Genomic DNA, 57,671 nt, shown 5'->3' on the forward strand with positions numbered 1-57,671 from the left:
CTTCGGCTTCGGCTTCGGCTTCGGCTTCGGCTTCGGCTTCGCGCTTCGCATCATCGGTGCTAAGGCACGCATAGTGCTTTTGCATTTGAAGCATCCACGAATAGTTGTCTTCGAAATTTCCCCAGTCACTGATCAATGCCGTCCGATTGGCTGCGGGAATCAGCCAGATTTGCCAGCCTTTATTCAAGACATGCAAAAATGCCCAGCCCGATTGAGGCATTAAATACAGCTGTTTTTCCAGCAAAAGCTCATCGGTGAAATAGCCCCGGAAATCTGACGCAAAGGGTGTGCCTGCAGCAAAAGTTTGGGCTGCCGCGTGCGGCTCAATTTGAGCCTTATAAGAGAGGATCTGCTTTTGAAAAATAGGCTCGTCACAGAGCGAAAAAATATCTTTAATGCGCTTTTTTGCTTTGGCAATTTCATAAAAAGAAAGCGCCCGATGTTCTAAATCATTTGTTAATTGATGCAGTTCTTTAATGAGAAGCGCTTTTTCTAACGCATTCATTCAGTTGATTCCCCTAGAGAAATTTTTGAGCTTTTTCTAAATATTTTGCTAAAACGATATTGGCTGCCAATTCGATTAATTTATATTCTGCAGAATTTGGCTGCGGGTGTTTTTCTGCCATCTCAATCAAGTCATCAAGATTAATGGCTTGCGGTGAAACCTTTCCCTGTATAAGCGCCTGAAGGTTTTGCATAGGCAGACCTATGTATTTGACAAAAAGAATAATATTGAATTGATTATATGTATTTCAGGAAAAAAAGCATGAAAAAAAACGTCAAGTTTTGACGAATAGTCTGCAAAATTGACAAAAAAAGTGCATTTTAGTGAAAAAATAACCGTATTTTTAGAATCGGGTTTTGGATTTCCGCATGCTCACGGGCTTGCCTTGCTCGGGAAAAGGCCGAAAAGCGGGCGCTCTGTGCTGGCTTAGGAATATTGTTAAGTGAAATAAAAAAAGCAGACCCGTAGAATGCGGATCTGCTTTTTTTTGACAGAAAATCAGCTTGAATTTAAGCCGATTTTTCTGATGCTGCCTGATTTAACCCAGATGCTTCAGAAGCAGGCGCTTGAGTGCTAGGATTTGAAGCTTGAACAGGCGCTTCTTTTTTAACTGGAAAATCAGGCACATAAACAACTTGTGCAGAGACAGTAGCAGAAATGGCCATAACAGCAATAGCGAAGACTGATTTTAGTGCGTTCATGATTATTTCCTTTTCTAAAGTCCAGCGAAGCTGGACAGGAGATGCATTTAATGCTTTAAATTTCATTTAAAATAATAGCAAAACACATGCAATAGAAAATGATCAATTCGGCAACAGCAGATGAGTGGTTTGTTTTTTTTGTTTCTATAAAACAAATGTTTAGAGTAAATATTCTAAGTGGTCAGCCTTGCGCATGACCACTTGCTGCAGGTTTTTAATGCTTGAGCTTAAACAGGTTTCGAACATTTCTTTTGGTAAACTTTTCCAGCAATACCTCCGATCACAGCCCCGCTGAATGTGCCGAAAACGGGTAAAATGCTGCCGGCAACGGCGCCAATCAATATTCCTTTTACCGTGGGTGAAAACTTAGATGATTTCGCGCAGCTGCTTTTGCTGCAAGAGGTCTCTGCAGCAGTGTCCTGAGGCGCAGAGTCTGAAGCAGAGGATAGATTTTCTGTAGTCATATTGCTCTCGATAGCTGATAGGGTAGAGCCTTTAGATTATAGGGCTTTGAGGCTTTGCATTGTCTTGAGCATGTAAGATGGAGCAACGATTTGTAAGCTAAAAATAAAGAAAATATTAACTCTGTCTATTCCGTGAGATTTTGCTGTTCAAGTTTTAAAGTGTCTATTTCTGTTTATTTTTCAATCTATGATGAAGCCCCTCGATAAGAAAAATTGAGGTAGAGCGGTAATGGCCATTGCAAAAATTGTAGAAGTAAATTCCAGCAGTATCCAAAGTTTGGAGGATGCAATTCAAACAGGTATTGCCAAGGTAACCGGAACGGTAAAGAACGTGCAGGGCGCTTGGGTCAACGAACAGAAAGTGATGATCTCAGACAACAAAATTACGGAATACTGCGTCAATTTAAGATCAGCTTCTTGGCCGATTAACAGATTTATATAGATGCGGCGCTAAAAAATCCCCAGAGGAGGGGATTTTTTATTCACGCCGCGCTAATTATTTTTCTGGGGCTTCACAGCTTTCATCATTGCATACCGGGGTTGGGGCAAGCTCGGGAAGCTCAGCGGCTTTATCCATCACTTGTTTAAATACATCTTTGGGCTGAGCGCCTGCCAATGCAATACGCTGTTCAAAAACAAAGAAGGGTACACCGGTAATTTTTAATTGATCACGGGCAACTTCTTCATCATATTTTACGAAATCGGCAAATTCATCTGAGTCGAGCAAGTCATCAACTTCAACTGGATTTAAGCCAATGCGGGATGCAACATCTTCTAAGGTTTCACGCTCACCAATAGCTAAGCCTTGGGTCATATAGCTATAGAAAAAGGCTTCTTCCGCTTCCGAGCCTAAGCCTTTGCTTTGCGCCAAATGAATGATGCGGTGTGCATTCAATGTGTTGCCTGAATTGGCTTTTTGCCAGTTAAAATCAATGCCTTCAGCCTTGGCCATTTCTGCGATATTGCGCTGCATGTCTTCAACTTCTTCAATGCTGCGGCCGTATTTTTGAGCCAGACGTTCAGTATTGGAAATTTCCAGGCGAGCGGGCGCATCTGCATCAAGTTGATAGCTGTGCCAAAACACTTCAAGTTTTACACCGGATTCTTCGGCAGCGGCTTCAAGACGTTTTTTCGCAATATAACAAAATGGGCAAACCACATCTGACCAGATATCTACACGCATGGGAAATCTCTTTTCTATGTTCTGGGGAATTTATGGGGGCAAATCCTAAAATTTAAAGCCATGCATTGCAATCCATTTTTAACCATACTGCGGTAAATCACATCAATGTATTAGCCTTTAAAATAGCAGAAGAGGGGCTATATCTTTATTCATCCGGAATCAGGCGTTTGCCCAAACAAATCACGTCGATTTCTTCATTGCCCAATTGTTCATCAAAATTCTGTACATCGTTATTGTCTTGACGAATGAATCATTGAAGTTTTGGGCAGCCTCATGCTGTAAGCGCTTTTCCAATTACTGAATCAGAGCGGTGGCAATGCCGTTGCGCTGGAAATTTGGGTGTACAGCAAGTTGCCCCAGCCCCGGTGACCGTCATAGCCGCCCATGACACTTGCAATGAGCTGATCATCTTTGACGGCGAATAGAAAGAGCTGGTCTTGCTGGGCGAGCTTTCTGAAAATATCAATTTCAGGGTTATTCCATGGGCCGGTCAGATTGCAAAGTTTCCAAAGTGCAAGCACGTCATCTAAATCAGATTTGAGTCAGGGCGAAGAATAAGCATTGTTTTTTAAGCTTTTATTTTAATCACTATAGATTAGTCGGGCTTACAGGATTTAATCAGCAGTCTTCAAAAAAAGGCATAAAAAAAACGCCCAAAAGGGCGTTTTTTTTATTGCGCAGAATTAAGCAGATTTCGCTTCTTTTTGCTGCGCCAGCATGTGGCCAGTTTCTTCGAAGTTGACGTGCCAAGACAGCGCTTCACGAAGAATGTGCGGCGTTTGACCGCCTTTTTCACATGCGCGGTCAAAGTAATCATTCAATGCGTCACGGTACATTGGGTGAGCACAGTTGTTGATGACAGCGCGCGCGCGTTCACGTGGCGCTAAACCGCGCAGGTCAGCTAAGCCTTGTTCTGTTACAAGAATATCGACGTCATGCTCTGCGTGATCAATATGCGATGCAAATGGAACAACAGAAGAAATGTCGCCGCCTTTCGCAATTGATTTAGTGACGAAGATTGCAAGATGAGCATTACGCGCGAAGTCGCCTGAACCGCCGATGCCGTTCATCATTTTTGTACCGCAAACGTGCGTTGAGTTTACGTTGCCGTAAATGTCGAACTCAAGCGCAGTATTGATGCCGATAATGCCTAAGCGGCGAACCAGTTCAGGGTGGTTCGAAATTTCTTGCGGACGAAGCACCAATTTGTCTTTGTACTGTTCAAGGTTATTAAATACTTTTTCGCCGTATTTTGCAGAAAGCGTAATGGACGAACCTGAAGCAAATTTCATTTTGCCTGCATCAATCAATTCAAATGTGCAGTCTTGCAGCACTTCTGAATACATTACAAGATCTTCAAAGTTTGATTCTTTTAAGCCAGTCAAGACAGCGTTGGCAATTGAACCGATCCCTGCCTGCAGCGGGCCAAGGTCTTTCGGCAGGCGGCCTTCTTCAACTTCTTTTTCAAAGAAAGCGATCAGGTGGTTGGCAATACCTTGAGTCTCATCATCGGGTTCAGTCACTGTAGATGGAGAATCGTGGTATTCGCTGTTGAAGACAATGCCGACAATTTTAGACGGGTCGATATTGATTGCGCTTGTGCCAATGCGCTCATCCACTTGAGTCAATGGAATTGGCTGGCGGGTTGGGCGGTAAGACGGGATGTAGATATCGTGCAGGCCTTCAAAAGCCGGGCTTAAGTTGGTGTTGATTTCTACAATCACTTCTTTTGCAAAAATAGCAAAGCTTGCAGAGTTGCCGACAGAAGTCGTCGGGATGATGCCGCCGTCTTCTGTAATCGCAACAGCTTCAATTACGGCAACGTCCGGTTTTTTCAGCTGCAGGTTGCGCATTTGTTCAACTGTTTCAGACAAGTGCTGATCGATGAACATCACTTCGCCTTTGTTGATCGCTTTACGTAAAGTATTGTCGACTTGGAAAGGCAGGCGGCGTGCAAGAACACCGGCTTCAGTTAACTGCTTGTCGAGGTCATTGCCTAAAGACGCACCCGTGATCAATGTGATTTTCAATGGGTTTGCTTTTGCTTGTTTCACCAACGCTAAAGGCACCGCTTTTGCTTCACCTGCACGGGTGAATCCGCTCATACCTACCGTCATGCCATCTTTGATAAATGCAGCTGCTTGTTCAGCGCTGATAACTTTATCGTGAAGTGATGCTAAACGAATGCGATCTAAAGACATGTTTTACTCTCTGGGAAATCTTAAAACTGATACGGATTGTACCGATCAAAAAAGCTATTTTGCATACCTGTTAGGCTAAGGTCTAATTTTTTGAAGAAATGCGGGTATAAGATATTTTTATGATTTTTAAGATATTGTTTTAAAAAACAAAAACTAAGCTTGTTCAAGGATTGCACAAAACTGTTTGTTCGCTATTTGAGCGCTTGCTAGAAGCGCTCACTGAAAGTTTGCTTGATTTTTTCTAAGGGGCTGCTGCTTAAAACTTCATCAGCTTCGGTTTTTTTTAGCGGCAATGAAATCACCGCTTCTAAACCGCCTTGAGGGCGGTTATGAATTGAAAGCTGCCCTTCATGGATATCCACAATGCGCTTTACAATCGCCAGGCCTAAGCCGCTGCCTTGCACCGTTCGGGCATCATTGCCGCGGACAAAGGGCTGCATCAGGTCTGCAATCTGGTCATCCGGAATGCCTTCGCCATTGTCCGCCACACTGATCATCAGCTGCTCAGCTTCTACATATGCGGACAGCTCAATGGGTTCTGCACCGTAGCGTTTCGAGTTGTTGATTAAATTGCCAATCAGGCGTTTGAGAGACAGGCTGCGCGCTTGAATAATCGGCAGCTCTTGCGCTTCAAAGCGGATATCCAAGGGTTTGAATTGAATAATCAGTTCCTGCAGCAGCATATTGATATCGGTATCTTGCGGCTCTTCATCTGAGCCGTCACGCATATACGAAATAAACTGATTTAAAATCGCGTCCATATCCTCAACATCATAAATCAGGCCTTCTTTGAGGAAGTCATCATCCGGCATCATTTCTGCACTCAGGCGGATGCGGGTCAGCGGCGTGCGCAAATCATGCGAGATGCCCGCCAGCATGATGCGGCGGTCACGCTCGGCCTGATCCAGCGTATAAATCATATGATTAAAGGCTTGGTTCACCTCACGGATTTCCTGCGGGCCGTGATTGGTTTCCAAGTAGGGCGCTGTGCCGGTCTTGCTGTAGCTGTTGGCGGCATGCTGCAGGCGGGCTAAGGGCCGGTTGAGCTGACGCACTAAAGTTAAAATAATCACCGCGGCAATCAGCGGAATCCCCAGCAGCCAGCCAAAAATCAGCTCGGGGCTGTAATTGGCATAGGTCTTTAACGGCTCCCTCACCCAATTGCCATTCATTTCAGGCGTTTGAATCCAAATGCGCGGGTCGGGCTTAAATTGGAAATACACGGTGGCGTTGTCAATGCGCATTTCATTGGCGAGTTTTTTTTCAATTTGGTTGGTAAAAAACTCAGCAATGACTTTGTCTTTGACATTGGGAAATTCTTTGGGATCGGTAATGTATTCAATGCCAACGCGGTTTTTCATCCAGGTGTCGACATCCACTTCGGCATTGTTATGGAAAATGCGCAGATCAGGATTGTTGATAATTTCCAATTCGACCGCTAAATAGCGCGCATGCTGCTGAATTTCCGGCAAATACAGCGTGCGCCAAAAGAACCAGAGGGACATGAATAAGCTGAAAAAGACAATAAACAGAACCAGAACCGTGGTGCGCATGGCGGCGGATCGCGGTTTGACTTTGTCTAAGAAGCGTTCCCAAGAGGTGCGTTTTTTTTCTTGGTAGGCTGCGTAGTCGGTAAATTCTTGCGGGTCGATGGGTTCGAGTTTCACGAATTGATCCTGAATTGATGCATCATGATTTTCTGCTTTTTATTGTTCAGATGCCATTGCACAGCACGGCGGCGTCTTGCCATTAGAATTAATTTGATGGAATAACCTTCGGTTCGACCTACTTTTGTTTCGGCAAAAGTAGGCAAAACCATTTCACTCGCAAAACTCGTTCGCTTACAGTGATAAAAGTATATTTATCGCAGAAACAAAATTTATCGGATGCCTCCTATCTCGAACAGTTGCGAATGGGCTGTCACGTAATTCAAAGCTGGGAATTCATCTATGACTTAAAAAATTACTCAGCGCCATCTGGAACAAAGACATAACCCACGCCCCATACGGTTTGAATGTAGCGCGCGCGGGCAGGGTTTTCTTCCACTAAGCGGCGTAAGCGTGACACCTGAACATCAATTGAGCGCTCCATTGCGCCCCATTCACGTCCGCGGGCTAAATTCATCAGCTTGTCACGGGTTAAGGGTTCACGCGGGTGCTGAACCAGCGCTTTCAATACCGCAAACTCGCCAGTTGTTAAGGTGACCACCTGGCCTTCACGCGTCAATGTGCGTGTAGATAAATCTAAAGACCAAGGGCCGAAAGAGACCACTTCCATGTGCTGGCTTGGCGCGCCAGGCACTTCACGCACTTGGCGGCGCAGTACTGCGCGGATGCGCGCCAACAGTTCATTCGGGTTGAATGGTTTCGGCAGATAGTCATCCGCACCGGCCTCCAGCCCCGCAATGCGGTCAGAATCGCTGCCGCGCGCTGTCAGCATGATAATCGGCGTATCAATATTGGATTGGCGCAGGCGGCGGCAAATGCTCAAGCCGTCTTCAACGGGCAGCATAAAATCCAGCACGATCAGTGAGAACAGCTCCCGCTGCAAAAGCCGGTCCATCTGAGTAGCATCATGTGCGGTCTTCACCACAAAGCCTTTATCTTCTAAAAATCGCTGTAAAAGCGTACGCAGGCGCACATCATCATCGACTACGAGAATGCGTTCTACGCGGTCTGTATCGGCTTGTACGGCATCAGTCTTCTCGGCAGGTACCACTAAACTCATGATGTGCTCCTTATTCTTTATTGTCTTCGTAACAAAAGTTGGCATAACTTGAGTATACGACTCATGTGTATCTGTTGACTATGTTCTAAAGCAACAAATATTGCAGTTAAAATCAAGACATAGATACTAAATATATACATGGTTTGGCGGACAATTGACTTATATTTTTTGGGCTAAATTCATGTTTCATTAAAACTTTAAGTGAAAAATGTTAAATTGCAGTGAATTGGCAATAAAAACCGTAAGCAAATTAATAAAAACAATTGTGGATTTTATGGTCTTGGTCTTTATAATCATGGCTTTTAGAACTTATCCTTGTGGGATCACATACGATGACTGACTTAGTTCAGCAGTTGGCAACAGAAATTGCCGTACGTCCAAATCAAGTTGAAGCTGCCATTAAATTAATTGATGAAGGTGCCAGCGTTCCATTTATTGCGCGTTACCGTAAAGAGGTGACGCAAGGCTTAGACGATACGCAGTTACGCCAACTCGACACGCGCTTATCGTATTTGCGTGATTTATACGAACGCCGTGAAAAAGTTATTGAATCGCTGAAAGAACAAAATAAATTATCTGACGATTTGCTTGCCCGTGTGAACGGTGCAGAAACTAAAAACGCATTAGAAGAAATTTACGCGCCATACCGTCCAAAACGCACCAGCAAATCATTTAAAGCTAAGGAAGCTGGCTTAGGCCCAATTGCTGAGAAAATTTTTGCAGAAGCGGTAGATCCTGCCGAAGCATTGGCGGGCTTCAGCCATGAAGACTATCCAGATGCAGAAAGCCAGCTGGATGCCATTCAGCATATTCTGATTGATGACTGGGCGCAAAATATCGCATTGACAGCAGAGCTGAAAGACACCTTTGCTAAAACTGCGGCGTTGAAAAGCTCAGTGGCTTCTGATGAGAAAAAGGAAGTGGGCAAAAAGTTCCGCGACTATTTCGATTTTTCAGAAAACCTGAACAAAGTGCCGTCACACCGTTTGCTGGCGATGCTGCGCGGCCGTCAGGAAAACGTGCTGGGCTTGAAAGTGGATGGCGAAGACCATGCGCCATTGGCCCGCATTGAAACTGAATACAGCCTGGATGCAGTGCAGCCGCAAAGCCGTCAAGACTACTTGAAGCAAACAGCAAAATTGTTCTGGTTAGGCAAAATCCGCCCTGCCATTGAACACTCATTGCTCACGGAAAAGCGTTTGGCTGCCGAAGCTGAAGCAATGCATGTATTTGCAGAAAACTTACGCCATTTATTGCTGTCTGCGCCTGCAGGCGCACGCTGCACATTGGGTGTAGATCCCGGCATCCGTACCGGTGTGAAATTGGCGGTCGTGAACCAGTCAGGCGATGTGGTTGCGCACAGCACAGTTTATCCATTTGCGCCAAAAGAAGATAAAGCTGGCTCAATTGCAGAGCTTGCGCGCCTTTGCCGTGAATTCAATGTCGACTTAATTGCCATTGGCAATGGCACAGCGAGCCGTGAAACTGAAGCTGTGGTTGCAGAAATGATGGCGGCCAACAGTGACTTGAAATTGACCCGCGTGTCTGTGTCTGAAGCAGGCGCATCGGTGTATTCAGCGTCTGAATTGGCATCGAACGAATTGCCTGATCTGGATGTTTCAATCCGCGGCGCCGTGTCAATTGCGCGCCGCCTGCAAGATCCATTAGCGGAACTTGTGAAGATTGATCCAAAATCAATTGGTGTGGGCCAGTACCAGCATGATGTGAATCAAACCGGTTTGGCGAATACGCTGGACGCTGTGGTTGAAGACTGTGTGAATGCTGTGGGTGTAGATGTGAACACCGCATCTGCCGCAATTTTGGGCTATATTGCGGGTCTGAATAAATCCATTGCGCAGCAAATTGTCGATTTCCGTAAAGAAAACGGCCGTTTTGACAACCGTCAAGCGTTGAAAAATGTGCCGCGTTTAGGCGAGCGTACTTTTGAGCAAGCAGCGGGCTTCCTGCGCATTCAAGACGGTTCTGAACCATTGGATGCATCTGCCGTTCACCCTGAATCTTACGGTTTGGTGAATAAGATTGCTGAAGCGAAAGCGACGACGGTCAAAGACATCATTGGCAACAGCGAAATCATCCGCCAAGTCAAAACGGAAGATTTCGCCGATGAACAATTCGGTTTGCCAACGATTCAAGATGTGTTGTCTGAGCTGGAAAAACCGGGCCGTGACCCGCGTCCAGAATTCCGCACAGCGAAGTTCCGTGAAGACATCACCGAAGTATCGCAGCTCACAGAAGGCTTGCAGCTGGAAGGCGTGATCACCAATGTGACCAATTTCGGCGCATTTGTGGATGTTGGCGTACATCAAGATGGCTTAGTGCATATTTCTGAATTGGCGAATGAATTTGTGTCTGATCCGCATAAAGTGGTGAAACCGGGCCAAATTGTGCAAGTGCGTGTATTAACGGTGGATGCGGAGCGCAACCGTGTGAACTTATCGATGCGTCCTGAAGGTTCAGAAGCGCCTGCTAAAGCGCCACGTCAGCCGCGCCGTGAGCACAGCAATGAGCAGCGCGGTGAACGTAAACCTCAAGGCAAACGTCCGCAAAATGCACGCCCTCAAGGTGATCGTCCGCAAAATAACCATAAGAAGCCGCAGGCCGCTAAACCGCAAGAAAATAAAATTGGCGGTTTAGGCGCATTGTTGCTTCAAGCCGGGATTAAAGGTTCGAAGTAACCTTTAATGTGTAAGTAAAAAAACCTACCATTTGGGAGGTTTTTTTATGCCTGTCTTTGCGGTATCAAGCATGCAGCATTGGCACAATCCAGCTGACTAAAATCAGCATAATGCCCAAATGGCCTAATTTACGGGTCACATACACCAATTTAGACGGCGGCTGCTCCAGCTGTTTTGCGTAATCTTCAAAACTGATGCCGTCCTGTTTTTTGCTGCTGAATAAGAACGTCGCTAAATCAATACAGATTAAAATGGTGCCGACGTCAGCTACAACTTCCATTAAATCGTAATGCGGCGTGCTTAGAGCAATAGCAACCTGGTAGCATAGGAACAGCGCAAAAGCGATGCAGGCAAACTGCAAGACAAGGAGAAAAATCCGCATAAGCATCTTAAAAATTTAAAAAGTGGCTTGATTATACAAGCCAATTGCGCCTGCTGCATTAATCCTTACAAAGGCTGTATAAACTGCGGGAAATTCTGCTTTTCCACCATCTCTAAAAATTCATCGCCTAAGCGCTGGCTTTCAGCGACAGACTGCTTCCACATCTGAATTCGCTGTTTCGCATCTAGGCCTTTGAGAACAAAGTCCTTGCGGTCAGGCAAGCGCCCTAAGGGCAATGATTGCAGATAATCTTGTGATGGAGAGATCAACACCGTGCGCGCTTGGTTTTCGGGATTGCTTGTCCGCGATTTAAACATTTTATCAAACCAGCCGGGAATGATGCTGTCGCTAAAATGCGGGTATAAAACAATTCCTTGGCTTTCAAAGGGCAGATCAATATGGTAGTCGATCAATCCGCCGTCCCGGTAGGCGCCTTGCGGCGCATCCGCGATATTTTTAACAGCAGGCGTTACGCCTGGAATTGAGCCGGACGCCATCAGCCAATCGGCGACATTGTGCTGATTAAAATTTAAATAATGGGTTTTAAACGCATCCGGCTGAATTTTAAATTGCGGAAAATGTTCAGGCTGGCAAATCACCCGCTGCATAAATTTATTCAGATGATTTCGAGACAGCGCATTGCTGCCGATAATCCCCAAAAGCGAGCTGTAAAGGGCTAAGCGCTGATCGCTTTGGAACAGATGTTCGGCTTTGGCGGCAATAATGGTGAGATGATAATCTGGGTGTTCAACCAATTGCTGTGTTTGACTGCCCAAAATGCCTGAGAGCATCTCTCTGGAAATTTTTTCAATTTCCGCAATTTTCATTTTTTTATGAAAAGGCAAATGAATGTATAAATCCGCTAATTGCTCAGGCCCAATTTTTTCTCCTTGCGCGACAATGCCGGCAAATCGCCAGGCGCCTACAGATGAACCGATTAAGAAGCGTCTTTGTTTGGACTGAGGGAGAAATTCTCCAAAAATTGCTAAATCCAGACCGGTGAGTCCAATGCCTTTAGGGCCGCCTGCAGCGCCAGGAATGATATCCACTTGGCTGGCCTGCAAGCCTGCTTGCTCAATCAGCTGCCGTGCTGTGGCGCCGGCACGGATGGTTAGGGCGGGAGGCCGTTTCTGCAGAATCTGGGTCATTGTTTTTACGCTGCTATACACTTGTGCATAAAGTTTAGAATAGAACAAATGTACAGCAATGGCGAGATGACTCAGTCAATGACTGCTGAGTCATTTAGATGCGTGATTTAAGAAGGCCGCTGCGCAAATTTGGCTGCACGTGAATCAAATTCGTTTAGAAGCTATGGAGCGTTAATCCGATTGAGGCAAGCCCATAGCGTTTGTCCAAGCGGGATGCGGTTACGCCATTGTATAAAAATGGAATTTGCCCAATAAAATTATGCTGGTAAAGCTCACCTTGCAAAAAAGCGCTGAGGTGCGGAGTGAATGCATAATTCAGCTTGAGCCCTAAGCTTTGATTGTAATTAATTGCCTTGCTGCCAAAATTTGAAACACGGTCATCAATATCTTTACGCCAAAGCTGTTGATATTGATAAGCGAGCTGGCTTTCAAAGTTTTGGTATTTCCAGTTCCACGAAGCGCCGATGCTGGCAAAATAAGCGTCGTAATTCAGGTCTTGCTGCATATCAAGTCCGAATTCACTAGCGTTGCCGCTGATTTTTAAGTCAGTAACCGTTATATTGCCTGTTTTGCAGGGCTGAGCGAGATTTCCTGAATATTGATTGCTGCCGTCAATATTCACATTCATTAAACAGCCTTGCTGTGTCGCTTGAATTTGCAGCTTATTCACTTCTACTTTGCTATAGCCAAGGCTAACGAAAGCATTCAGTTGATTCATGTGGTCCAGCTTTCGTGAAAACAGAGCGTCTAGCTGTACTTGAAAATCTTCAGGATCTTCAACATTCACTTCATTAAATGTGCGCTGATTTACGCGCGTAGGACTGGTTTTGCTGAGCGTATCTGCACGGTTTGACCAAATGCTTCCGCGAAGTGTGAATGCATCTGAGGTTTTTAAAGCTAAATCGGGGGTATAGCGCACACCCAATAATGCGCTCTGAATTTTATTGCTATCATCGCTGAATTCGATTTTCCGGTGCCAGTATGTTCCTTCTATTGCCCAATTCGGATTAAAATCATATTGGGCGCCCAGATTGAAACCCTGATAATCCCCCATGGATTTATCTGACACACCTTCACTTTCACGGATATCAAATACATCTAGGGTATCGTTAACGGCATCAGCTGAAAATTTGAGTTGAAGCTTAGAGCTGGATGGATTAATTAAATCTTTGGCTTGAAGAAATAAATCGCTTGGCGCCGCTATGGACTGCAAAGAGATAAAACAGCCGCTACAAAATAATGCAAGTTTGCTACGCATGTGAGGCATCACTAAAAAATTAAGCAAAAAAACAAAAAAGCCAGTCCGAAAACTGGCTTAGAGGCAATAATTAGTTCAGTTTGAAATATGCAGTCAGCGTACTCGCAAGATAGTTGTCACCGCCAAAATCTACAGCGCCAGTTGCAAGGCCTAAGTTGGCATCAATCACATAAGTGATAGGCAGAACAAAAGCCGATACTTGTACAGTGTCATTGGCTTTAAGCTTGCCTACATATGATTTGTAGTATTTCTCTAGCTTTTCATTGCTGTTAATTAAATTCTGTAATGAAACTGTGCCATTTGCAGATGTGATGTTTACAGGATTGTCTAGAGTAAATGAAGTTTTATCAATAACCAGTGACGTAATGATACTAATCTTAGCGCCCGCTGGAATAGAGGCGCTTTTAATTGAGCCATCTGCATTGAAATTTAACGTGACATTATTTACAGTGACATTTAAGTCTTCTGTTTGCGTTCCACTTTGGCCCTTTAATTTAAAGGCTAATTTTACAGTATCGCTTAATTCTTTTTGCGTATTATTTAATTTGAAATCTACACTGAGAACAGTATTAAGCGCACCTGAATCAATGTTTAGCGGCGATGCGCTGCTTGAGTTCTTGAGATCAGCTAATGAATAGTGAGCAAGGCTGAATTCTGAATACACTGGAGTTTTTAGATTGTCTACAATGGAATCTTTAATACCGTCTTGGTTGCTTGTAATCGCATCTTGCAGGCTTTCAGCTGTTGTTGTGCCAGATGCCACAATGTTATTTAGCGCATTTGTAATTATGGTGATGCTGGTATTAATTTGAGTCATAACAGACTGATCAATCGTTACTGCCGGATCATTAATGTATGTGCCTGCATCAGTGACTGCTTGGGTTAGGACTGCATTAAGCGCAGCATTGTCAATAATTAAACTATTTGTCGTAAACAGGGGTGCTGTTTGGAGCTGATTTAGAATAGCGCCAAATGCGATTTCAGCGGCCTTATCTTGATTAATCGGGTTTGTGCCGTCACCCTTGCTTACAGCTTGTAAGCTGTCTTCAATTTGGGTTGCCAGCTGCTGTACGGCAAAAATAATGGCCATGTCTTGCGCGGATGCATCTTTTGCTGGGTCAAACTGAGATAAATCAAAGTTAGCGGCTTGAAGTTTCGTAATTGTGCTGCTGCTCAGGCCCAGTTTTTCTAAAAGAGGCTTAATATCGGCATTATTGGCTGCGCCTAAATACGACTGCAATGTGGTGAGCGGTGTGATAACAGCAGTATTGCTATTAATTGCCTGCAAATTGGTTTTCTTTAATTTTAATGTTCCTGTAAAAGGAAGGCCTGTTGCAATATCTGTACCGCCTGTAACCGTGATTGCAGAGTTCTGGCAATTTTCTGTAGTATTGAACTTGAAGTTCCCCGCGGCGTCAGTTTTTACAAAAACAGGATTGCCTGCAGAGTCCTTACAGTCATCCAGCTGAACTGTTGCATTTGCTAAATAAAAGTCAACAGCCGTTCCAGAGATCGGTTTAGATGTAAATGGCGCTGCAGCAGAGCCTGAATCACCGCCGCCGCCGCCGCATGCCGTCAGCAAAGCCATAATTGAAGTGACAAGCAGAGTTTGTTTAACCGATTTATTAAATAACATGTGTTTCCCCGAAAAAATTAATCGTGATTTTTGATCTCTTATAACAAATTAAAGATTTAAAAAATATTAAGGTTTACTTTTCTATTAATATTGAGTTTGTTTTTTTATTTATTTTTTTGTTCATGGAATATTTTTTTATTACTTGGTAAAAATATTTAATTGTATTTAATACTGTTAGTGCTAATTTTATTATTTATTAAAATAATATTTTTATGTGAAAAGTGTATTAAATTTAGATTTTTAAAAAGCCGAAAAAATACCGAGAAATAGGGATATTATTTTTTTATTAATTATGGTCTGGACTGTAATATAAATCAAATAAATTTTTATTTAAAGTTAAATTATTTTTCGTCATCATGTATATTTTATAGGGTTCCGGTGCGCTTATGCGATATTTAAAATTTCCGCCTTTTGAATAAATAAAGCCTCATTGATGAGGCTTTATTTCGTTGTGCATTTTACGGGGGTTATTTCACCATCCGCCACATCGCCAGCAGGCTGGACAATGCAATCAGCACAATTGAAACATACCATGGCGCAATGATGGCAATGGCCAGCAGAATCGCCATGATGCTGCCAAACATCCAGCTCCGTTTCTGCTGATGCTCCATTTGCAGACGCATGCTTTGCAATTCATTTAACTGTTTCGCATGCCAAGCAGACTGGTTTTTCAAGCCGTTCAGGCTGTCAATCAGCATCGTTGGAAAGTCCTGCGCACCGAGCAGCAAATCCGGAATTTTTTGACCCAACTCCTTTAGATTTTTCTGCGGATTTATTTGGGATTTAATCCAATCCGTGAGAATTGGCTTAGCTAAGCTCCAAATGTCCAGTTCAGGATACAGGTCTGTGCCTAAGCCTTCCACATGCACCAATGTTTTCAGCAGCAGCATCAGCTGCGGCGGGATTTCCAAATGGAAGCGGCGGGCAATGTCCATGACTTCAATCAGAATGCCGGCAAAGTCCAGCTCATGCATCGGCTTAGACACCATTGGGCCAACCGTGCGGCGCATTTCACGCGCCAAGGCGTCCTGATCGGTGCCCGGCGGAATCCAGCCGGCCTGATGCACAATTTGGATCAGCTGCATAAAGTCGCTGTTCATCACGGACAGCAGCATGCGCGCGACCGTCATCTGGTCATGTTTAGACAGTTCGCCCATAATCGCGCAATCCAGCGCAATAAAGCGCGGGTTGGCAGGGTTGATCGTTTCCACAAAGACGTTGCCGGGGTGCATGTCGGCATGGAAAAAGTTGTCACGGAAGACTTGAGTAAAGAAAATGGTCAGGCCTTTTTCCGCTAAGTCCTTGCGGTCCATGCCCAATTGATCAAAAGTGGCGATGTCTGAAATCGGCACACCAGTGATGCGTTCCTCGACCATGACATCTTTGCTGTCCATATAGACTTCAGGCACATACATCATGCTGGAGCCGGTAAAGTAATGACGCATGCGGCGGGTGTTGTCGGCTTCCAGTGTCAAATCCAGTTCTTTCAGAATGATCTGGCGGTAGTCCTGAATAATTTCAGACAGATGCAGTGCGCGGGCGGCTTCTAGGCGTTTTTCCAGGAAATTGCCCAGCCATTCCAGAATTTCGAAATCCTGCAGAATCTGACTGCGGATATCGGGACGGGTGACTTTAACGACGACTTCACGGCCATCATGCAAGGCTGCGGTATGCACTTGGGCAATCGAAGCAGCTGCAAGCGGCTGCTCATCAAAGCGGGCAAAGAGGGTGTTGATATCGGCCTTGAGAGATTCCTGAATGCGCATTTTAGCGACATCAGAACCGAAAGGCTTGACACGGTCTTGCAAAAGCACCAGCTGCTGCAGGATTTCTGGCGGAATCAGGTCGCGGCGGGTCGACAGCAATTGTCCCAACTTAATCGCCAGCGGGCCCATATCTTCCAGCGCCTGCTTTAATTTCAGCGGATTTTTACGTTCTTTACTGGACCATGCCGCAGGGTGCATGCGGATAAAACTCAGCACATGGCGGGCTTTTTCAGGCAGCTCTTCCGCAGGAAACAACGTGTCGAGTCTATAGTGCGCGGCAATGCGCCAAAGGTCGAGTAAACGTGTAAGGTGCGGAATCATATGAGCAAATACCTAGTTTTGAGTTGTATCTTGTAAAGTGTCTATTTTAGCCTGCAGCTGCTGAATTTTAGCTTCTGCACGGTCTAAATTTTGATTGAGCAGGCGGGTGTCCTGATTTAAATCATCCATTTGCCAGCGCGGCGCCAGCAACCCCGTGTCTTCTTTTAAGGCATCTTCGGCAAAAAATAAATGGCTTTGCAGGCTGCGCTTAAGATGCTTCGGCGCCAGCTGAATTTTGCCAAGTTCATGCGCCAGTGCAGGGCCAATCCAAGGCGAAAGATGCGAGGCTAAATCGGGTTCAGCCTGCGCAATGATGCGCTGGAGATCCTGCAGCAGGTGGTAATCCCCTTGAACAGGGATGGTGCCGATATCATCGGCGAACAGCAGCTTCAGCAGTTCTGCTGTATTTTTGACATGCAGGGTCGCTGTTGCTTCCGCAGGAGAATCCGCTTGATCAAAAGGGCGCTGTTCAAATATGGAAGGCTGTGCGCTGTGGCCAGTGGCTGTCGGCTCTAAACGGACTGTGCCGTCATCAAAGAACACATCTACGGAAAGCTGCGGTGAATCAATCACCACGCGCAAGGTTTTGCCTTGCAGCTGATTGAGCTGGATGCGGCTGATCGCATCCAAATCAATCACATGGTGAATGAATCGTTCAGCTGCACCCAGTGCAAGAATCGACCACATAGATTTGACCTTAATTGCTTACAGTTTAAAGCCGCGGTGAACGGCAACGATCCCGCCAGTGAGGTTGTGGTAGTCACAATTCTGGAAGCCGGCATTTTCCATCATGCTTTTCAGCGTGCGCTGATCTGGATGCATGCGGATAGATTCGGCCAGGTATTTATAGCTTTCCGAGTCATTGGCAATGATTTTGCCCATAATTGGCAGCGCGGTAAATGAATACAGGTCGTACAGTTTAGAGAAGGGTTCAAATACAGGTTTAGAGAACTCTAATACCAATAAGCGGCCGCCCGGCTTTAATACACGGTACATTGCTGCCAGAGCAGCATCTTTATCCGTGACGTTGCGCAGGCCAAAAGAAATGGTCAAGAGGTCAAAGCTGTTGTCTGCAAAGGGCTCAAGTGTTTCAGCATTGGCCAGTACAAAATCGACATTGGTGCAGCCGGCGTCAATCAGGCGGTCACGGCCGACATTCAGCATGGATTCATTGATGTCTGACAGCACGACATGGCCAGTCGGGCCTACTTCACGGCTGAAGACTTTGGCTAAATCGCCAGTACCGCCAGCAATATCGAGTACATGCTGACCGCGGCGCACACCTGACATATTAATCGCAAAGCGTTTCCAGAGGCGGTGAATGCCGAATGACATCAAGTCATTCATAATGTCGTATTTGCTGGCCACTGAATGGAACACTTCAGCGACTTTTTGCGCTTTATCTTCACTGCTGACCGTTTGATAGCCGAAGTGGGTGGTCGCGCCGACATTGCCGGTATTGGCGCCGCGCGGCAAATTGTATTTGGGCACAGAACCTGTCACTGGCGTATCGGTCAAGCGCTGTTCTAAAGACTGCTGCTGACCTTGCGGTGCGCCTTGCGGAAGCGGTTCAGTTAAGAAAGGACTCGCTGTGTCTTTGTTTTGAGCTGGCTCTGCAGTAGGGGCCGGCGTTTGATTTTCATTAGACATAGAGTCGCTCCTAACGTAAAAATAGGGTGAATGCAGCATTGCATGCATGATGACAGATTCTTTGCTGTTATACAGCAATCAGCATGCAATTGTTATGAATAATATACAGAAATCTTGCAGATTTGCATGGATTTAAAACTGGATGGCGTTCCGGGCTGCAGTCAGTGCTTATGCAAATGGCAGTGGGTCGCCGGCATGCACTTTGCCAATAATTTGCCGTTCCGCCGCAGTAAAATCTTTGACAAACTTCTCAGCAGACTTTAACGGCTTCATGGCTAAAAAGCCATCCTGCATAAATTCATACATGACATTAAAATTGTATTTGAGCGCTGCGCCTTTGCACATTTTAAAAGCGGCATAGACCACAAAAGAACGCATGTATTTGTCGAGGCTTTGACCCAGCTGATCCAGCAAATCCAGCTGTTTCAGGCGGCCTTCGCCCTGATTCAGCTTTAAATAAGTGATGCGCATCATCTCATCGGTCAGCTTTTCATAGGGATGATAATCCTGCAGCAGCTGCATCGCGACCTGTTCATCCAGCTGAACCGCCAAGATGGCCAATTCAACCCCTGATGTGCCGGTTTTAATGGCATTGTCTGGAATCAGCTTTTCCGCTTTGTGCGCATATTTGCTCAGGCGCGCAATCTGCTGCGCCAGTGCATCGAAATCCGGCCCGCCGTATAGGCGGTTGATAAAGTACTCAGCCATCAGCACATTGTGTTTTTCAGCAAACTGTTTAGCATGCGTGCGCTGCATCCGTTGCTTCTGCCAAGCTTGAACGTCTTGCAGGCGCTGAAAAATTTCTGGATTTTTATGATAGTTCAGCTGGTAATACAGATCTAAAAGATCATCTAAAACTGCAAGCTTGGACATTGCGTGTCTCAATAATTTCAGGGTTCTGCAAATCTTAGCTGCAGTTGAGGCCGCCTGCTATGACAAATTGATAGAAAATTGCCATTCAAGCAGCCAGTCTGCTGTGCTTTTACACAATAAAATGCTGCATAAATATATGAATTGGTAATTTCGAGTGCCTGCCGGCTTGGTTATACTGCAGTTTAAGAACAGAACAATAGAGAAAAAGATGGCCGCGCAAGACAATGGAATTCAGCTGATGGATCCGGATCAGCTGTCAGTAGAATTGATTGAAGCGCAGTATGCGCTGAAAGAAACCAAAGGCAAAAGCAATGCCAAAAGCGTGCTGATTTTGGTCAGCGGTATTGAGCTGGCGGGCAAGGGTGAGGCGGTCAAGCAGTTGCGCGAGTGGGTCGATCCGCGCTATTTGCGGGTGAAAGCGGATGCGCCGCAGGCGTTCAATCATAAGCAGGCTTTCTGGCAGCCTTATGCGCGCTTTATTCCTGCCGAAGGGCAAATTATGGTGATGTTCGGCAATTGGTACAGTGATTTGCTGACCACCTCCATGCATGTGTCTAAGCCCATCGATGAAACCATGTTTGATGATTATGTCGAACGCATGCGCGCGTATGAGCAGGATCTGAAAAATAACAATGTGGATGTGATTAAGGTCTGGTTTGACCTGTCGTGGAAATCCCTGCAGAAACGCCTGGATGATATGGACCCGGGTGAAATGCGCTGGCATAAGTTGCATGGTTTGGACTGGCGCAGCAAAAAACAGTATGACAGCCTGCAGAAACTGCGCCAGCGTTTTACCGGCGATTGGGAAATGATTGACTGTGAAGAAGAAGCGGAGCGTGATCAGCAGTTTGCGCAATATATTTTACAGATGCTGAAGCATTGCCCAGAGCATCTGCATAAAGCTAAAGGGCGCTGGAAGCAGGCGGAAGTGCCAGAAAGTCTTTTGGCCCCTGCAGAAATCCCTTTAGAAAAAAATGATTATAAAGAAGAGCTGAAGCTGCTGAGCAAGAAAGTGGCGGAAGGGCTGCGCTTCGACTCCCGCAATGTGGTGATTGTCTTTGAAGGCATGGACGCCGCAGGGAAAGGAGGCGCGATCAAGCGCATAGTGAAAAAGCTGGACCCGCGCGAATATGAGATTTATACCATTTCCGCCCCGGAAAAATATGAGCTGAGCCATCCCTACTTATGGCGGTTCTGGATTAAAATTCAGCCTGAAGAAAAAATCAGCATTTTTGACCGTTCCTGGTATGGCCGGGTGCTGGTGGAGCGGGTAGAAGGCTTTGCCAACGATGTGGAGTGGCAGCGGGCCTATGATGAGATTAACCGTTTTGAAAAAGACTTATATGATAGTCAAACCATCGTGGTGAAATTCTGGCTGGCCATCAGCAAGGATGAACAGGAAGCGCGCTTTAAGGCGCGGGAAGAAACCCCGCATAAGCGTTTTAAGATTACCGAAGAAGACTGGCGCAACCGCGGGCGCTGGGACGATTATTTAAAAGCGGCGGCCGATATGCTGGAACGTACGGATACCGGCTATGCGCCATGGCATGTGATTGCCACCAACGATAAAAATACTGCGCGGCTGGAAATCTTGCGCGCGATTGTCAAACAGCTCAAATCGGAATAATCCGCGCTGAGCTGAAGCAGCGCCCCTTATTGAGCGGCAACCGTTTGCGCCTGCTGTTTTTGCTGTATGCTTTTCGCCAGCTTATAGCTGTCTTCAATATGCGCATCGGCCACTTTTTTCATTACAAAGTAACCTAAACTGGCGGCAATGGCTTGTCCGCCTAGAGGGATGAATTTGGTCACTTGCTTAGTGATATATTTGGCCGCTGCATTATTGATTGACTTTTTCACTGCCGTGCGGGCAATCACTAAACCGGAAAATTCGACGCCGCGCTTGCGCAGCTCTTGCCAGTGAATCTGTTTGGTGGCCGGGTCATATACACTGATTTGTTCTGGAGAGAGCCCAAAGCGGGCATTAATTTCAGGAATCAGCTGAGATAAAATGCCGACGTCGATGATCACATCAAAAAATGGAACAGGCACAATGGCTGCGCCGGCAGAGAAATATGCCCGTTTTTTGGCCAGCTCCAGACATTCCGCGCGAATGCTTTCTAAATTTAGGGTCGGGTCGATAGAATCTGGAATATTGTCTATTTTCATCTGCACTTACCTTCAGCTTGATACTGATTTTTTTCATTAAGGATCACTAAGATACTTGTTTCAAAGTGTTTTTTAAACTGCATTTGACTGTCAAATTCGCATAGACAGCTGTGGAAGTATAGTCAATAATCTTTGTGGTTTTGTAGTCTGAACGGAAGGAAATAAGGAAAAGATGGCCATTCATGTGATTCAGAGTCAGCGCATAGAGGTTTTGCTGCAAGAAATGCTGCGCGCCGGCCATCAGCCATCTGCCAATCCTTTCGAGGCCCTGAAAACGCAGCATTTTATTGTGCCTTCTGCCGCCGTGCAGGCGTGGCTGACAGTCAGACTCTCGGAATATCAGGGCATCAGCGCCAACCGCTTATTTCATCAGCGGATCCGCGCCTTTCAATGGTTTGCCTATCAGGCGGTGTTGGACAATAAAGAAAAAGTCCGTAAAGCCAATATTCCGCGCATGATTATTAAATGGCGCACGTATCAGGTTTTAAAAGCATTTCTTCAGGTTGCAGAAAACCCGCTGGCGCTTGATCATCCGCTGCACAGCATTATTCAGCGCATTTATGACAGCGCTTCCCGCTTAAGCAGCGGCACCGAACAGCAGCTGAAAAAGCAGGGCATGCTGTATTGGGTGTCTGAGCAGGTTTCGCGCTTATTCAGCAACTATATGGAATACCGCGGCCACTGCTTTAAACAGCATGCGGCGGGGCAGGCCTGTGACTGCAGCAGCAACTGGCTGAAAGACTGGGGGCAAAATCAGCCTTTGGATTTAGATCGGCAATTTTTCAGCGCGCAAACAGCTTTTCCTGGGCTGGATTCGAAAGAACAGCTGGCGCAGCAGCGCCAGGTTTCGGATTTTGCTAAGGATCAGGCGGAAAAGCTGGAACAGTGGCAGCGCTGGCTGTGGCACCGCGAGTTCCATGCCGATTTTGAATTGATGCAGGGCATTGATGATGACTTTTGGGCCATCATGGATCATCCTGAAACCCGCGCTGCGGCTTTAGCCAAGCTGCCGAAACAGGTCACGCTGTTTACTGTGCTGGATCTTCCGCCCAGCCAGCTGGCCTTTCTGCGCCGTTTGGGGCAGTACATCGATGTGCTGATTCTGCACTTCAATCCGTCACAAGAGTATTGGGCGGATACCGTCGATGCCAACTGGAAAAAGCAGTATGACGTCAAGCTGAAACAGCGCTTTAAGGATAAGCATCCGCAAGCCAGCGATCAGCAAATAGAGGCCTTTTTCGAAAAATACACATTGGAATACGGCCAGATGAAAGAGTCGCGCCATCCGCTGCTGACCCGTTTCGGCAAGCAGGCGCGCGATCATTTTTCGCTGCTGGTGAGTTTGGCGGCCGGTGAAAATGGCGAGGAATGGGAAGATCAGTTTCCTGCGGATTATCAGGATCATTTGCTGGGCAAAGTGCAATATGACATTTTGAATTTGGCTGAACCTGAACAGGGCAGTTTTGCTTTCAATGAACAGGATGATTCAGTCCGCATCCATGTCTGCCATTCTGCGCTGCGCCAGCTGGAAGTGCTGAAAGATCAGCTGACCTATTGGCTGTCGCAGAGCAGTGGAGAGCGGCCCCGTTCACCGAATGATATTTTGGTGTTAAGCCCTGATTTAAAAGATTTAGAGCCGTTAATCCGCAGCGTATTTGCGCCGCCGCCAAGGGAGCAGTTTTTTGATGATCAGGCGCAGGCTGAAGCCGTGCGCAAAGACAGTGTGTATTTGCCGGTTAAAATTGCCGGTGTCGCGCCCTTGGATGCACAGAATGCATGGCAGGCGGTGCTGGGGCCGATTCAGCTGCCGCAAGGGCGCTTTAGTTTAGAGGATTTTGCGGACTGGCTGAATTTAAGCGCAGCGCAAATCCGCTATGGCCTCAATGCCGAACAGACGGCGCGGATGATTGAGCTGCTCAGTGAGGCGAAATTTAAACGCGGACTGGATGAGGAGCATTTGCGCCGCACCCTTGCGCCGAATGACACGGACTTCCGCTACAGCTTTAAATTTGCCTTGGACCGTCTGGCGCTGGGTGTGGCTGTTGCAGAGCATGCGCTGTGGGATGACACGCTAAGCTATGCTTTTGTGCGCCGTGATGATTTTGAACTGGTGAATATTCTCATTGAGATTTATCAGGATTTTGCTGAGCGCCGGCATTGGATTGTGGAACATGAAATGGGGCAGCTGCGTAATGTCGAAGAATGGCTGCACTTGCTGCTGCGTGATTTGGAGCGCTATCAAAAACAGGGCGTGGCTGTGCTGAAGCCGGTCCGTGATGCCATCCGTAAGCAAATCACCATGCTCACGCTGTCTTATTATCAAGAAGAAGACAGCGCTGCTGAAGCGCAGAGTGATGTGCTGAAAGATATGCAATTGCCGTTGCCCTATGTGCTGCAGGAAATTCAAAGCATTTTGGATGCTCAGATGGATCAGGCTGTGCCATCGGGTCAGATCACCTTTAGCCAGATTGGGCAAATCCGCCCTGTGCCCTATAAGCTGATTGTCATGCTGAATCTGGACAGCGGGCAGTTCCCTAGCCGGCAGTCGCATTTGCCTTTTGACCTGATGGATCTGCTGAAGCCGCATTTGGGAGACCGTTCGCGTTTGGAAGATGACCAAGGCGCATTTCTGGATGCGTTGCTGCTGGCGCAAGACAATCTATGGCTGTTTTATAACGGTTTTGATATCAATGACGGTGAGGTTCGTGAGCCGTCCAGCGTGGTGCAGGAATTTATCCGCCATTTGGCACTGATTGTACAGGGCAGCAGCGCCAATCCAAATTTACCTGTCTTGGCAAAAATTGAAGGCGATATTGAAGTGCCTGCAAATCTGCAGGCGTTGTACAGTGTGCATGAGCTACAGCCCTTTGAACTGCAGGGCTTTGATGCTGAGCGCTCTGGCCGAAAAATCCGCTATCAAGACCACTGGTTTCATGTGGCGCAGCAGCTGCAGCAGGCGCAAGGCGCGCGGCAGCCTTGGGCAGCACAGGCGGCAGCCATGCCGGCGCCAGCTGACGTGCTGTTAGACAGTGCGCAGTGGATTAAACAAATGACCTTTCCTGCCGAGCTGTATTTAAAGACGTTAGGCATCAGCAATTTAAAAGCAGAAGACGGTTTGGCGACCGATGAGCCGCTGCTGCTGACTGGGCTGGAACAGTATGCGGTACGGCATTTCCTGCAGGATCAGTCCTTAAAAGCATCGTCTATCGAGGCAGCGCAGCCGGAACTGCTTTTGGATCAATTGCCGGTCGGCAAATTTAAGGAGGCGGCGTGGTCGGTGAGCCAATTGCAGCATGAGCAGCTGTGGCAGCGGGTGAAAGAGGTGATGCAGGTGGAACATCCTGTATTGACTGCGGTGACGCAGCGCCAGCTGAAAATTGACGCACAGACGCTGATGCAAATCAGCCTGCCTGAGGCCCCTGTGCCGCAATGGGTGAGCATGACGCCGTCCAGCGCCCGCGGCAAGCGCCGTGCGCAAATTTGGCTGGAATATCTGCTGTGGCTGGCGGCGTTGCCTGCCGATGCGCCGCTGCTGAATTATGAACGCATAGAAGTCTGCAATGATGTCACGATCCGCTGTTCAGGGATTGGCCCAGAAGATGCCCGTGTACATTTGGCGCGCTGGATGCAGGCATGGCGTTATGGGCAGCAGCAGCCTTTGGTTCTGCCGGCTGCCCTGATGCTGGCCACAGATAAAAATAGCGCATTGATCCTGCTGGAAGGCAAAAAAGGCGAAGAGCAGGAAGTGAAATGGCAGGAGAATGAACGCGGTGTTCTGGTCTTGAATCAGTTCGATAAACTGATTTCTAAATGGACGGATCCCGGCGATTTTACTGCCTTTGACATCCGGCAGGATGAAGCCAATCAGGCGCATGCCGACTGGGCGTTTATTCTGCGTGATCAGGACAGTGTGCGGCGGCTGACGCAAAGCTGCGAGCAGTTTGCTTATGCGCTGTATCAGCCGATTTACAGTCATCAAACTGCGGAGCAAGCGCATGCAGATTAAGGAAATTGAAAACCCGATCAGCAGCATGCAGTTTCATGGCCTGCATTGGATCGAGGCCTCCGCGGGCACAGGCAAAACGTTTACCTTATCCAGTTTGATGGTGCGCATTCTGCTGGAAAAATATCTGCCGCGCCAAGTCATTGCCACCACCTTTACCCGCAAGGCGGCAGCTGAGCTGAAAAGCCGGATCCGCCAGCGCCTGTATGGCATTCTGCAGCTGCTGGAAAGCCTGCGCAGTGAACTGCCGGCCAATATTGAAGCCCGCGCAAAACTGGAAAAAGATGAACTGGTGCAGGTAGTGCTAGAGCGCAACGCCAATCAAATCGGCTATGCCTGCGAACGCCTGCAGCTGGTGCTGGATCAGCTGGATGAATTGTTTGTCGGCACCTTGGACAGTTTCAGCCAAACCCTGCTGCGTGAGTTTGCCTTTGAAAGCGGCAAAATTGAGCGCGCAGACATTAGCCATGATGACAAAATGTATGTACAGCAGCTGGTGCATGACATTTTGCGGGAATGGGTGCAGAACCAGCCGCAGGCCGCTGTAAACATCCTGCTGCAGCGCAGGCAGCTGAAATCTGTCGAAGCGTATGCGGAGCTGATCGAAAAAAGTTTAAATTTCAGCTCGGCAAAACTGAATCCTGTCCCTGCGCACGCATTTTCTCTAGCTGAGATAGAGCAGGCGGCAGAGGTCTTGGCGCAGCTGCCGCTGGAGGATTTATCGGCGCTCGAAAATTTCACCCCAGAGGGCGCGTATGCCAAGCTGATGAATCAGCCATGGTCCAAATTTTCAATTGTTGAGGTCCTGAGGAAATTGCCTGCAGCATTGGAAAAAATACAGCAGCAGGGTGCGCAAGTACTGGTGAATGGACAAACGCCCGAAGCGTTTAGCCAGCTGCAGGCGTTTATCAAAAAGCCTGACCCGCGCAGCGCGAATGGCAAAAAGAAAATTGATGATGCTGAAGTGAATGCTTTGCTGCGCCATCCTGTTCTGGCGGCGGTGCAGGCATTGCTGGAGGCGGTGAAACAGGCCTCTGCCGATTTAGAAAGTTTGGATCTTTATCTGAAATATCATATTGCCACGGAAGTCAAATACCGCTTGCCGCAAGTGCTGCAGAGCAAAGGCGAGACTACTTTTTCGCAGCAAATCCGAACCTTGTCGGAAGCGCTGCAAGGCGAGCAGGGCAATCAATTTTCGGCTTTTGTGCATGCGCGTTATCCGCTGATTCTGGTGGATGAATTTCAGGACACCAACTTGGATCAAGACACCATGCTGGCTGAGATCTGGCGTCATCCAGCGCGGGTGAAGCAGGGCTGCATGATTATGGTGGGTGACCGTAAACAGGCGATTTATGGTTTCCGTGGCGGCGACATGCTGACTTTTTTAAAAGCGCGTGAGGATGTATACCGCAAGCAGGGAAGTTTTTATCAGCTGAAGAAAAATTTCCGCTCCATCGCGCCTTTGGTGGAAGCGGTAGATGCGCTGTTCCAGCAGCAGATGGATTTTGGGGAAGATGTGTTGTATGTGCCGATTACCGCAGGCGCAGATCATGCAGATTTGCATGATCAAGGGCAGATTAACCTTGCGCCGCTGCGCTGGCTGCAATTGGAAAATAAAGAGCAGGAAGCTGAGCAGGTGGCATGGAAAATTCAGCATTTGCTGCAGCAGTCGGCACAGCAGGAACTATACTTTACCGAGCCAAAAGCCGCAGCGCCTAATGCTGAAAAACAGCCTTTAAGCGATAATGATATTGCTGTGCTGGCCACGAATCACAGCGCATTAAATGCGGTGCAGCAGGCATTGCTGTCACTAGGCATCCGTGTCAACCGGGCGGCCAAACGCAGTGTATTTAGCAGCGCGATTGCGCAGGATGTGGGTGCTGTATTGGCGGCCGCGCTGTCGCCGTATCAGGAAGCCAAAGTGAAACGCGCTTTGCTGGGGCGCCTGCTGGGCTTAAAGCTGAATGATTTGTGGCGCGCAGATTCGCAAACTGCAGACCTGAGCCATTATATTGCCCAGTTTGATCATATCCGTGAGTTATGGCTGAATCAGGGCTTTTTGCCGGCTTGGCATTACTGTCTAAACTATTTCAAAATTTGGGAACGGATTGTTGCGCTGCATAGCCGTGAAAATGAACGGGATGTGGTCAATCTGCGCCACCTGACTGAAATTTTGAGTGATCAAAGTGAGCAGCTGCAGGGCGCGCAGCATTTATTTCATTGGTACTTAAAGCAGCTGAAAGCGCCTAAAGGTCATGAATGGGAGCTTGAACGCCCATTAACCAATGCCGAAGGTGTCAAGCTGATGACCATCCACCAGTCGAAAGGGCTGGAATTCAAGATAGTCTTTTTGCTGAATGCGGACGGCAAGCCGAAAGAGGATAATTCGCTGATCTTCTCCTATGAGGATGTACAGCAGGATGCGCATAGCGAAAAGCGCCGAGTCATTGATATTGGCGGAGGGGCTGCCGATGAGCTGAAAAAGCGGCAGCATGATGAGCGGCGGCATGCTGAGCAGCACCGCCTCTGGTATGTCGCGCTGACCCGCGCCAGCCACCGCATTTATGCTGTGCTCAGAACGCAGGATCATAAATCCCTGTACAGTCTGCCGTTTTGGGCTGGGCAAGGTGAGTTCAGTTTTCAGCATCCGCATTGCGCGATAGAAAGCCTGATTGCGGAGAGTCCTGCGGCTTTGCATGCCGCGGCCGAGGCTGAACTGGTTTTAGATGCCTTGCCTTTGCCTGAAGCGCGTTTTTATCCTCGCGGCAATACCAGTTTTACGGGGCTCTCACAGCATTTGGCCTACCGCCAGCTGCCGCAGGATCAGCTGGCGATTCAACCCGTTTCTGAAGACAGTGCAGATGATGAAACAGATCATGTCACAGAAGCGGAATTGCCGGCCCGTGAAATCGACTGGATTAAGCAGCAGTTTCCCAAAGGTACGGTGGCGGGAACCTTCCTGCACAGCATTTATGAGCAGATTGATTTTCAGGATGCTGCAGGCTGGAAACTGGAAGTGCTGCGCCGCTTTAAAAATGACGGCCCGCAGCTGCTGATTGAACTGCGCTTGAAAATGCAGGAAAGTTTCTCTATTTGGAAAACCTTTGCACAGGCATGGAAATCCAGTTATGTCCAAGCGGTTCAGCCGCTTTATCAGCAAGTCCAGCAGCTATTCGGGGTGCAGGTTGCATCGCATGAGCAGCATAAATGGGTCCGCGGCGCATTTATGGAATTTAACCATCTGCTGATGCAGCGTATTGCCTGCAGTGAGCAGATCAGCCCGCAGCGGGTTGAAATTTTCAAAAATTCAGAACACTATCAGCCTGAACAGCTCTTGGCGCTGCTGCGGGACTTAGGCGGCGAGTTTCAATCGGTTTATGCAGATGACTTAATGAGCCGCCTGCAGCAGACAACGCCTGCGCTCAATGCGCAGCAAGTGAAAGCGCCGTTGAAAGAGGCGCCTGCGTATGAAGCCAGAAGCCTGCAGAGCTATGTGGATATGGGCTTTGGCGCATTGGTTGAAAGCATGCAGAATGAAATCTTGTATGTCTTGATGACCCAATGGATGCATGATGTTGCCGAGACGCCTTTGCATGCAGATTTCAGCCTCAGCCGTTTGCCTACAAACAGCCATTTGCCGGAATTTCCTTTCCACTTGGCGCTGTCTGACCAGCCCGTGCAAATCAGGAAAATCCAGCGCCTGTTTAAGGAACAGGGCATTCAGATTGAGGCCTTAAATGAAGCCAATTCTGCACGCTATCTGACAGGCGCAATCGATTTGGTCTATTTTGACGGTCAGCGCTATCATATTGCCGATTATAAAAGCAATTTTTTGGGCAAAACCGAACAGCACTATGCGTTGAGTGAGGTGAAAAACAGCATGAGCCAATCCAGCTATTGGTTGCAGGCCGCGTTGTATTTAGCTGCGCTGCACCGCTATTTAAGCGTGAATTTGCAGGGCTACGATATTCATCAGCATTTGGGCGGCGCCAGCTATTTATACTTAAGAGGGATGTGCGCCACGCCGGATTATGGCATTTGCCATTGGCAGCCGGATGCGGATTTTATTCTGCGGCTGGACCGTATTTTGGGCTATTTGCATGCGGATAAGTATGATGAAATTGCCTAAAGATTTAAAAAAATAACAGCGAAACAGTTTATTATCCTGTGGATAAGTTTGAGGATAACCGTGTGGAAAATTCAGCCAAACGCTTGAATATGCAGGCTTGGATAAATAGCTTAATTTCTTTGCATCTTGCAGCGGATGCGCGCGAATCATCTGAGGCCTTGCTGCATCAGGTTTTTCAAGCCATCGAACAAGGTGACAGCTGTATCACGTGCAGTCCAGAGCAAGTAAATCAGCTGCAAGGTTTAAGTATTTCTGCCGAGCAGGCGGCGGCTCAAGTCATTGCGCCTTTTGTATTTGATGGACGGCTTCTGTATTTATACCGCTATTGGGCTTTGGAGCATCAATTGGCGCAGGCGTTACTGCAATTGAAACAGCAGCCTGTGCAGCCGGTAAATTTAACCGCACAGCATTTGGCCTTGTTAAGCGATAGCCAGCAGCAGCGGGCATTGCAGATGGTGGCGGCAAATGCACTCAGCATCATTACCGGCGGTCCGGGCACAGGTAAAACCTATACGCTGGCGCGGATTATTGCCGTGCTGAATCAGGCAATACCCGACATCCGTATTGCCATGGCTGCACCCACAGGGAAAGCTGCACAGCGTATGAAAGAGGCGCTACAGAATTCATTTAATGACGCCAAATTGCAGGATTTGGTCAGTGACAATTTAAACCGCCTAACTCCGATTACCATCCACCGCTTGCTGGGTTTGGGGGAAGATCAGCGTCCGCGTTTTCATGCTAAACGCCCGCTGCCTTTTGATGTCATTGTGGTGGATGAAGCCTCGATGCTGGACTTGACGCTGGCGAAGCTTTTATTTTCAGCCATAGCGCCATCGACGCGCTTAATCCTTTTGGGAGATGCCAATCAGTTGGCTTCAGTCGATGTCGGCGCTGTGCTGGCGGATTTGCAGCAGGTGCCTGAGCTCGCTTCAAATAGGATTAATCTCATTACCAGCCACCGTTTTGATGGTGAAAAGCTGATTGGGCGCATGGCGGCTTTTATTCAGCAGAATGCATCTGAGCAAGAGGTGCTCGCGCGTTTTGAGCAGGAGATTGCGCCAGCAGGCGCTTTGCAGGCGGTCATGCTGACTCAGGATATGCAGGACGTGGTTCAGCTGCAGTATTTGCCTGAAGAAGGGCAAAGCCATCAGATTCAAATGGATTGGGCCGCCTATTATGATCAGCTGATGCTGGGGTTTAAGGCTTATGCTGCGGCCCTGGATGAATATTTAGCTTCAGACAGTGATGCGCCGCCGATAGGCGCAGTCATTCATCATTTTGACGATTACCGGATTTTGGCCGCTGTGCGTCATGGGTATTTGGGGCTGGCGGCGCTGAATGAGCAGATTGAAGAACGAATTCTTAAGCAGACCCAGCAGACTAAAGCGGGAGATTGGTACACTGGACGGCCAGTGATGATGACTTACAATGATTATCAGCTGGGGCTGTCTAATGGAGATATCGGCATTTGCTTTGGACGCAGGCAGGCAGGAAAAATACTTTATTCTGTGTATTTCCCAAGTTTGCAAAAATGGGTCGCGGCGGCGCGGCTGCCGAAAAATATCGAAACAGCGTATGCCATGACCATTCATAAATCACAAGGTTCTGAATTCAAGCATACGGCAGTAGTGCTGGATGCCAATGCGCTGCAATTGCTGAGCAAGGAATTGATTTATACAGCCATTACCCGGGCAAAAAAAGCAGTCAGCCTTTTAGCAGCGCCCTCTGCACTGGCTGCGGCCATGACGGTCAAAACTGCGAGAAGAAGCGGGTTATCCAGTCAAATTGATCAAAAACTTGGAATATTATGCCAATAATGTGACATATTCGTGTAAGTAATTTCTTACATCATTTCGAGAGATTTGCGCATAGAGCTTTGATTCGGTTTCTGAGAAGATGGCTTCACACAATAAAACGCTCGATATGGAATGTTGAGTACAATCGCAAAAATATAATAATAACGTCATCAGACAGCGAACTTACAGTGAAGTAAGTAAAGAGGAAACTTACAGCCGCTAAGCCTTGCAGTTTTGGGAGAGACTGCAGGGCTTTTTTATGCCTGTTTGAAGGGTGAATGCATGAAAAATCAAGAAATGGCGGATTTGCTGTAAGAAAAAGCTTACAAATAGATGCGAAAAAGGCTGCTTTTTAAACATCAGTTTTGTGGCAAAATGTACCACATAGGGAAATGCTAGTTAAAACATGGAATGTTTGTTTAAAAGACGCGGAAAGCGCCCAAAAACACAATAAATAATAAAATCATAATGAAAAAAGAAGAAACTACAGCGCAAAAAAGCCCGAGCTCTGCTCGGGCTTTTTCTATTCTGAGCAAGAGTTGTGTATTTGTATTGGCAAAAAGTACCAGTAACTGAATAATAACTATGGCTTAAACCATACTTTTTTCTATGCGGGGCATGAATAGAGCCCAATCTGGCCTACCGTGGCAGAAAATATGCAGTCAATTGAAATTTATTGAATAAAAGAATTGATCGGAGATTGATCAGCTGTACAGTTCAAGATTTTATTAAATTGCCATGAAACTTTATTGCAATTGCGGCGATGTATTTTTGCAATCGAGCCGTTTTTCCCTTAATATAATGCACTTGCTGTAGTGATGCACGGCAGTCAAATTGATTTTGAAGAATCAGTTTGATTTGTATCAAATGTAATTTATAAGCATCTCGGAGAAATCGAATGGCTTTAACAAACGCAGATCGCGCAGAGATCATTGCAAAATTCGCTCGCGCTGAAAACGACACTGGTTCACCAGAAGTTCAAGTAGCTCTTTTGACTGCTCAAATCAATGATTTGCAAGGTCACTTCAAAGAACACAAACACGACCATCATAGCCGTCGCGGTCTTATCCGTATGGTTAACCAGCGTCGTAAGCTTCTTGACTACCTTAAAGGTAAAGACGCTACTCGTTACAGCGCTTTGATTGCTGCTTTAGGTTTACGTCGTTAATTCGATTAAACTTTGATTTTCGGACTATTGCATGTCGAATGCCGTAATACTGAAATCTAAAGTCTATCCAACCTTGGTTGGATAATGGGGAAGGGGCGATGATTCGCTCCTTCTTTGTGTCTTAAATGTGTATTTAATGTCTCTAGTGAGGTCGGCTTCTAAGCTTTGTCATTTATGTTTCGGGCTAGTTTTAGCTGAGTGAATGCCAAACCTTAGGGGTCTCCACTAGAATAATTGTTCACAAGAACTAGGAAAAAATAAAACATGTCGATGTTTAATATTATTCGTAAAGAATTCCAATTCGGTCAGCACAATGTGGTGCTGGAAACAGGCCGTGTTGCACGTCAAGCAAACACTGTTGTGATTACAATGGGCGGCGTACAAGTACTTGTTGCTGTTGTGGCTCAGCCTAAGGCAAAAGCAGGTCAAGACTTCTTCCCATTGACAGTTAACTATCAAGAAAAACAATATGCTGCTGGTCGTATTCCTGGTGGCTACGGTAAGCGTGAAGGCCGTGCGTCTGAAGCTGAAACTTTAATTTCACGCCTGATTGACCGCCCAATCCGTCCGCTGTTCCCAGAGGGCTATTTCAACGAAATCCAAGTTACAGCAACTGTTATTTCTTCTGACAAAACTATGGATGCTGACATTGCTGCAATGTTAGGTACATCTGCTGCAATGTCTATTGCTGGCACACCGTTCCGCGGTCCGATCGGCGGCGCGCGTGTTGGTTTGATCAACGGCGAATACATCCTGAACCCGAACCACGAACAGTTAAAAGAATCTGATCTTGACCTTGTTGTTGCTGGTACAGAATCTGCTGTATTGATGGTTGAATCTGAAGCGAAAGAACTGTCAGAAGACCAAATGCTGGGCGCTGTATTGTTCGGTCATGACGAAATGCAAATCGCGATCCAAGCGATCAAAGAATTTGCTGCAGCTGCTGGTGCAGTTGAGTCAACTTGGGTTGCTCCAGTTAAAAACGAAGAACTTCTTGGCAAACTAAAAGAAGCATTCGAAGCGAAAATTTCTGAAGCATACACAATTGCTGTTAAGCACGATCGTTATGCAGCACTTGATGCACTTCAAGAAGAAGCATTGGCTCAATTTGTTCCTGAAAATGACGAAACTGGCATTGCTGATGAAGTAAACGAATTATTCGAAGATCTTAAATACCGTACGGTTCGTGACAACATCTTGTCTGGTAAACCGCGTATTGATGGCCGTGATACTAAAACTGTTCGTGCAATTGATGTACAAGTTGGCGTATTAGGCCGTGCGCACGGTTCTGCATTGTTCACACGTGGTGAAACTCAAGCGTTGGTAACAACGACACTGGGTAACACTCGTGATGCGTTAATGGTTGATACCCTTGCTGGTACTAAAACTGATAACTTCATGCTTCACTACAACTTCCCTGCATACTCTGTAGGTGAAACTGGTCGTGAATCTGGTCCTAAACGTCGTGAAATTGGTCACGGCCGTTTAGCGCGCCGTGGTGTTCAAGCTGTTCTTCCTGCAGCTGACCGCTTCCCGTACGTGATCCGTATCGTATCTGACATCACTGAATCTAACGGTTCATCTTCAATGGCTTCTGTATGTGGTGCTTCTTTATCACTTATGGATGCAGGTGTTCCACTTAAAGCGCCAGTTGCGGGTATCGCAATGGGTCTGGTAAAAGAAGGCGAACGTTTCGCAGTTCTTTCTGACATCCTAGGTGACGAAGACCACCTTGGCGACATGGACTTTAAAGTAGCAGGTTCTGCAAACGGTATTACTGCGCTTCAAATGGACATCAAGATCGAAGGGATCACTGAAGAGATCATGGAGTCTGCATTAAACCAAGCTTATGCTGGCCGTATGCACATCCTGAATGAAATGAACCAAGTGATTTCACGCGCTCGTCCTGAAATTTCTATGTTCGCGCCGACATTCCAGGTAATCAACATCAACCCGGACAAGATCCGTGATGTAATTGGTAAAGGCGGTGCAACCATCCGCGCGATTACAGAAGAAACTAAAGCCGCGATTGATATTGAAGACAACGGCACAGTCCGCGTATTTGGTGAAACTAAAGCGGCTGCTTCAGCTGCTGTAGCGAAAATCCAAGCGCTGACTGCTGAAATTGAACCAGGTACACTGTACGTCGGTAAAGTGATCCGTATCGTTGAATTCGGCGCGTTTGTAAACATCCTTCCGGGTACTGACGGCTTGCTTCACATTTCTCAAATCTCAAATGAGCGCATTGCGAACGTTTCAGACGTATTGAAAGAAGGTCAAGAAGTGAAAGTGCAAGTTGCGGATGTTGACAACCGCGGCCGTATTAAATTGACAATGAAAGACATTGAACAAGCTTAATTGCCTGATGTTTTGAATTTGTAATATAAAAAAAGCCTGCTTGATGCAGGCTTTTTTTATGGCATGATGCAGGGGAGGAAAGACAAATAAGAATTGGATCCATGCAAATTTATTCATTTTTTCAGCAGCCGGCGGATAAGCATATCTATGTGCAGAAAGGCCGTTTAGATGCATCAGCAGAACCTGAATTTATCTGGATAGACTGCACCCGCGAAGATGTTGTGAACCGTGCTGAAGCGTGGCAGCGGGAAATTGCTGAACAGGCCTCAGTGTGGCTGAATGAATATCACCTTAAAGATATTCTTAATTTAGAGCACCCATGTTCTTTTGACACCATGGATGATTATGATCTGCTGGTGTTCAGGAAACTGATTACCCCTGACGATGACATTAAAACGGGTGCAAAGGCTTTAGAACAGCATGAGCGTGTTTTTGGGCTGGCTACAACGCCCATCAGTTTTATTATGACGCCGCAGGCGTTGATTACCGTTCGGGAAAAAGGCAACAAGGAGGTAGAAAATTATCTGCAGCGAATCAATGCTATTTTAGCCCGCAATATAGATGAGCAGAATAAAACTAAAAAACTGCCGCTGACAACCCTTGATCTTACGCTGCGGCTGCTGAACAGCATGGTGGATGGTTATTTGGATTTGCGCATGCCACTAACCCGCCGTGTAGAATACTGGCAGCAGGAACTGCTGCAGGGCCACCGCCGGTTCAGCAAATGGCAGCAGCTGCTGCAGGAAAACATGGCATTCCAGCAAGTTGAAAATCTCTGCGAAGAGCAGATTGAGTGCCTGCAGGAGCTGCGTGATGAAATTGTCGATAATTACCCGCATTTAAAAGGTAAAAAGAAAACAGAACGGCAGGATATTATGCTGGTGCGGATGGATGATTTAAGCAGCCATATTGAACGGATTCAGAAGCATACGATGCGGCTGCGGGGGGCTGTACAGGCGGCGATTGATCTGCATTTTTCAGCCATTGCGAATCAGACCAATGAAAATATGCGCATTCTTGCAATTATTACCGCAGTTTTTGCACCGCTGACCTTGCTGACAGGGATATACGGCATGAATTTTGAGTTTATTCCGGGGCTGAAATACGAACGGGGCTTTTGGATTATGCTGGGCATTATGCTGATCACCACGGTATTGCTGATTTATTATTTTTACCGCAGGCATATGGTTGGCCGGGGTGAGAAAAGCGTTATTGATATGCTGGCGCAGCAAAATCAAGATCAGCATTTAAGCTTATTCTGGTTTTTAGATTATGAGCCTCTAAAGCAGACTGTGAAAGGCACACTAAAAGAAGTGGAAAAGCTGACAAGGATCAAATAAAGCCAGTCATTGGGTCTGCCTTACTGTTCCGTGCAATTGCAATCCTAAATGCTGCGGCAGCAGCAGAAATATCTATAGTTGGGCCGTTTCCTTGGAAGCTCAATTTGCATGCAGATGATTGCTGCCCTGTCATTTGCCGAGCCGCCCTGTAATTTTGTGCCGGAAAGGCACATTAAGATCAAGGGTTGGGAGGCATGCAGAGTGTTGCCGGAACTTTGCAGATAAGGGGTTAAAATGCAAAATTGCCGTTTTGTGTCTGTTTCAGCAGCCGGTATATTTCATCTTTCAGTTTCAGTTTTTTCCGCTTTAAGCTCTCAATATCAATGTTGATCAAGTTGACGGGGTCTTGTTCAAGCTGGCAAATCTCCTGATCCAGCTCTTCATGCCGCTCAAAAAGATGAGCGAAATGCGGATTGTCCTCACGGAGTTTTTGTATCAATTCCTTAAATTCAGGAAACATATTTTTAATCTTTTTATTGCATTCTTTGGTTTTCATAAGCTTGAACAGTTCTCTCAGATAAATGAAAAAAATATCCAGCTTCGCCAGCAGCGCGGCTGCTGGCGAAGAGATCAGAATAGATTAGTGGGGCTGGAATTGCTGATGTTTGACTTGACGGCGCAAGTTCTGCACTTCATCAATTAAATCCAGCATCATGGCCACTGCCGTAAAGCTGGCGTCAAAGTCCCGCTGTAAACGGTATGCGCGCCGCGCGCGGGAAATATCATCGCCAAAAAACTGGTGCACGCGGCTGTCGGGCCGGTTCGGTAAAATATCGTACTCCAGCAGCTGCAGCACCCATTCTGGGCTTTGTCCGCAGGCTTGGGCAAAATGCTGCAAGTCAAAACTGCGCTGTTCATCGACAATTTCAGTCTGTTCGCAGCCGTCAGATACAATTTCACGGTAATAAATTGTTGTCATGAGGGTACTCCTTAAGGCTGTCTAGGCTTAAATTGCTGAAAGGCTTCAGCAAATGCCTTATATGCCTGCTGCTCTTCCGCACTTTGAGCAGGAGGGGTTACTATATTTAATACCAAATACAAATGACCAGATGTTTTATTTGGTATCCCTTTATCTTTGAGGCGCAGCTGCTGGCCTGTTTTTGCATTTTTCGGCAAATTGACCTGAACTGTACCGCCATCCAAGGTTCTGACTTGAATGCTTTCCCCCAAAGCAGCTTCCCATGGCGCTACATCAACAGTCATATACACATCTGCGCCATCGGCATGCAGACGGGGACTGCTGCGGTAATGCACTTCAATATACAGGTCACCATTGGCGCCGCCATTGATGCCAGACTGGCCTTGACCGCTGAGGCGGATTTGCTGGCCATCCTTTAAGCCTTTTGGAATTTTAACCTGCAGCGTTTTGCGCTGTACTTCAGGTTCCCCATAAGCATTTAAAGTTGGAATCTGCAAGGTAATATTCTGGGTGGCGCCTGTGTAGGCAATGTCTAAATCAACCTCGATACTGGCGTGCTGGTCTTCGCCTTTATACGGCTGCTTGGTCCGGCGGCTCTGCTGATACTGGCTATGGCCGCCGCCAAAACCGGAGCCAAAGCGCCCAAACAAATCTTCAAATCCGCTGAAATCTGCCTGCTGGCCATTTTGACTGGAACTGTAGCGGTAAAATTGTGAATCATCAAAACCGGAACCGCTGCGTCCAGCTTGACCGCCAAATTGGCCAAAGCCTTCAGGATGATCCAGCTGAAAGTCATACTCCTGCTTTTTTTCTTCATTGCTTAAGGTGTCATAAGCGACATTTATTTCCTGCATGCGGGTTTCGGCATCGGTTTCTTTGCTTACATCCGGATGATATTTTCGCGCCAGTTTTCGGTAGGCTTTTTTCAGTTGATCCTGTGAAGCATCACGCGATACGCCAAGCACCTCATAATAATTTTTTGCCATATTCTCTACTATGAACTCTGCTTAATATTGATAATCTTTTAATCAATATATGGGCCTTCATAGAAATGAAACAGTGTTTATTTGATGCATATTGTTTCAAAGTATAACCAATAAAAAAAAGCCTCTAATTTGAGGCCTTTTTTTAAATGCTGTCAAAGTATTAATATTTAACCCATGTCACGCTGCGGCCAATAACAGAAATGCCAATATAGCCGCGCAATGTCAGGCGCTTTCCTGTTGCGTTCAGTTTTGCTTTGCCTTTATAAATTTTGCCACCGATCGGATCCAGTACTTTTCCGTCTACAAATTCATTTGGATTGCTTTCACTGGCTTTAAATCCCCATACGAACGGCAGGCCGATAAATGGCTTGCCTTTCAGAGCGCCAGGACAATTTGAGCAATAGACCGCTTTTTCAGCGCCAGGCAGACTGCGGGTTTCAACAATAACGCCTTCATAAGTTCCATCCGGTTTTTTGCGTATTTCTACATCAGCCCGGGAATATCCTGAACGGTCATCAATGGTTTTCCATTTGCCGATCAGCGGATCATGAGTGACAGCCATGCTGAACATAGAAACTGAAGATAAAAATAATCCAGTCAGTAGACTTTTATAAAGACCCTGCATGCTTTTCCCCATAACAAATTTATAATTGATTTTAGAGCAGATGCACTAATCTATAATAATTTTTTTAAAAATCAAATGGATAAATTGATAATTTCATCACGGTCCTGGCATTTTTGTGATTTTTTCCTCAAACCGCCAGGCTTTTTATCTAAAAATCTGGCGCATTCAATCCGGTTCAGTATTTGACCCACGTTAAATTGCGGCCAACTGCAGCGCCATCAGCCCGGCTGTGGATCAGCAAATGTTTGCCGCTGTTCATGAGGCGGGCGCGGGCTGCAGAGTGCTGGCCGGAATTCAGATCCAGCATTTTTCCGCCGGTATATTCATGCTGATGCGCTGGATCGGCGCTTAAACCTGACAGCATGGTCATGCCAATCACGGGCATATTTTTCTGAGCGCCTGCGCATTTGATACAGGTGTCCTGCGCAGCGGTTCCAGGAACTGAACGAATACTGACAATTTTGGCGGAATACTGATTATTTTTATCCTTGCTGATCACGACATCGGATAGAGAGTAGCCTGTACGGTCATCAATCGTTTTCCATGTTCCGAGCAAAGGGTCGGCTGCAGCCCATGCAGCAAAGCTGAAGCTGTAAAGACTGAGAAAGAGGGCAGTAATTAAATTAAATTTCATGAAAATAAGCTCAAACTATAAACCGTTAAATTAAAAGGCATAAAAAAAATAAGGATTTAATATATAGTGAAATATAGTTTGATTTCTAGTGCTATTTTTAAATAAAGCTAAATTATTTCAATGTATTGCGACTTATTGATGTAAAGGTGGAGTAAATCGCTGTATATGCTTAGGCAGAAAAAGCATGGCTAAAAAATAGCAATGGGATAGATGTGGAACATGCGATTCATGGATTGAGATGAATCTGTTGACTGCTTGCCTAAGCGCTGTAAAAAATGCAGCAGTCAAAGTGTCAGCAAGAAATGGCTGATCAGTCGATACGAATCCAAGAGACGGTTCGGCCCAGTAAGGTGGTGCCGACATAGCCGCGCAGGGTCAAAACATTGCCGCGGGCATTCAATTGGCCTTTGCTCTGATAGATGTTGCCCGAAAGAGGGTCCATTATTGTACCATTAATGTATTCATTGGCCTTTTCGCTGCTGTGTTCAAAACCAGACAGGATGGACAGGCCCAGCAATGGCGCATTTTTAAGTTTGCCTTCGCACTTTACACAATGGCTGATGGCCGGACGGTTAGGAATGGCATGAATTTTGACAATTTTCCCGGCATAGCTTCCATCTTTGAGTTTGCTGATTTTCACTTCAGCGCGGGCATAGCCGGTTTTGTCATCAATGGTTTTCCATGTTCCGCTAATATCGGCTGCCTGCACTTGCAGGCTGAAGGTGAAAAAAGCGAATAGGCTGAAGAGGCACTTTTGATTCATATGGAGTTTCCAATTGTTTTTTAATTTTTTTATGATTTGAAAATTAACGTTTTTTATTACTGTTATGGCTTTATTTCCGCGCAAATTTTACAAGATCAGCCGCGGATAGCAAGTTTATTCATCTATTTTTCAACGGTTTTAGAATGCGCTTGAGAGCAGCGGCATGGAGTTTATCCGCTGACTGTTTTCTGCATAAAAAAAAGCATCCTAAATGGATGCTTTTTTTTAGTGGCTTTTTTAACTGAGGTGCTCGCCAAATAAGCCCAGCGCTTCTTCTGCAGTAAAGCTGTAATGCGCATTGCAAAACTGGCAATCCATGCTGATCGGATTTTGATGTTCCAGCGTTTCACGGACAGCTGCCGCGCCAATCTGCATTAATGCGTTTGCACAGCGCTCCTTAGAGCAGGTACAGCCAAAATGCAAATTTTCGGCTTCCGGCAGCCGGACGTCTTCTTCATTGTATAAGCGGTACAGAATTTCACTGGTGTCCAGCTCGGTTAATTCTTCCGCTTTCAATGTCTCGGTCAGCATGGTTAAGCGCGGCCACAGGTCTTCATCAACACGGCGCTGTTCTTCTTCACTGTTGCGCGGCAGCAGCTGAATCAGCAAGCCGCCTGAGCGCTGTGCTGTGCTTGCCAGCACAATGCGGGTTGGAATTTGTGCAGACAGGTCATAATACTGCATCAAGCAGCCGGCTAAAGTCGGCTGGTCCAAAGGTACAATCCCTTGATAGCGTTCACCGAATTCAGGTTCGATATTGATGAAAAGCACTGGATTCTGCAGTGTTTTTAATACTGTGCTGCTGCTTTCCGCCTGCAGAAAATGCGGGTCTTCTTCATAGTCTGCTAAGGCGCGGACTTCACCTAAGTGATTGCATTCCGCCATACCCCATTTGAATGTGCCGGATGCCTGAATTTGCAAACTGATTCGGCCTTTGATTTTTAATGTGCTGGCCAGCAGCGCTGTCGCGCTCAGCATTTCACCCAATAAAATTTGTACGGCAGGAGCATAGCTGCGCTGCGCCAAAATGGTTTGCAGGGCTTCCTCAAGGTGAACAACTTCACCGCGTACAGGGCTATCTTCAATAAAAAAGCGTTGGCGTAAATCAGACATAAAATTCTCCATAACCCTGCCTTAATGGTGACACTATTGTAAAACACAAGTCATTCAAGATCATCTCTTGTAACATCAATGCGGTCACGCTTGAGTTCACGCTGCAAATCTACACCGGTATGGGGCTGGCGGATTTGAGTATCGCTTTCAAATAAATGTTCCAGCTCCGCTAAAGCGTTACGATGTGTTTCGTAAACTTTCTGCTCATCGGTATAAATGTGCTGCTGCTGAGAAAGCAGGGCTTCATCAAAGTCGCGGAACAGCTCAATGCTCTTATAAGCATCATCTTCACTGACGCCAACGTCCCGCAGCAGGTGGTAGGCCATGCCCAGAGAAGACAGATAAGTTTCACGCCAAATATGCTCGACGCCGATATCGCGCAGCAGATGGACATGATGGCGGTCGCGTGCGCGAACCAGCAGCTTCAAGTTGGGATAATTCAAGCGGATATGGCGCGCAACATTCATGGAATCTTCAATGTCATCAATCGCTAAAACAAAGACTTTGGCATGCTCAATGCCGGCAGCGCGCAGAATGTCCGGCTGGGCAGCATCGCCGTAGTAAAGCTGGCCGCCATAGGTGCGTACAAAGTCAACTTTATCCAAGTTGCTGTCAACCGCAGTAAAAGGCTGGTGCTGAATATGCGCGACACGGGCAATAATTTGTCCGAAGCGGCCAAAGCCGGCAATAATAATCGGCGGATGATGATCCGGGATATCGTCATATTCGGGCGCTGCATCGCTTTTTTGCAGACGCGGTGAAATCACTGAATTCATCAGCCAATAGGTCACGGGCGTCAGCACCATGGATAAGGTCACCATTAAGGTCAGCGGCTCCATCATGGCTTGGGTCAGCACTTTTTCACTGACCGCTACGCTCAGCACCACAAAGGCAAACTCACCGCCTTGCGCCAAGCAGGCCGCCAGCATCAGGCTGTTGCGCCATGACTGGCGGAAATAGCGGGCAATGGCGGTCAGCGCCAGCATTTTGACCAGCATCAGCACTAATGCGCCGCCCATGATCAGCATCGGCATGTCAATAAACAGCGACAGCTTGGTGGTCATGCCGACAGTCATAAAGAACAGGCCGAGCAGCAATCCTTTGAAGGGGGCAATACTGGCTTCCAGCTCATGGCGGAATTCGGAATCGGCCAGCAATACCCCTGTAAGGAAGGCGCCTAAGGTGGTGCTGATTCCAAGCACATCCATCAGCCCCACGACGCCCAAAATAATAAACAGGCCAACTGCCGTGATCAGTTCATGCGCGCCGCTTTTGGCGACAAAACGGAAAAAGGGCCGCATCAGGTAGCGGCTGAACAGAAACAGCCCGGTAAATGTGGCGACTATCGCAGCAAAGTAGGCCACGCCGTGATGGGTTGATTCTGTGCCGGCGAGCAGCGGAATAATGGCAATTAATGGAATGGCCGCCATATCCTGAAACAGCAGAATGGAAAAAGACTGCTGGCCAAAAGTGGTGTTCAGCTGCTGCTTTTCCGTCAATAGCTGCAGAATAAATGCAGTGGATGATAAAGCCAGCGCAAAGCCAATCACGGTACTGGCGGCAATGCTTTGCTGCAGGGCAAAGAAACAGATTACTGCCAGCAGGATGCCTGAAATGCCGACCTGCAGGCTGCCCATGACAAAGATGGAATGGCGCATTTGCCACAGGCGCTGCGGACGCAGTTCCAGCCCAATAATAAACATCAGCAGAATCACGCCGAAATCGGCCAGTTCCTGAATCGCCACGGCATCGCTGGCAATATTCAGCACATTCGGCCCCAGCAGCATGCCGGTAAATAAATAGCCCAATACGGTTGCGATGCCAAAACGCTTCAGCAAGGGCACCAGCAGCAGCGAGGCGCCTAAAAAAATGGTGATTTGCAGCAGTAGCGACATGTGTCCATCCTAGTTCTGTTTCTTTCTGTGCAGTATGCCGTGAAAGGGCTGAGGGGTTAAAACAGCTTTAACTCAGCTCCTGCGGGTCAATGTCTAAACTCAGTTTCATAGTGGAAGGCTTCTGATGAAGCATATTCAGCCACCAGTGCCGGATATAGAAATGCAGCCTGGCGCGGTCTGCAGACAGCAGCACCATATGGGACTGATAGCGTCCGGCCTTGCGTTCCATCGGCGCTGGAATCGGGCCCCAGATGTCTACGGCATGTTCCGAATTTTGCCTTAAAATCTGGGCATGCTGCTGTAAAAAATCTGCATTCAGTTTTTGATCTTTCGATTCGCAGCGGATCAGCGCGGCATAACGGAACGGCGGCATCAGCGCAGCTTGGCGCTCTTTCAGCGTCTGCTTGGCAAACTGGCGGTAGTCTTCCTGCACCAGCGTATTCAGCAGCGGATGCTCTGGACGCAGGGTCTGCAGATAGACATCGCCTTTGCGCTCACCGCGCCCCGCGCGTCCCGCCACTTGCACCACCAGCTGTGCAGTGCGTTCCGTCGCGCGGAAGTCGACACTCAGCAGCCCGGAGTCGATATCCAAAATAGCCACCAAAGTCACATACGGGAAATGATGGCCTTTGGCCAGCATTTGCGTTCCCAGTAAAATTGCAGGCTCGCTCTTTTGAATTTTATCGTAAATCTTCTGCCAGCTGCCGACGCGGCTGGTTGAATCTCGGTCAACCCGGATCACATCATAATCAGGAAACAGTTCATTCAGGCTGTCTTCAACCTTGGCTGTGCCCATGCCAATCGATTTCAATTCTGTATGGCTGCACTGCGGGCAATGGCTGGGCATGCGGTGAATGGTGCCGCAGTGGTGGCAGTGCAAATGCTGATAAGGCGTGCGGTGCACGGTAAAGTTGGCATCGCAGTGCGGGCATTTGGCCTGCCAGGCGCAGCTTTCGCAAATCAGCACCGGCGCATAGCCGCGCCGGTTTAAAAACACCAGCACCTGTTCTTTTTTGTCCAGGCGCTTTTTCATTTCATCCAGCAGCATTTGGCTGATGCCGTGCTGCTTCTGCGCCACTTTTAAATCCAGAATATGAATCTTCGGCATGAGTGCGGAGCCTGCACGCTGATTCAGCTCCAAACAGCTCATTTTGCCATTTTGCACCAGCGCGTAGCTGTCAATGCTGGGCGTAGCCGATCCCAGCACCACGGGGCACTGTTCCAGATGGCCGCGGTACAGTGCAATATCCCGCGCATGATAGCGGAAGCCTTCCTGCTGCTTAAAGGACAGGTCATGCTCCTCATCTAAAACGATCAGTCCTAAATTCGGCAGCGGGGTAAAGATGGCTGAGCGGGTGCCTAAAATAATCGAGGCTTTGCCCGTTTGCGCCGCTTGCCACGCCTGCAGCCGCTTGGAGTCATTTAAGCCGGAATGCAGCAGGGCGATATTGCAGTGAAAGCGGGACTGAAAACGGCTGATGGTTTGCGGCGTCAGGCCAATTTCAGGCACCAGAACCAGCACCTGCTTGCCTTGCTTCAGCACTTCTTGCATCACTTGCAGATAGACTTCGGTTTTGCCGCTGCCGGTTAAGCCATCCAGCAGAATGGCTTGATATCTTTTACGCGCTTTTAGGATGGTTTCAATGGCTTTTTTCTGGTCTGGATTTGCGGTCAGGGGCATCTGCGCCATACTGACCGGCATGGGGCTAAAATCCTGCGCGTCCAGTACGCATTCGCAAATGCCTTTTTTCTCCAGCGCTTTTAATGTTGCTGTTTCAACACCAGCTAAATTCAGCAAATTTTCTGCCGTGCCTGAAGGATGCAGCTTTAATACTTTATAGGCTTCCTGCTGCCGTTCAGAGCGCTTAATTTTGCTCTCGGCATCATCATCCAGCAGTTTCCATGTGCGCGCCAATAAATTATAGGGCTTGCCTTGGCGTAGCAGCGCAGGCAAAGCGCTTTGAATGACTTCGCCAATGGGAAATTGATAATATTGCGAAGCCCATGTCAGCAAACTTAAAACTTTGCTGTCTAAAATGGCCTGATCATCCAGCAATTCAGTGATAGCTTTGAGTTTGATTGAGGGGTCCAGCGGCGCATCCGGCGCCAGCTTATCTGTGATCACCCCGATTAAATTCTGCCGGCCAAATGAGACAGCCACCCGTGCGCCGATTTGCGCCTGCTGGTATTGTTCAAAGCTCAGGCTATAGTCAAAACAGTCATACAGATAGACTGGAACGGCAACGCGGACCCGGTAAACCGTGTTTGGGGCAGGGGCTAAAACTTGCATAAAAAAGTGATGTCATCCTGTTTTAAATTTCGTCGTGATCGAAGCAGAGTTATGTTAGAGTGGGCAAATAATTTGTATCTAAGAATATGAATGATTTTGAGGGTTGGGCGCAACTGCGCTGCCCAAATTTTTGGAAAATTAGAGCATTGCAATGCCAGCATATCAGTTTACCGCCATTGATGCTTCAGGGAAGCAGCAGAAGGGTGTGCTAGAGGGCGATTCAGCACGCCAAATCCGTCAGCAGCTGCGCGATAAGGCGCTGATTCCCGTGGCGGTTGACCCTGTCGAGCAAAAAGAGAAGCGAGCGCAAAACCGCTGGTTTCAAAAAAGCATAACGTCTTATGATTTAGCGCTCTTGACCCGCCAGCTGTCCGTGCTGGTGGCTGCTTCGATTCCATTGGAAGAAGCGATCCGCGCAGTGGGCAAGCAAAATGAAAAAGCCCATGTGCAGAGCTTATTGATGTCTGTCCGCTCTAAAGTGCTGGAAGGGCACTCTTTAGCGAATGCGCTCAGTCAAGCGGGGCGGTTTCCCGAATTATATATTGCGACGATTGCTGCCGGTGAGCGTTCAGGCCATCTGGACCTGATTTTGGATCAGCTGGCGGATTACACCGAAAACCGTTTTGCCATGCAGAAGAAAGTGCAGGGCGCAATGATTTACCCGGTCATTCTGATGCTGATGTCCTTTGCTATTGTGATGGGGCTGATGACGTATGTGGTGCCGGATATTGTCAAAACCTTTGATCAGGACAAAGGCGCCTTGCCATGGATTACGGTCGCATTAATGAATGCCAGTGATTTTATCCGCGCGGCATGGCCATTTCTGCTGGCTGGCGCAGCGCTGGGTTTTTTTCTGTTGGCGCGCTTCTTGCGAACAGCTGCAGGGCATTATGCCTTTGACCGGTTGACGCTGAGGCTTCCCTTATTCAGCAAACTTTCTAAAGGCATTAATGCCGCGCGCTTTGCCAGCACACTGTCCATTTTAACTAAGTCCGGTGTGCCGCTGGTCGATGCGCTGAAAATTGGCGCCGCGGTCAGCAATAACTGGGTGATCCGGGATTCCGTCAATTTAGCTGCTGAAAAAGTCACCGAAGGCGGCAACTTAGCGACGCAGCTGGAGCGCAGTGGTTATTTCCCGCCAATGATGGTACAAATGATTCGAAGCGGCGAAGCTTCAGGGGAGTTGGACCGGATGCTGGAACGCGCATCGGCCATGCAGGACCGGGAAGTCACTACACTGATTTCAACCTTGCTGGCTTTACTGGAACCGCTGATGCTGGTGCTGATGGCCAGTATTGTTTTGGTGATTGTGATTGCAGTCATGCTGCCGATCGTGAATATGAATAATATGATTTAAATAAATTTTGAGTAAAATTTCAGATAATTGAAAGCTAAATCGGCATTTCTGCTACATGCAATATATCAATGAGAGACATGGAATGAAAAGGACTGAACTTGCTGTGAATCAAATCCACAGCGGAAGCGCAGCTTGCGGACTTGCGGCACGTCAGGGCGGCGCTCGAGTGAATCGCGCTTCAGGCTTTACCCTGATAGAAGTGATGGTGGTGATTGTGATTCTCGGTGTTTTGGCGGCTTTGATTGTGCCGAACGTCATGGGGCGCGGTGAAAAGGCTAAAGTGGATACCACTGAAATTACTTTAAAAAGCGTGGCTGGCGCTTTAGATCAGTATAAAATGGACAATGGCAAATACCCATCTATGCAGGATGGCGGCTTAGGCGCCTTAGTGAATAAGCCAGAATCGGCAAAAAACTGGCTGCCGGGCGGCTATGTGAAAGGCGGCTATCCGAAAGACAGCTGGGAAAATGATATTCAGTATGTGATTCCAGGCGCGGAAGGCCGTCCGTATGACTTGTATTCATTTGGCGCAGATGGGCAGTCTGGCGGAGAGGACAACGATGCGGATCTTTTTTATAAAAATTAATTGAGAATCATTATTTATTCAGTTTTTATGGAATAAAGCACTTCACTTAATAGGTTATTTCAATGTTGAGTGAAGTGATAATCAATATTAATTAAATTAAATAATATAAGCTACTGTAAAATAAAAATATTATATAATAATTCTATTTGATATTTATAATAAGAATTATTCCCAAAATTATTGATTACAATAATCGTAAAATATGAAGAAATATAAGCTTTTAATTTAAATAAAACCTTGCATAATATCTCTAATGGCACTTTTTTAGCCAAGGGAGGATAGAATGAAAGCATTAATCTTAGAAGATGAAATCAGTCAATTTCATTGGGCAATGCTGAAATCTGTTCTTTTAGTTCTCAGCATTCTTCCTGTCAGTCAAGGCATTTTGCATTTGTGGCAAAGCACTGAAGGCAGCAGCCAGATTATGGTTGGCTTCTTTGCGATCAGCATGATGAGCAGCCTGCTGGTTTTGAGTTTCTGGTCCGCGTTGCAGGCAACTGTTGCAAAATTAAAGCAAGATCAGCAATCCGTGTTTGAAAATACGGTTGTGCAGATGTACCGTTATGTTCCAATGCTGTCACTGGCTGCGATGATTTCATATATTGCCGTGCAATTTTAAATCAAGGCGCCGTCATTAATAATATAGCGTTGAAGGACGCGCTTGAAATTGTGAAGCATTCTAAAAAAACCAGGGCGATGACTCTGGTTTTTTTATGAAAAATTGACGGACTCCATTTTTTGAATGGTCTACTTTTAATCGTGTCGAAATTGTCCAGATTGCGGGATGCCTTGTCTGTTTCAGCACAGGGCAATGCGCCAAGGCTTGCTTATACTGTGGATGAATAACATGCAGGAGCAATGCAAAGAATGCAGCAGATTGAATGGAATGATTTTTTGAAAGTGGAGATCCGTGCCGGAAGAATTATTCAGGCGGAGGTCTTTGAGCAGGCGCGTAAGCCAGCCTATATTTTGCATGTAGATTTTGGTGCAGAGCTGGGTATCAAAAAATCCAGTGCGCAAATTACGCAGTTGTATCAGCCTGAGCAGCTGGTGGGCAAGCTGGTCGCTGCAGTGGTGAATTTCCCAAAAAAGCAGATTGGTCCAATTCAGTCTGAATGCCTGATCACGGGTTTTCATAATGCAGTTGGACATGTTGCATTGTGTGTGCCGGATGCTGACGTGCCTTTGGGCACAAAACTGCTTTAAAGCCTAAATCTATAGAAAAAACCGAGCTGAGGCTCGGTTTTTAATTTTTCTGATTCAATTTTATTTTCAGGCTGGCAGTCAATTATCTGCGTGATTTAAATGATACGTCGACTTTGCGCGGACGGTAAATCCAGCCCATAATCAGCAGCAAGAGTGAGAAAGCCAAAATTGGCCAATCGCTGAGGCGCATATACAGGGTTTCACCTTGCATTGCCGGCAGATCGCCGCGCAGCACGGCTTCTTTATCCATCGGCGCCTGTTTTACGATATGCCCATGATGGTCAATAAACGCGGTTACACCGGTATTGGTGGCGCGGATAAACCAGCGGCCGTTTTCCTTCGCGCGCATTTGCACCATTTGCAGATGCTGCAATGGGCCTGCTGTGCCGGTAAACCAAGCGTCGTTGGATACGGTCACCAGAAAATCACTCTGCTGCGCATTGCGCCGGGTCAGGTTCGGGTAAGCCACTTCGTAGCAGATGGCCGCGCCTAAATCATGATGCTTCACAGATAAGGGCTTTTGATCACTGGCGCCGCGGGAAAATCCGCTCATTGACGGGTCATTCTGCAGGGCAGGCAGCACCCAGCTGAGCAGGCCGGACAGCGGGATATATTCACCAAAGGGCACTAAGCGCTGTTTTTTGTATAGTCCTTCAGATTCATCACCGCTGGCCATAATACTGTTGTAGTACATCGGCTGGCCTTCGCGCTTCGATTCAGGCAGATCCCAGTAAGGAATGCCCGTAACCCAAGCTGTACCGGTTTTTTTTGCCTGCGCATTCATGGCGTCTAAAAACGGCTCAATGTCAGTTTGGAACAGCGGAATGGAAGATTCAGGCCAAACGATGAGATCGCGGCCCCATTCAGTCCGGCTCAGCTGGGCATAAATCATTAAGGTTTTGGTTTGATATTCGGTCAGCCATTTTAAGTCCTGCGGAATATTGCCCTGTATCAGTGAAACGGATAATGGCTTCTCAGCTTTCTGCTCGACAAAGGTGAGCTGGGATGCTCCCCATGCGCCGAGGAGTAAAACAGCAGCAGGCGCCATCCAAAACACTTTTCTATTCAGAATCTCAACCAGCGCGCAGGCGAGAACAATCACTGCGAAAGATACGCCAAATACCCCAAACAATGGCGCATAGCTGTCGAGATAGCGTTCCGTAAACGCATAACCGGCAAACAGCCATGGAAAACCCGTGAATACCCAAGTTTTAGACCATTCAAACAGCACCCACAGTGGCGCAAAGGTTAAGGGCGTTTCTGGGAAAAAACGGCGGTAAAGCCATGTCTGCACCGCAGTGAACAGCCCCATCACTAAGGCCATAATGGCAATCATCAAGACGCTTAAAAAAGAATTGGTGTCGCCGTAGACATGAATGGAGGTATACAGCCAGAATGCGCCGACAAACCATAAGCCAATGCCATATGACCAGCCAATGGCGAAAGCCTGCTTGGCCGTGCGTTTACGCAGGCAGGCATACAGCAGTGCAGGGGATAGAATCGCCAGCCACCAGTAATAATAGGGCGCCAGCGCAAAGCTGAAGACTGCGCCGGAAAACAGCGCAATCAGCAAAGGGTAAATTAACGGGAGCTGTTTTTGTTGTTCTGCAGGATTTAACAGTTTGTCAAAATAGGTTCTCATTTACGGACAGCTCGAATCAGATGGATAGTGCGCGCATCTGCCTCCAGAATGGTAAATTCCCAATTTTCAAGTTCAATGACCTGACCTTGTAAATCGCTCACTAGACCAATTTCCTGAAGCAAAAGACCGCCGACAGTTTCTACTTCATCGTCAGAAAAATCTGCATCTAAAACATTGTTGAAATGTTCAATTGGTGTAAGCGCCTGAACCAGCCATGTATTGGCGGTTTTCGGGTCTGCGTCAGGGATGATGAATTCAGCTTCTTCATCAATGTTGTCGTGCTCATCTTCGATCTCACCGACAATTTCTTCTAAAATGTCTTCAAGCGTGACTAAGCCTGAAGTTGTGCCGTACTCATCGATCACTACGGCAATATGCGTTTGCGTATTTTTCAGCATGCGCAAGACTTGATCTGAGCGGGCGCTTTCGGGAACAAACAGCGGCTGGCGCATCAGCGCGCGGACATCGACTTTTGAGCTGCGGTCCGTTAAGAACGGCAGCAGGTCTTTGGCCAGCAAAATGCCCACGACATTATCGGGCTGATCTGATGAAAATACCGGAAAGCGTGAATGCGCCGATTCAATCAGCACATGCAGAATATCCAGCAGTTCATCATCTTCTTGAAGGCTGATCATCGCTGTGCGCGGGGTCATGACCTCTCGGATTTTTGTTGCAGGAAGGTCAAGCACGCCTTCAAGCATGGCAACAGTATCGGGTTCTAAAAAACGACGTGAATCTTGTACTAATTTTAACAGTTCATCGCGGGTTTCCGGCGCAGTGCCTAGCCATTTACGTAAGCCGCGCATGCCCCACGACGGGCCTGATTCATCGTTCATGATCTTTCCTGAAGACGCTTAATATCTAAAAAATGTGATTTTATCATACCGCAGAAAATACAGTTGTCTATGCCTATTCCAAAGGGAAATCTGAATGTTCAGATCAAAATCGTGCAAGCGGCGGATGCCTGCCTGCAGCGCATAAGAATAGGCTCATTGAGCGCTTTTATGCCCTGTCTTTGCTGATGATTCGGATGCCTGGGGGATAAGCCGCGGCATACTGAATTTGGCGCAGGCTATGCTAAACTAGCCGGGTTTTCTTTTTTTGAGCTGTGCGATGTCTGAACCTGCAATTATCCCGAGCATTCAGTTAAATACCCGTGGCCTGCGCTGTCCAGAGCCCGTCATGATGCTGCATCAGGCAATCCGCAAGTCAAAGTCTGGAGATGTGGTGGAAGTATTTGCAACGGATAATTCTACTTCTTGGGATATCCCAAAATTCTGCATGCATTTAGGACATGAACTGCTGCTGCAGGAAGAGCGTTTGGATGAAAACGGCAATAAGGAATTTCATTATTTAGTTCAAAAGGGCTAACGCTTTTTGAAGTCGTGAAATATTTTGATTTTTATCATTTTAAAAAATTAAACCCGCATTATGCGGGTTTAATTTTTTATCTAAAATAAATTACATGTTCGGGTAATTTGGACCGCCGCCGCCCTCAGGTGTTACCCAAGTGATGTTTTGAGAAGGGTCTTTAATATCACAGGTCTTACAGTGCACACAGTTGGCTGCATTGATTTGGAAACGTTTCGAACCGTCATCATTTTCCATGATTTCGTAAACACCGGCAGGGCAGTAGCGCTGAGCAGGCTCATCCCATTTTGGCAAGTTTACATTCACTGGAATAGAAGCATCAGTCAACTTCAAGTGAGCAGGCTGATTCTCTTCATGCACAGTATTTGACACGAATACTGAAGACAAGCGGTCAAAGGTCAGTTTGCCATCCGGTTTTGGATAGTTTGGCTTGACGTTATTGGCATCCACTGTTTTCAGCGCGCTGAAGTCAGGCTGCAAGTCATGCAGCGTGAACGGCACTTTAAAGACGTTTTGATCAATAAAGTTGAACGCGCCGCCTGCAAACGTACCAAACTTATGCATGGCTGGGCCAAAGTTGCGCGCGTTATAAAGCTCTTCTTTCAGCCAGCTGCTGTTGAACTTCTCTGTATAAGCAGTCAATTCTTTCGCGAAGAAATCTTCACCTTCGGTGACACGGGCAATGGCAAGATCGCCGCCTTTTTCTACACCGGCCGCAATTGCTTCAAATACCGCTTCACCGCACAGCATGCCGGATTTCATCGCCGTATGAGAGCCTTTGATTTTTGCAAAGTTCAGGAAGCCTGCATCATCGCCAATCAAAGAACCGCCTGGGAAAGTAAACTTCGGCAGAGAGTTGAAGCCGCCTTTCACCACAGCGCGTGCGCCATAAGAAATGCGCTTGCCGCCTTCAAGATATTGCTTAATCAGCGGGTGGGTTTTCCAGCGCTGCATTTCCATGAATGGATACATGTGCGGGTTGGTGTATGACAGATCGACAATCATGCCCAAAGTCACTTGGTTGTTTTCCGCATGGTACAGCCACCAGCCGCCTGAAGAACCGGTTTCCGTCAATGGCCAGCCAGCACCGTGCATCACTGTGCCAGCTTTATGTTTAGCCGGGTCAATTTCCCAAAGCTCTTTAATGCCGATGCCGTAATGCTGCGGATCGGCGTCTTTGTCTAAATCAAATTTAGCGATTAAGCGCTTGCCCAAGTGGCCGCGGCAGCCTTCAGCGAAAATAGTGTATTTTGCATGCAGCTCATAGCCAGGGGTAAAGTTGTGCGTCGGTTCACCGTCTTTGCCAATGCCCATGTCGCCGGTTTGAATGCCTTTTACAGAACCATCTGCATGGTAAAGGATTTCAGACGCCGCAAAACCCGGGAAGATTGATACTTCTAATTCTTCCGCTTTTGCGCCTAACCAGCGCACAACGTTACCTAAAGAGATAACATAGTTGCCGTCATTGTGCATGGTTTTAGGCACCATCCAATGCGGCATTTCCTGAGACTTTTCATCAGACAATAAGAAATAGGTTTTGTCTTCAGTCACAGGCACATTTAAAGGCGCGCCTTGTTCTTTCCAGTCAGGGAAGAGTTCATTGATCGCGCGCGGTTCAAGCACAGCGCCAGAGAGGATGTGCGCACCGACTTCGGAGCCCTTTTCCACGACACAAACGGACAGATCGTTCAGGTTATTTTCAATTGCAAGTTGACGGATTTTAATCGCAGCAGAAAGGCCAGCAGGGCCTGCGCCAACGATGACTACGTCAAACTCCATCGATTCACGTTCGATGTGTTCCATGTAGGACTCCTCATCTGGTTTAAAGGTGGCTACCGCTTTTGACTCTATAAACGGCGCTGCCATGAGTGTTCTTTGTTTCCAGACACAAATAAATTATCGTGTCATTTATATTGTGGGCTAGTATAGTTTTAAACATTGGTCTAGCCAATTGGCTGAACCATCATATTTTGCCGTCATTAGGGTCTTCTGCTATGAATAATCAAGAAAAAACACCAAATCCGACGAAAACAGCAGCTCTTGGCGATAATAAAAATTTAATGGGTATTGCACAATACTTAAAAGATGGACAGTCCGGTCACAAAAAGTCAATTCCGCCTTTGGATCAATGGCACCCAAAGCACTGCGGCGCCATGGACTTAGAGGTTAAGGCCAATGGAGAATGGTGGCACGAAGGTCAATTGATCAAGCGGAAGGCGCTGATTGACCTGTTCTCTGCGGTGCTGTGGAAAGAAGAGGGGAAATTCTATTTAAAAACGCCTGCCGAGCAGATTGAAATACGGGTGGAAGACGAACCCTTATTTGTTAATCAGGCCAATCAAATTGAATTGCAGGGAAAATGCTATATTCAGCTGATCACAAGCACGCAGGATGAAATTATTGTCGATGCGCAGCATCCGGTTTTTATGCGTGAATTTGCTGGAGAAATGCGCCCTTATGTTGCTGTGCGTTTTGGGCTGAATGCAGTTATTCAGCGGGCGGCTTTTTTTCATTTAATTGAAATGGGCGAGATGCTTGAAAATGCGCAAGGCGAAACCATATTAAGCCTGAAAAGCGGCGATTTTTACTTGCAATTAGGCGCCTGAGGTTTAAGCTTTTCATCATCTCAAACCGCAACTTCTGAATTTGAAGCTATGACCGCTATTCATCCTATTTATCCGCTTAATGATCCAATGCCGAAAGCTGCTGCTGATGCGCCAATTGGGATTTTTGACTCGGGCATTGGCGGGTTGTCGGTGGCTCAGGAAATTGCGCGGCATTTGCCGAATGAGCACATTGTCTATTATGCCGATACAGCGCATGTGCCGTATGGCCCCAGAGATGATCAGGAAATCCGAGAACTCACTGCACATGCTATTGAGTGGCTGTACAGAAAAGGATGCAAAGTTGCAGTCGTGGCTTGCAATACCGCATCTGCGTTCAGTCTAGATTATCTGCGCGCGCACTATGGCGAAAATTTTCCGATTATCGGCTTAGTGCCCGCCTTAAAGCCTGCCGTGCTGCAAAGCAAAACCAAAACGGTCGCCGTGCTGGCTACTCCGGCAACCTTTAGAGGCCAGCTGATTAAAGAAATTGTGGAGTGTTTTGCTAAACCTGCCCAAGTGCAGGTCATGCCCGTGACCAATCTGGATTTGGTGCCATTTGTGGAAGCCGGCGCACAAATGAGCGCGGCCTGCCTGCAGACGCTGCAGGAGATTTTACAGCCTGCTGTTGATCAAGGTGCTGACTTTTTAGTTTTAGGCTGTACCCATTACCCTTTCTTAAAACCCGCCATTCAGCATATTTTTGGTCAGAAAATGACATTAATTGACTCTGGATTTGCCGTTGCGCGTCAAACAGCCCGCATTTTAATAAAAAATGAGTTATTATTTGAGCAAGATCGTAAAGATGCTGTCCGAATCGAATGCTACGTCAGTGGGCGAAATGCGGAAAATTTAAAGCCAATTTTAAGCCGCCTGATTTCAGAAGATTTGACTTGGACGGTGGAGAATATTAGCAATTAAAGGCAAAATAAATTAATGTAGCTTTTTTACTGTTTTAGTAATAATTATTTATAGATTAAGCATTTAGAAATTAAGTGTTTATATTGGGGTAGTCATATTAGCAGCCAGAGCATGCGGGATATTAACTGCTTCGCACTGCGGTATGCAATTGGAATGAGGATAACCAATGCTCGATAAGCGTTATCAGGTTTTTATTTCAACTTCTGGCGCTGAAATGCAGCCAGAACGGATGGTTTTAGCTCAAACATTGGTGGGAATGGGGTTCTTTTCCTGGGGGTTAGAGCAGCGTACACCGCTAAGCACTGCATTTGCGCGGCGTCAAATTGATGATTGCGATTATGTTGCGGTGCTGTTGGGCAGCGCCTACGGCGAACAGTCTGTTTCCGGCGTGGGCTATATGCATTTAGAATATATTTATGCAGTGACCAAGCAAAAACCGATTATTGTGTTTATGCATGATGAGCCTGCAGCCCGGGAAGCTGCTCTGCATGATGATAAGCCTGAATTGCGCGATAAGTTCCAAGAGTTCCGTAAATTGCTGCAAAATGAGGTAGATCAGGTATTTACCTATCGAAGCTTGCGTGATTTAGAAATGGCAGTGCGTTTTAATCTGCCGCAAATGCTGGAGCGCTACCCCGTGTTGGGATGGGTGCGTCCGCAGAATACGCAAGTCCTGCAGGACGAAATTGACCAGTTGAAAAATAAGCTGGAGCAGCTGGAAACTGAGTCAGGCAAGCGCGAAGTTGATCCTTTCTTGAGTTTGCCTAAAGTATCGATGCATGAGTTTTTTTCGTTTGAATACCGCATGCATGCTTATCAGGACGGCAACTTCAAAGAGCTGAAAATTCAGAAAAAAATGACTTGGGCGCAGCTGCTGTCTGTATTGGGCTCAACGTTTGTTCATCCGACGCCGGAAGAGTTTTTTTCCAAGCGGATGAATGAATATTTAAATGAAACAGGCCTGCAGGATGCCCGCATGGAGATGCCGCGCGCGCATGCAGTTGCCCGCGCGCAAGTCAATATCCGCGCATTGCACAGTATTAAAATGCAGATGCGTCAAAACGAATGGATTATTCAGTCTGGACGTGATGACCGCCAGCGCATGCTGTGGCAGGTGACGCCAAAAGCGCAAAAGCTGATGGAAAGCAATTTATTGGATAATGATCGGGTTTTTCAATTTAAAACTCAGTATTAATCCATTTATGAAGTTTTTAGAAAGCTGATAGAGTAGTCGTGTTCATTTAGATTGGAATGGTTTGATGTCTGCTGCAGCGAAAGCGAAAATCACAATTATTTTGGCAAATCTGGGTACTCCGGATTCGCCAGCAGTTCCTGCAGTGCGCCAATTTTTGAAGCAGTTTTTATCCGATCAGCGTGTGATCGAAATTCCGAAACCGCTTTGGCAGCTGATATTGCGGCTGTTTATTTTGCCGTTCCGTCCTAAGCGTGTAGCGCATGCCTATAAAACCGTGTGGAATCTTGATTCGCCGATGCGTGAAATTTTACTGCAGCAAGTGCAGGCGGTAAAAGCGCATCTGCTTCCGCTGTATCCTGAATTTGAATTGAATATTGTTCCTGCCATGACTTATGGCAATCCCGGCATTGATGCATTGCTGCAGCAGCTGTCAAAACAGCATCAGGATCATTTGATTTTATTGCCTTTGTTTCCGCAGTATTCCGCGACATCTACCGCACCGCTGTATGATGCTTTGGCAAAGTGGATTCCGCAGCAGCGCAGCCTGCCCGGCCTGTCGATTATTCGGGATTACTATCAGCATCCGCTATTTATTCAGTCACTGGCGCAGAGCGTGCGTGAATATCAGGCTATGCACGGCCAGCCGGAAAAATTGCTGATGTCATTTCATGGCATCCCTCAGCCGTATGCTGACAAAGGCGACCCTTATGCTGACCGCTGCCGTGTTACAGCGCAGCTGTTGGCAGAGGCCTTGGGTTTGAAGGCAGATCAATGGGCCATCAGTTTCCAGTCGCGTTTTGGCAAGCAGGAATGGGTCAAGCCTTATACCGATGCTTTGCTGCATGAGTGGGCGAGCCAAGGCGTAAACTCTGTACAGGTGATGAGCCCTGCATTTTCAGCAGACTGTTTGGAAACGCTGGAAGAGCTGGCAGTTGAAAATGCCGCGCTGTTTGCAGAAGCTGGCGGCGGCAGCTACAGCTATATTCCAGCTTTAAATGCCCGCGCAGATCATTTGCAATTGCTCAATGCTTTGCTTCAAGCTAATCTTGACGCCTTAAAGCACACATTAGCCCACTGATATTTGAGGTTTAGCC

General features: G+C 47.1%; 45 protein-coding genes and 3 pseudogenes. 18 read left to right on the plus strand and 30 right to left on the minus strand.

The window, feature by feature from the left end:
- The 4 genes and pseudogenes from OKC24_RS10135 to OKC24_RS10150 form a co-directional block, all read right to left on the minus strand.
- Positions 1-505 (minus strand): annotated as a pseudogene (locus OKC24_RS10135) (hypothetical protein); the annotation flags it as partial.
- Between the two features lie 13 nt (positions 506-518).
- Complete coding sequence (locus tag OKC24_RS10140) at positions 519-698, minus strand: hypothetical protein (RefSeq protein ID WP_130143839.1); 180 nt, start codon at positions 696-698, stop codon at positions 519-521.
- Between the two features lie 316 nt (positions 699-1,014).
- Positions 1,015-1,272, minus strand: a complete 258-nt coding sequence (locus OKC24_RS10145; protein ID WP_228257533.1) for a hypothetical protein — start codon at positions 1,270-1,272, stop codon at positions 1,015-1,017.
- Between the two features lie 161 nt (positions 1,273-1,433).
- Positions 1,434-1,670, minus strand: a complete 237-nt coding sequence (locus OKC24_RS10150; protein ID WP_130143838.1) for a hypothetical protein — start codon at positions 1,668-1,670, stop codon at positions 1,434-1,436.
- A 229-nt stretch (positions 1,671-1,899) separates the two neighbouring features.
- Between OKC24_RS10150 and OKC24_RS10155 the strand changes: the two are divergent.
- Positions 1,900-2,099, plus strand: a pseudogene (locus tag OKC24_RS10155) (dodecin family protein).
- Between the two features lie 67 nt (positions 2,100-2,166).
- Here the strand turns inward: OKC24_RS10155 and OKC24_RS10160 are convergent.
- The 5 genes and pseudogenes from OKC24_RS10160 to ompR all read right to left on the minus strand — a co-directional run bounded on the left by OKC24_RS10160 (position 2,167) and on the right by ompR (position 7,781).
- Complete coding sequence (locus tag OKC24_RS10160) at positions 2,167-2,853, minus strand: DsbA family oxidoreductase (RefSeq protein WP_130143836.1); 687 nt, start codon at positions 2,851-2,853, stop codon at positions 2,167-2,169.
- A 145-nt stretch (positions 2,854-2,998) separates the two neighbouring features.
- Positions 2,999-3,374 (minus strand): annotated as a pseudogene (locus tag OKC24_RS10165) (GNAT family acetyltransferase).
- A 162-nt stretch (positions 3,375-3,536) separates the two neighbouring features.
- The gene (gene scpC / locus OKC24_RS10170) at positions 3,537-5,054 is read right to left on the minus strand and encodes a succinyl-CoA:acetate CoA-transferase ScpC (RefSeq protein ID WP_130143835.1); all 1,518 of its coding nucleotides are present in this window, start codon (positions 5,052-5,054) and stop codon (positions 3,537-3,539) included.
- Positions 5,055-5,260: 206 nt separating this feature from the next.
- Complete coding sequence (locus tag OKC24_RS10175; protein ID WP_005007024.1) at positions 5,261-6,721, minus strand: ATP-binding protein; 1,461 nt, start codon at positions 6,719-6,721, stop codon at positions 5,261-5,263.
- Between the two features lie 295 nt (positions 6,722-7,016).
- On the minus strand, positions 7,017-7,781 hold the full coding sequence (ompR, locus tag OKC24_RS10180) for an osmolarity response regulator transcription factor OmpR (protein WP_005007026.1): 765 nt from the start codon (positions 7,779-7,781) through the stop codon (positions 7,017-7,019).
- Between the two features lie 332 nt (positions 7,782-8,113).
- On the opposite strand from ompR, the gene OKC24_RS10185 reads away from it, so the two are divergent.
- Positions 8,114-10,477 carry a Tex family protein gene (locus OKC24_RS10185; RefSeq protein ID WP_130143834.1) on the plus strand — a complete coding sequence of 788 codons (2,364 nt, stop codon included), beginning with the start codon at positions 8,114-8,116 and terminating at the stop codon, positions 10,475-10,477.
- Between the two features lie 64 nt (positions 10,478-10,541).
- Here OKC24_RS10185 and OKC24_RS10190 read toward each other — a convergent pair whose 3' ends face one another.
- From OKC24_RS10190 to OKC24_RS10225, 8 genes are all read right to left on the minus strand, one after another.
- A complete protein-coding gene (locus OKC24_RS10190) occupies positions 10,542-10,859 on the minus strand; it encodes a hypothetical protein (RefSeq protein ID WP_130143833.1) in 318 nt (105 codons plus the stop codon).
- A 65-nt stretch (positions 10,860-10,924) separates the two neighbouring features.
- Positions 10,925-12,007, minus strand: a complete 1,083-nt coding sequence (locus tag OKC24_RS10195) for a patatin-like phospholipase domain-containing protein (protein WP_131276252.1) — start codon at positions 12,005-12,007, stop codon at positions 10,925-10,927.
- Positions 12,008-12,161: 154 nt separating this feature from the next.
- Positions 12,162-13,265 carry a hypothetical protein gene (locus tag OKC24_RS10200; RefSeq protein WP_130143831.1) on the minus strand — a complete coding sequence of 368 codons (1,104 nt, stop codon included), beginning with the start codon at positions 13,263-13,265 and terminating at the stop codon, positions 12,162-12,164.
- A gap of 70 nt (positions 13,266-13,335) precedes the next feature.
- Complete coding sequence (locus tag OKC24_RS10205) at positions 13,336-14,901, minus strand: hypothetical protein (RefSeq protein WP_265465028.1); 1,566 nt, start codon at positions 14,899-14,901, stop codon at positions 13,336-13,338.
- 467 nt (positions 14,902-15,368) lie between these two features.
- The gene (locus OKC24_RS10210; protein WP_265465029.1) at positions 15,369-16,988 is read right to left on the minus strand and encodes an ABC1 kinase family protein; all 1,620 of its coding nucleotides are present in this window, start codon (positions 16,986-16,988) and stop codon (positions 15,369-15,371) included.
- Positions 16,989-17,000: 12 nt separating this feature from the next.
- The gene (locus OKC24_RS10215; RefSeq protein ID WP_130143828.1) at positions 17,001-17,675 is read right to left on the minus strand and encodes a ubiquinone biosynthesis accessory factor UbiJ; all 675 of its coding nucleotides are present in this window, start codon (positions 17,673-17,675) and stop codon (positions 17,001-17,003) included.
- A gap of 18 nt (positions 17,676-17,693) precedes the next feature.
- On the minus strand, positions 17,694-18,638 hold the full coding sequence (gene ubiE / locus OKC24_RS10220; protein WP_131276247.1) for a bifunctional demethylmenaquinone methyltransferase/2-methoxy-6-polyprenyl-1,4-benzoquinol methylase UbiE: 945 nt from the start codon (positions 18,636-18,638) through the stop codon (positions 17,694-17,696).
- Between the two features lie 168 nt (positions 18,639-18,806).
- Positions 18,807-19,511 (minus strand): DUF8198 family protein, encoded by a 705-nt coding sequence (locus OKC24_RS10225; RefSeq protein ID WP_130143826.1) that lies wholly within the window; start codon positions 19,509-19,511, stop codon positions 18,807-18,809.
- Between the two features lie 208 nt (positions 19,512-19,719).
- On the opposite strand from OKC24_RS10225, the gene pap reads away from it, so the two are divergent.
- Complete coding sequence (pap, locus tag OKC24_RS10230; RefSeq protein WP_131276246.1) at positions 19,720-21,138, plus strand: polyphosphate:AMP phosphotransferase; 1,419 nt, start codon at positions 19,720-19,722, stop codon at positions 21,136-21,138.
- 26 nt (positions 21,139-21,164) lie between these two features.
- Here pap and OKC24_RS10235 read toward each other — a convergent pair whose 3' ends face one another.
- Positions 21,165-21,677, minus strand: coding sequence for a hypothetical protein (locus OKC24_RS10235; RefSeq protein WP_130143824.1), 513 nt, complete (start codon positions 21,675-21,677; stop codon positions 21,165-21,167).
- Between the two features lie 172 nt (positions 21,678-21,849).
- Here OKC24_RS10235 and OKC24_RS10240 point away from each other — a divergent pair, with 172 nt between their 5' ends.
- From OKC24_RS10240 to OKC24_RS10265, 6 genes are all read left to right on the plus strand, one after another.
- Positions 21,850-25,683 (plus strand): exodeoxyribonuclease V subunit gamma, encoded by a 3,834-nt coding sequence (locus OKC24_RS10240; RefSeq protein ID WP_131276245.1) that lies wholly within the window; start codon positions 21,850-21,852, stop codon positions 25,681-25,683.
- Positions 25,673-29,809: a UvrD-helicase domain-containing protein gene (locus tag OKC24_RS10245; RefSeq protein WP_265465030.1), complete on the plus strand. Its 4,137-nt coding sequence runs from the start codon at positions 25,673-25,675 to the stop codon at positions 29,807-29,809. Before OKC24_RS10240 ends, OKC24_RS10245 begins: the two co-directional genes overlap by 11 nt.
- Before the next feature lie 89 nt (positions 29,810-29,898).
- A complete protein-coding gene (recD, locus tag OKC24_RS10250; protein WP_131276255.1) occupies positions 29,899-31,626 on the plus strand; it encodes an exodeoxyribonuclease V subunit alpha in 1,728 nt (575 codons plus the stop codon).
- An 877-nt stretch (positions 31,627-32,503) separates the two neighbouring features.
- Positions 32,504-32,773 carry a 30S ribosomal protein S15 gene (gene rpsO, locus OKC24_RS10255; protein ID WP_067761248.1) on the plus strand — a complete coding sequence of 90 codons (270 nt, stop codon included), beginning with the start codon at positions 32,504-32,506 and terminating at the stop codon, positions 32,771-32,773.
- A gap of 270 nt (positions 32,774-33,043) precedes the next feature.
- Complete coding sequence (gene pnp, locus OKC24_RS10260; RefSeq protein ID WP_171457685.1) at positions 33,044-35,131, plus strand: polyribonucleotide nucleotidyltransferase; 2,088 nt, start codon at positions 33,044-33,046, stop codon at positions 35,129-35,131.
- 101 nt (positions 35,132-35,232) lie between these two features.
- On the plus strand, positions 35,233-36,471 hold the full coding sequence (locus OKC24_RS10265) for a magnesium transporter CorA family protein (protein ID WP_130143819.1): 1,239 nt from the start codon (positions 35,233-35,235) through the stop codon (positions 36,469-36,471).
- A gap of 229 nt (positions 36,472-36,700) precedes the next feature.
- Here OKC24_RS10265 and OKC24_RS10270 read toward each other — a convergent pair whose 3' ends face one another.
- From OKC24_RS10270 to OKC24_RS10310, 9 genes are all read right to left on the minus strand, one after another.
- Positions 36,701-36,967 carry an HP1242/YdcH family protein gene (locus OKC24_RS10270; protein ID WP_005007065.1) on the minus strand — a complete coding sequence of 89 codons (267 nt, stop codon included), beginning with the start codon at positions 36,965-36,967 and terminating at the stop codon, positions 36,701-36,703.
- A gap of 84 nt (positions 36,968-37,051) precedes the next feature.
- Positions 37,052-37,390, minus strand: coding sequence for a chaperone modulator CbpM (locus OKC24_RS10275; protein ID WP_005007066.1), 339 nt, complete (start codon positions 37,388-37,390; stop codon positions 37,052-37,054).
- A gap of 11 nt (positions 37,391-37,401) precedes the next feature.
- Positions 37,402-38,376 carry a DnaJ C-terminal domain-containing protein gene (locus tag OKC24_RS10280; RefSeq protein ID WP_131276243.1) on the minus strand — a complete coding sequence of 325 codons (975 nt, stop codon included), beginning with the start codon at positions 38,374-38,376 and terminating at the stop codon, positions 37,402-37,404.
- Positions 38,377-38,536: 160 nt separating this feature from the next.
- A complete protein-coding gene (locus tag OKC24_RS10285; protein ID WP_131276242.1) occupies positions 38,537-39,001 on the minus strand; it encodes a DUF2147 domain-containing protein in 465 nt (154 codons plus the stop codon).
- A gap of 175 nt (positions 39,002-39,176) precedes the next feature.
- Entirely contained in the window at positions 39,177-39,635 is a 459-nt protein-coding gene (locus tag OKC24_RS10290) for a DUF2147 domain-containing protein (protein WP_131276241.1), read from the minus strand.
- 310 nt (positions 39,636-39,945) lie between these two features.
- Positions 39,946-40,398: a DUF2147 domain-containing protein gene (locus OKC24_RS10295; RefSeq protein ID WP_130143815.1), complete on the minus strand. Its 453-nt coding sequence runs from the start codon at positions 40,396-40,398 to the stop codon at positions 39,946-39,948.
- A gap of 237 nt (positions 40,399-40,635) precedes the next feature.
- On the minus strand, positions 40,636-41,511 hold the full coding sequence (gene hslO / locus OKC24_RS10300; RefSeq protein ID WP_005007075.1) for an Hsp33 family molecular chaperone HslO: 876 nt from the start codon (positions 41,509-41,511) through the stop codon (positions 40,636-40,638).
- Between the two features lie 50 nt (positions 41,512-41,561).
- Positions 41,562-43,406 carry a monovalent cation:proton antiporter-2 (CPA2) family protein gene (locus tag OKC24_RS10305; RefSeq protein WP_131276240.1) on the minus strand — a complete coding sequence of 615 codons (1,845 nt, stop codon included), beginning with the start codon at positions 43,404-43,406 and terminating at the stop codon, positions 41,562-41,564.
- 67 nt (positions 43,407-43,473) lie between these two features.
- The gene (locus OKC24_RS10310; RefSeq protein ID WP_131276239.1) at positions 43,474-45,696 is read right to left on the minus strand and encodes a primosomal protein N'; all 2,223 of its coding nucleotides are present in this window, start codon (positions 45,694-45,696) and stop codon (positions 43,474-43,476) included.
- A 151-nt stretch (positions 45,697-45,847) separates the two neighbouring features.
- Here OKC24_RS10310 and gspF point away from each other — a divergent pair, with 151 nt between their 5' ends.
- The 4 genes from gspF (at position 45,848) to OKC24_RS10330 (ending at position 48,845) form a co-directional block, all read left to right on the plus strand.
- Positions 45,848-47,053, plus strand: coding sequence for a type II secretion system inner membrane protein GspF (gene gspF, locus OKC24_RS10315; RefSeq protein WP_005007082.1), 1,206 nt, complete (start codon positions 45,848-45,850; stop codon positions 47,051-47,053).
- Positions 47,054-47,135: 82 nt separating this feature from the next.
- A complete protein-coding gene (gene gspG, locus OKC24_RS10320; protein WP_131276238.1) occupies positions 47,136-47,639 on the plus strand; it encodes a type II secretion system major pseudopilin GspG in 504 nt (167 codons plus the stop codon).
- 283 nt (positions 47,640-47,922) lie between these two features.
- The gene (locus OKC24_RS10325; RefSeq protein WP_130143810.1) at positions 47,923-48,258 is read left to right on the plus strand and encodes a hypothetical protein; all 336 of its coding nucleotides are present in this window, start codon (positions 47,923-47,925) and stop codon (positions 48,256-48,258) included.
- 248 nt (positions 48,259-48,506) lie between these two features.
- Positions 48,507-48,845 carry a tRNA-binding protein gene (locus OKC24_RS10330; RefSeq protein WP_130143809.1) on the plus strand — a complete coding sequence of 113 codons (339 nt, stop codon included), beginning with the start codon at positions 48,507-48,509 and terminating at the stop codon, positions 48,843-48,845.
- A gap of 82 nt (positions 48,846-48,927) precedes the next feature.
- Here OKC24_RS10330 and lnt read toward each other — a convergent pair whose 3' ends face one another.
- Both lnt and OKC24_RS10340 read right to left on the minus strand, forming a co-directional pair.
- Positions 48,928-50,487 carry an apolipoprotein N-acyltransferase gene (gene lnt, locus OKC24_RS10335; RefSeq protein ID WP_130143808.1) on the minus strand — a complete coding sequence of 520 codons (1,560 nt, stop codon included), beginning with the start codon at positions 50,485-50,487 and terminating at the stop codon, positions 48,928-48,930.
- Positions 50,484-51,323, minus strand: coding sequence for a CorC family transporter (locus OKC24_RS10340; protein ID WP_005007094.1), 840 nt, complete (start codon positions 51,321-51,323; stop codon positions 50,484-50,486). Before OKC24_RS10340 ends, lnt begins: the two co-directional genes overlap by 4 nt.
- A 277-nt stretch (positions 51,324-51,600) precedes the next feature.
- Here OKC24_RS10340 and tusA point away from each other — a divergent pair, with 277 nt between their 5' ends.
- A complete protein-coding gene (gene tusA / locus OKC24_RS10345; RefSeq protein WP_005007096.1) occupies positions 51,601-51,858 on the plus strand; it encodes a sulfurtransferase TusA in 258 nt (85 codons plus the stop codon).
- Between the two features lie 90 nt (positions 51,859-51,948).
- Here tusA and OKC24_RS10350 read toward each other — a convergent pair whose 3' ends face one another.
- A complete protein-coding gene (locus OKC24_RS10350) occupies positions 51,949-53,661 on the minus strand; it encodes an electron transfer flavoprotein-ubiquinone oxidoreductase (RefSeq protein ID WP_130143807.1) in 1,713 nt (570 codons plus the stop codon).
- 191 nt (positions 53,662-53,852) lie between these two features.
- On the opposite strand from OKC24_RS10350, the gene OKC24_RS10355 reads away from it, so the two are divergent.
- The 4 genes from OKC24_RS10355 (at position 53,853) to hemH (ending at position 57,655) form a co-directional block, all read left to right on the plus strand.
- Positions 53,853-54,464, plus strand: a complete 612-nt coding sequence (locus tag OKC24_RS10355; protein ID WP_130143806.1) for a DUF1285 domain-containing protein — start codon at positions 53,853-53,855, stop codon at positions 54,462-54,464.
- Positions 54,465-54,512: 48 nt separating this feature from the next.
- Positions 54,513-55,382, plus strand: a complete 870-nt coding sequence (gene murI, locus OKC24_RS10360; RefSeq protein ID WP_130143805.1) for a glutamate racemase — start codon at positions 54,513-54,515, stop codon at positions 55,380-55,382.
- Positions 55,383-55,548: 166 nt separating this feature from the next.
- The gene (locus tag OKC24_RS10365) at positions 55,549-56,577 is read left to right on the plus strand and encodes a DUF4062 domain-containing protein (RefSeq protein ID WP_130143804.1); all 1,029 of its coding nucleotides are present in this window, start codon (positions 55,549-55,551) and stop codon (positions 56,575-56,577) included.
- Positions 56,578-56,641: 64 nt separating this feature from the next.
- Complete coding sequence (hemH, locus tag OKC24_RS10370; RefSeq protein ID WP_130143803.1) at positions 56,642-57,655, plus strand: ferrochelatase; 1,014 nt, start codon at positions 56,642-56,644, stop codon at positions 57,653-57,655.
- Positions 57,656-57,671: the final 16 nt, after the last annotated feature.

The sequence above is a fragment of the Acinetobacter entericus genome (assembly GCF_026168575.1).
GTDB lineage: Bacteria > Pseudomonadota > Gammaproteobacteria > Pseudomonadales > Moraxellaceae > Acinetobacter > Acinetobacter bouvetii.

Excerpts from the sequence above, each read along its gene's own strand:
- OKC24_RS10140 (WP_130143839.1), bottom strand. The coding sequence starts at position 698 with ATGCAAAACCTTCAGGCGCTTATACAGGGAAAGGTTTCACCGCAAGCC.
- OKC24_RS10145 (WP_228257533.1), bottom strand. The coding sequence starts at position 1,272 with ATGAAATTTAAAGCATTAAATGCATCTCCTGTCCAGCTTCGCTGGACT.
- OKC24_RS10150 (WP_130143838.1), bottom strand. The coding sequence starts at position 1,670 with ATGACTACAGAAAATCTATCCTCTGCTTCAGACTCTGCGCCTCAGGAC.
- OKC24_RS10160 (WP_130143836.1), bottom strand. The coding sequence starts at position 2,853 with ATGCGTGTAGATATCTGGTCAGATGTGGTTTGCCCATTTTGTTATATT.
- scpC (WP_130143835.1), bottom strand. The coding sequence starts at position 5,054 with ATGTCTTTAGATCGCATTCGTTTAGCATCACTTCACGATAAAGTTATC.
- ompR (WP_005007026.1), bottom strand. The coding sequence starts at position 7,781 with ATGAGTTTAGTGGTACCTGCCGAGAAGACTGATGCCGTACAAGCCGAT.
- OKC24_RS10185 (WP_130143834.1), top strand. The coding sequence starts at position 8,114 with ATGACTGACTTAGTTCAGCAGTTGGCAACAGAAATTGCCGTACGTCCA.
- OKC24_RS10190 (WP_130143833.1), bottom strand. The coding sequence starts at position 10,859 with ATGCGGATTTTTCTCCTTGTCTTGCAGTTTGCCTGCATCGCTTTTGCG.
- OKC24_RS10195 (WP_131276252.1), bottom strand. The coding sequence starts at position 12,007 with ATGACCCAGATTCTGCAGAAACGGCCTCCCGCCCTAACCATCCGTGCC.
- OKC24_RS10200 (WP_130143831.1), bottom strand. The coding sequence starts at position 13,265 with ATGCGTAGCAAACTTGCATTATTTTGTAGCGGCTGTTTTATCTCTTTG.
- OKC24_RS10205 (WP_265465028.1), bottom strand. The coding sequence starts at position 14,901 with ATGTTATTTAATAAATCGGTTAAACAAACTCTGCTTGTCACTTCAATT.
- OKC24_RS10210 (WP_265465029.1), bottom strand. The coding sequence starts at position 16,988 with ATGATTCCGCACCTTACACGTTTACTCGACCTTTGGCGCATTGCCGCG.
- OKC24_RS10215 (WP_130143828.1), bottom strand. The coding sequence starts at position 17,675 with ATGTGGTCGATTCTTGCACTGGGTGCAGCTGAACGATTCATTCACCAT.
- ubiE (WP_131276247.1), bottom strand. The coding sequence starts at position 18,638 with ATGTCTAATGAAAATCAAACGCCGGCCCCTACTGCAGAGCCAGCTCAA.
- OKC24_RS10225 (WP_130143826.1), bottom strand. The coding sequence starts at position 19,511 with ATGTCCAAGCTTGCAGTTTTAGATGATCTTTTAGATCTGTATTACCAG.
- pap (WP_131276246.1), top strand. The coding sequence starts at position 19,720 with ATGGCCGCGCAAGACAATGGAATTCAGCTGATGGATCCGGATCAGCTG.
- OKC24_RS10235 (WP_130143824.1), bottom strand. The coding sequence starts at position 21,677 with ATGAAAATAGACAATATTCCAGATTCTATCGACCCGACCCTAAATTTA.
- OKC24_RS10240 (WP_131276245.1), top strand. The coding sequence starts at position 21,850 with ATGGCCATTCATGTGATTCAGAGTCAGCGCATAGAGGTTTTGCTGCAA.
- OKC24_RS10245 (WP_265465030.1), top strand. The coding sequence starts at position 25,673 with ATGCAGATTAAGGAAATTGAAAACCCGATCAGCAGCATGCAGTTTCAT.
- recD (WP_131276255.1), top strand. The coding sequence starts at position 29,899 with ATGCAGGCTTGGATAAATAGCTTAATTTCTTTGCATCTTGCAGCGGAT.
- rpsO (WP_067761248.1), top strand. The coding sequence starts at position 32,504 with ATGGCTTTAACAAACGCAGATCGCGCAGAGATCATTGCAAAATTCGCT.
- pnp (WP_171457685.1), top strand. The coding sequence starts at position 33,044 with ATGTTTAATATTATTCGTAAAGAATTCCAATTCGGTCAGCACAATGTG.
- OKC24_RS10265 (WP_130143819.1), top strand. The coding sequence starts at position 35,233 with ATGCAAATTTATTCATTTTTTCAGCAGCCGGCGGATAAGCATATCTAT.
- OKC24_RS10270 (WP_005007065.1), bottom strand. The coding sequence starts at position 36,967 with ATGAAAACCAAAGAATGCAATAAAAAGATTAAAAATATGTTTCCTGAA.
- OKC24_RS10275 (WP_005007066.1), bottom strand. The coding sequence starts at position 37,390 with ATGACAACAATTTATTACCGTGAAATTGTATCTGACGGCTGCGAACAG.
- OKC24_RS10280 (WP_131276243.1), bottom strand. The coding sequence starts at position 38,376 with ATGGCAAAAAATTATTATGAGGTGCTTGGCGTATCGCGTGATGCTTCA.
- OKC24_RS10285 (WP_131276242.1), bottom strand. The coding sequence starts at position 39,001 with ATGCAGGGTCTTTATAAAAGTCTACTGACTGGATTATTTTTATCTTCA.
- OKC24_RS10290 (WP_131276241.1), bottom strand. The coding sequence starts at position 39,635 with ATGAAATTTAATTTAATTACTGCCCTCTTTCTCAGTCTTTACAGCTTC.
- OKC24_RS10295 (WP_130143815.1), bottom strand. The coding sequence starts at position 40,398 with ATGAATCAAAAGTGCCTCTTCAGCCTATTCGCTTTTTTCACCTTCAGC.
- hslO (WP_005007075.1), bottom strand. The coding sequence starts at position 41,511 with ATGTCTGATTTACGCCAACGCTTTTTTATTGAAGATAGCCCTGTACGC.
- OKC24_RS10305 (WP_131276240.1), bottom strand. The coding sequence starts at position 43,406 with ATGTCGCTACTGCTGCAAATCACCATTTTTTTAGGCGCCTCGCTGCTG.
- OKC24_RS10310 (WP_131276239.1), bottom strand. The coding sequence starts at position 45,696 with ATGCAAGTTTTAGCCCCTGCCCCAAACACGGTTTACCGGGTCCGCGTT.
- gspF (WP_005007082.1), top strand. The coding sequence starts at position 45,848 with ATGCCAGCATATCAGTTTACCGCCATTGATGCTTCAGGGAAGCAGCAG.
- gspG (WP_131276238.1), top strand. The coding sequence starts at position 47,136 with ATGAAAAGGACTGAACTTGCTGTGAATCAAATCCACAGCGGAAGCGCA.
- OKC24_RS10325 (WP_130143810.1), top strand. The coding sequence starts at position 47,923 with ATGAAAGCATTAATCTTAGAAGATGAAATCAGTCAATTTCATTGGGCA.
- OKC24_RS10330 (WP_130143809.1), top strand. The coding sequence starts at position 48,507 with ATGCAGCAGATTGAATGGAATGATTTTTTGAAAGTGGAGATCCGTGCC.
- lnt (WP_130143808.1), bottom strand. The coding sequence starts at position 50,487 with ATGAGAACCTATTTTGACAAACTGTTAAATCCTGCAGAACAACAAAAA.
- OKC24_RS10340 (WP_005007094.1), bottom strand. The coding sequence starts at position 51,323 with ATGAACGATGAATCAGGCCCGTCGTGGGGCATGCGCGGCTTACGTAAA.
- tusA (WP_005007096.1), top strand. The coding sequence starts at position 51,601 with ATGTCTGAACCTGCAATTATCCCGAGCATTCAGTTAAATACCCGTGGC.
- OKC24_RS10350 (WP_130143807.1), bottom strand. The coding sequence starts at position 53,661 with ATGGAACACATCGAACGTGAATCGATGGAGTTTGACGTAGTCATCGTT.
- OKC24_RS10355 (WP_130143806.1), top strand. The coding sequence starts at position 53,853 with ATGAATAATCAAGAAAAAACACCAAATCCGACGAAAACAGCAGCTCTT.
- murI (WP_130143805.1), top strand. The coding sequence starts at position 54,513 with ATGACCGCTATTCATCCTATTTATCCGCTTAATGATCCAATGCCGAAA.
- OKC24_RS10365 (WP_130143804.1), top strand. The coding sequence starts at position 55,549 with ATGCTCGATAAGCGTTATCAGGTTTTTATTTCAACTTCTGGCGCTGAA.
- hemH (WP_130143803.1), top strand. The coding sequence starts at position 56,642 with ATGTCTGCTGCAGCGAAAGCGAAAATCACAATTATTTTGGCAAATCTG.